The following is a 45,620-nucleotide window of genomic DNA, read 5'->3' as shown; positions in this document are numbered from 1 at the left end:
CTTCGAATTCACTGAAATCTTCTAATTCAGAATTATACAGCATACTATTCAAAGTTATATGAATAATCAGGGATAATTTTTTATTATACAAGGAGTAATAAGAATATGAAAAAAAATGTTGGAATCATGCCTTACCTAAGGCATGAAAAAACTAAATTAATAATTACTTTACCATTGATAATCATCACAGTTTTTTTGGAAGTTTCGATTCCCTTAATTATAAAAGATATCCTTGAAACTGATGATATTCAAGGAAGTTTATTATTTTCAAAGTTGTTATTATTAATAAGTATTGCTTTGTTAATTGGAGTTTGTTCATATTTCAGCAAGTATTTATTGGCCTCAGTATCTAATAAAATAACTAAGGATATTCAAACAGAAACATTGCTAAACATATATAAGGGTGATTATGTTAAATTTGAAAAATACAAAAAAGGAGAAGTTATAAATCGAATTCTCGACGATACAAAGGCTATTTCACAAATGATAAATGAAATATTTCCGTTAACTTTAAGTAGTTTTTTATATACAATTTCTTCAATAATAATTCTTTTTACTATGGATACAATTTTAGCCGTGATATCTGTTAGTATGCTTGTTTTATATCTTATATCCTTCTCATATTTTAATAAAAGAATAATTAAGATATTTAGACAAAGAGTAAAGGAAAATGATAATTTAATGGACTCTACTAATGATATAATCAGTGGAGTTAAGGATGTTAAATTATGGAAAATAGAAAAAAATATACTTAATTTCTATGAGAAAGTTCAATTAAAATATTTTAATAGTGTTTTTTCATTAGTAAAAATTAAAAATTTATCTAAAGAGATTTATTCGCTAATAAAAACATTTGCTAATATTCTTCTAATAGTGATTGGTTTTTATTTTGTTACAACTGGATTATTAAACTTTGGTATTTTAGTGGTCTTTATATTATATCTTAATAGCTTATATACACCTATAATAGATCTTTTTGATGCAGTTAATGATTATAATAAATGTTTAGAAAACTTGAAAAGGATATTTGAATTTAAAGATCAAAATGATAATCTGAACTCCAATACTAAATCAAAGACATTTAGTTATATTAATTCTATTGAATTAAAGGATGTTACGTTTTCATTTGGTGAAAATAAAATTCTTAATAATATTTCTTTGAGAATAGAAAAAAATATGAGTTATGCATTAGTAGGCAAGACAGGATGTGGTAAATCTACTTTGCTTAATATACTTCTGGGGATATATAAACCTACATCTGGCGAAGTATATGTTAATGATAAATTAGTAAATTATAATGAGTATAAAGATATTTGCAATTTTTCTTATTCTATACTTCAAGATAGCCATTTATATAATTTAAGCCTTGAAGATAATATAAACATTTTTAATAATATAGATAATGTTAAAAATATCATTTCTTATAAATTAAACAAGGTATTTTTAAATGAATTATATAGTAGGAGAAGTGATTTGATTGGTATTAATGGGAAAAATCTTTCTGGTGGACAAAATCAAAGATTATTGTTAACTAGAATATTTAATAAAAGCAATGATTTTGTTGTATTAGACGAGGTAACATCTGCATTGGATGGAGAAACAGAAATGAAACTATTAGATTCAATTTTTGAGTATCATAACAATTCTATACTGTTATTTTGTTCCCATCAAACTCAAGTTCTTGAATATGTAGATAATATTATTAGAATAGAAGGTGGTACTGCAAGTATTGAAAGTAATATTAGTAATGGAAATAAAAGAAGAGAAAAAAAATATGGTAAAAATGTTTAATGTAGTTATAGTAGATATGTATTTCATCAAATTTGATAAGGTTTTTGAGTAAGTTAATAATTATGAGTATTTCAAATTTAGGTGCATAAAAATAAAGGAAAGATTTGATGAAGGTAAGCTGTTTTTTATAGATTGTTGCAATATATATTATGATTTAACTTTTATATAAATGTAAAAACGCAAGAAATAAAAGGTTTTTAAATATAAATATAGAAATAGTATAGTATGTTTTTTATAATATTAGGCAATAGAAATATTAATATTTCTATTGCCTAATAAAGGTACGAATAGTATTTTATAAATAAATATATAAATCCAGGGGGGATTCAAATGGCTTTTAAAAGACATGATGGTTTTAGCGGTTCTATACCTCAAAAATTTATTGATAAAAATTTTTATAAATGTCCTATGTGTGGAACAACTGAGCCACGGTGGACTATAGACCAAAAAATGGGATGGGTAAATAGATATTTATTTAAGTGTTCGAAGTGTGAAGCAATAATATCATCATCGGTTCCTGACGTGACTGGATTCGGAAGAACTCCATTCTCTACATTAGGACTTGCTAAAGCAATTGGTGGCAAAAAAATGTCAGTTATATATATGAAGATTGAACAAGTTGGAAATATGCAGACAACTAAACTTCATGAAGGTAAAGAATTTACTATTGATGAATTAAAAGAAATGGCTGATAGTATTTAGGTGGGTGAGTTATAAATATGGAAACAGGTATAGTGTTCATGAAACGCACTCCAAAAGAGATTGAAATATTTGGGGGAGATGTATTTATTGATATTAATGGGAAAAACATTGCTAAATTAAGATGTTCAAACATTCAAATTCCATTATCAGAGGGTAAGTATAAAGTAAAGATGTACAAATCCCATACATATGATACTGTTATTGGTATTACTGAAATAGAAGTTAATATTAAACATGGTGAAAAGTTATTGATTAAATATTCTGCTCCTATGCTAGTAAATCAGTCTGGAAATATCACTGTTTTAGATTATATTAATGAAAGAAATGTTGAAGATATGGTAAAAAGTAAAGATGCAAGAATAAGCGATGAATTTGAGGAAAAACAAAGAATACAACGAGAACAAGAACAGAAGAACAATAATATTATAATTATAATTGTTGCTATAATTATTATTAGCTCTATTATAGGGGCAATACAGATGGCCGAATTAACCAGTTATTAGTTAAATATACCGACAAATAATTGTTTGATTGACATTAATGGACTTATTAAATTTACCAAAACATAGTGACATTTAAAAATATGAAAGAGGATTTATATAGCAATTATGTTAGTTGTATATAAATGTCAATACAAAACTAATTATAATTATATAAAAAAATATAGTTTTTTATGGTTGAAGGTACAGAGAATATAAAAAGAGCTGAATAAAATCAGCTCTTTTCAATGGAGCCCATACTATACTGGAAGCATTCCACATAGTGCAGCAATATTTGCAAGAATACCAACTAGAATTGCAGCTATTGGTGCAGCAGCCATCTTAATTACTGGTCTTCCACATATATCATTAAGAATGTATAGTCCAACTACTATGAATATACCAGTACCTTGCCATATTTGGAATCCAGCATTGATACCACCTACAAGTAATGCGATTTCTAATATTGTAGTCATTGCAGTTCTAATATTATCTCCTGAAAGTTTAAGTGCAGGGAACTTATTTAAGAACTTGCTTATTTTACCTAGGCTTGTTACTTCAAATCCCATGGCACCGGCACCAAGGAGTCCAGCGATTATTGGATTAGGAGCTATATAACCTAAACCCAAAAGCCAATCACACCATCCATTAGTACCATACACACCACTTACTAATGCTGTAGTAATTATTAATGGAAGGAATGCAGTAGCTTGAATAAACGCAACTATAGCAGCAGAAGTTATGTCTCCCTTAGCTAATAAAGCATCGGCAATTGGTTCACCAGCTACCCATTGATAGAAAGCAGCAACAGACAGGATTGCACCCATAGGAAGGAGATACCATATGTTACCTTTAATTCTAGCTACGTTATCTGCAAATAAGTTATCCGAAACATCGTCCCCACGAGTTTTGTCTTTTGATGCAAATATAATTAAGCAAACCATACCACATAGCATAGCTATTCCTTCAGGACTTAATGAAACTTCACTATTAGCAATATTAATAGGATTTATTCTCTCAACTCCAATTCTTCCAAGTAAAGAAATGATAAAAGTGATAATTCCTTTTTTCTTACCAAATTGGTAGGTAACAGCTATAGCAGGGAAAGCTACGAAAGCGTATATAATTGGATCTCCAACAGAGGCAAGAGCATCTAAGAAGTTAACTGGTAATTTATCAAATAAAGCAATAATACTATCTAAAACAATTGTGACAGCACCACCGTATATGGTTCCAGCTATAACTGCAACCCAAGTATTCTTAATAGAAACACCAATAATATCTGCAGTTAATAATATGATGTGAATAACAATAATACCTGTAGCTATAGTAATTGGCATAGCAAAGCCAGTGATGAAACCTATACTAATAGCAAAAGCTATACCAGATATTTCTTTTCTACTCATGTTACCATTTATAAGTTCTGGCATAATAGGTCTTAAGCCATCATGATAAACAGCAATACATTTATTAGCAAGAAAAGTTGCATAACCACCCATAGCAGCGAAAATTAAAACTTTTAAAAAATCAATATTGTTCACAAATAATTCCTCCTAATAATTAAATTCAAAATATTTAAATAATTCAAAGGGTTACATTTTTATAAAGTACAGAATTTTGTACATTCATACAAACAATAATTACCTATATTAAATGTTTAAGTAATAACTTCATTGCAGAATCTACTTGATCATTTGTAAATCCAAAAGCTTTTGCACCATTCTTAAGACCATTTATGATTTTATCTTCCTTTGGTGCGATACCAGCCATACCAATTGTTACGCACTTATTTCTTCCTAAAATTCCATAAGCCATTCCTAGGGCACCACCAGCTCCACTTTGACATGCACCAACATAAAAGTCATAAGTGCCAGATTTAACTTTCATAGCTGCATCAATATCCGTAAAGATATCACATGTGGCTTTTCCTTCAGCATGTTTTTCAATATATTCTTTAATTTCACTTTTGTTAAGTTGTCCGCCAATCGCAATTTTAATCATTTTCTAATCTCCTTTTGTCTTAATTGAAATACAAAATTCTGAAACTCTAAGATTCATTAAAGGTGGTAGTGTTCGTTTACAAGGTTTTGTAAATGAACTTGATTGTACAAGAAATTGTATATTCGTATTATACCATGGAGATTTAAGAAAAGCAATAAATTATTTCTAGGCAAAATTTGAATGCAAATTTATGGTCTAAAGATAAAACTACAGTTACGAATATATTTATACTTTATAGAATCTTTTGAATTCAATAATAAAAGTTGTAAAATAAACGTTTAGCTATATTAGCTATTGTGATGAATGATTTTATACGAAGCTAAGGATATATTTCGTATATTATAAAGTAGTTTGTCCGATTTCGAAGTAAATAAGCAATTATTTTTGTTCTAATTCCCTTGTTTTAAAAAATACAATATTTTATAATTTATTCTATAAAATAGAAAGATTCTAATTATTTATAGCAATTATAGTTGTGTTGATAAAAGTATTATGATATAATCAATATACAAGATATTGTATATTAAGGTGGAATTATAGTGAAAAAAGAAGGGTTAATACAAAAACAAGGTATTATGGTAATGACTTTAGCAAAAGATTTTCTAGATAAAGAAGTTGGAGATCGTATCGATACTGTAGCATCAATGGCAGAGAAATATGCTATGGCTAGGGGTACTATACAGACAGCTTTAAAGACTTTAGTAGATAATAATGCTATTATTTTAGAACCTAGAGGTCATCTTGGGACTTTTATTAGATTTATTGATTACAATGAGTTGTTAAAGTTTTCTGGAATAGATAATATAGTATGTGTTATGCCATTACCTTATACCAAAAGGTATGAAGGAATTGCAACTGGATTATATAACGTTATAAATAGCAAGAATATATCATTTAGTCTTGCATTTATGAGAGGATCAGATAATAGATTAAAATTCCTCAAAGAGGGAAGATATGATTTAGCATTAACATCTAAATTAACAGCGAATTACTATATGAGTAATAACGAAAATGTAGATATAGTAGCAGCATTTGGTGAGTATACTTATGTAAAAGGCCATGCTCTTATTGTAAGAAAAAATTATAAGGGATATTTTTCAGGCATGAGAGTAGGAGTAGATGAATCATCCTATGATCAAGTATCTTTAACAAATGAATATTTTAATGATAAGAATGTACAGTTTATAAAGGTGCAATATAACTATCTTATAGAGCATCTATTAAATAACGAAATAGATGCAACTATATGGAGTGAAGATGAAACTATATATGAAGGTAAAGAACTTAAAAGAATACCGCTAAAGGAACTAAAAACGAATACTTTAGATACAGAAGCCGTAATTATAGCCAATAAAGCTAATGAAACAATTATCAACTTGGTTAAAAGGTTAATCGATATTGAAAATGTTTTAGATATTCAGAAAAAAGTATTGTCAAATAAACTAGTTCCTAACTATTAGAAACTAGTATTACAAGTCAATATACAGAATAATGTATAATGGAGGCCGAATAAACATGAAAAAAAGATTGAAAGCATTGTTGGATAATAAGGTTATAACAGAAGATATATTTAATAAACTAAATGAAGTATTAGTATTTATTGATGATAAATTTACAAGAGCTATATCAAAGGAGAAGGGTGAGATGTTTTTAACCCATTTAGCTATGGCTTTAGTTAGAGTAAACGACAACGAACCTATTGTAGAAGTAGATGAATCTATTGAATCGCAAGTGATTGGAGATAGTAACTACTTAAAGGCAGATGAACTTGCAAGTGAAATAGAAGATATTTGCAAAGTAGAATTTACAAAAGAAGAGAAAATATTTATTGTTATCCATTTATGCAATTTATTATTATAAAATCCAATATACAAAATTATGTATTTTGATAATTGATAAATAAATAGCAAAGGAAGTGATTGTGTGTTTTTAGAAAGCACAATAACAAGAAATAGAGAATTAATTGAAACAGCTTTTAGTTTTCATACAGAGGGAAAGATAGAACCAAACACTTATTTATTAGATCTTGATAATATCTTGAAAAATGCAAGAGCTATAAAAGAAAAGGCAGATAAATTAGGAATAGATCTATTTTTTATGACCAAACAAATTGGAAGAAATCCATATGTGGCAAAGAAGCTTATGGAACTTGGATATAAAGGTGCAGTAGTAGTAGATTTTGAAGAAGCACAAGTTATGATGAAAAATAACATTCCTATTTGTAACGTAGGACATCTAGTTCAAATTCCTTCAAGACTTGTTAAAAAGATAGTAAGCTATGGTGTAGACTTTATTACAGTATATTCTATAGAAAAGCTTAGAGAAGTAAATGCAGCAGCCAAAGAATTAAATATAAAGCAAAAAATAATGATTAGAGTTCTTAATAGTAATCATGTCATATATCCAGGGCAAGCTGGTGGTTTCTATAAGGACGACATAAAGAAGATTGTTGAAGAACTTAAGAGTCTAGATCATGTTGAATTAGTAGGGTTAACTACTTTTCCATGCTTCCTCTATGATGAAAAGGAAAAGAAGGTTAAAGCAACAAGGAATGTTGGTTCTCTAAAGGAAATACAGGAAGAGTTTAAAAACAATAATATAAATATATCAGAATTAAATATGCCTTCAGTTACATGCATCCAAACTTTAGATTTAATAAATGAACTAGGTGGTACGCAGGGGGAGCCAGGTCATGCTTTAACTGGAACAACTCCCGATGTTAATGGAGTAGAGATTCCTTCAATGGTTTATGTAAGTGAAATCTCACATAATTTCCAAGGACAAGCTTATTGCTTTGGAGGAGGATACTACAGAAGAGGACATTTAGAAGATGCCTTAGTAGGCAAAACTATGGATTCAAGCAAAAAGGTTAAGGCTATTGCGCCAACACCAGAGAGCATTGATTACCATATTGCAATAAGTGAAGAATGTCAGGTAGGAGACACTGTAATTATGGTCTTTAGAACTCAAATATTTGTAACTAGAAGTAAGGTAGCTATAGTTGAAGGATTAAGCCAAGGAAAACCAATAATTTCATCCATCTACAATTCTTTAGGAGAGTTAATAAAAGAATATTAAGATGATGAAAAAATTTGTTGTTTTAATACTAGATGGTTTTGGCGTAGGATGGATGGATGATGTGCTAAAGGTAAGACCTCAGGATTATGGTGCAAATACTTTACTTCATATTTTAGAGAGTAAAAAGGATCTTAAGCTTGTAAATCTTGAAAGATTAGGATTAATGAATGTTATAAATAAGGAAACCAACGTTATGAAAAAGTCTCAGATAGCTACATTTGGTAGTGCAAACCTTAAGCATTTTGGGGCAGATACTTTTTGGGGACACCAAGAAATTTTAGGAAGCAAGCCTTTGATGCCTGTGATGGAGCCTATATCAAATAGAATTGATAATATAAAAAAGGAACTAGAAAACAAAGGATACAAGGTTGAGGAAATATTTAAAGAAGATAGAAAGCTACTGATGGTAAATAATGCATTAACTATAGCAGATAATATAGAAACTGATTTAGGTCAAGCTTATAATGTCACAGCTGCCTTAGATTTTATTTCTTTTGAGGAGGTAGTAAAGGTTGGTAGAATTGCTAGATCATTAGTAGATGTATCACGTGTAATTGTCTTTGGAGGTCATGGTGTAACTAAACAAGATATCTTAGATGCAATTGAAATAAAAGGTGATAAATATATTGGAGTAAATGCTCCAAAATCAGGTGTATATAGAGATAGATATCACTGTATTCATCTAGGCTATAAAGTTGATTATAAAGAGCAATTGCCTTATAACTTAAATAAAAATGGAGTAAAAACTACCTTAATAGGTAAGGTTGCTGATATTGTTGAAAATCAATATGGAGAGAGCATACCAGTTGTAGATACTAAAGAAGCAATGATGATTACCTTAAACGAAATACAAAAGAGCAATGGTGGATTTATATGCACCAATATACAGGAAACAGATTTATCTGGTCACGAAGAAAATGTTGAGAAATATGCAAAAAAACTAAAGATAGTGGACGACTATTTAACATATCTAATTAAAGAATTAGATGAAAATGATATTCTATTAATCATGGCAGATCATGGTAATGACCCTACCATTGGTCATAGTAAACATACTAGAGAAAGAGTACCTATTTTAGTCTACAATAAAAATTTGCGTGGTAGCAAAATTGGTGTAAGGGAAACCTTATCTGACGTAGCTGCTACAGTTTCAGATTATTTTGGAGCAGAAAAAATGAAAAATGGAGAAAGCTTTCTAAATAAAATCCATTAGAATATATAATGAAAAGGTTCTTATGTTTATTCTCTTTATATTTAGATGAACATAAGAACTTTTGATTTTATTAGTATTATAGTTGTTCACATATTTTATATATTAGTAGGTATGTGCGAAATTTAAAATTTGTAATATGTTCTAGAATTTCACACAGAAGATTCAAGTGATATAATAATGATATTGGATCTGGTTTAAATAAAGATGAAAAAATACAAACAATTACTTTCTAATACTTACCTGCATTGATTAAATATTCAGAAAATGATAATATAGTAGTATATACCATTCAATTAGGAAGTGAACTAATGAGTAATATACATCGAATAATGTGGTTTGATAAACATATAAAAGCAAAAAAATTTCCAAACAGAAAAAACTTAGCTGAAAAATTTGAAATATCAATAAGACAAGCCCAGAGAGATATAGATTATTTAAAGGATTCTTTAGGAGCCCCTTTGAGTTATGATGCAAAAGAAAGGGGATATTATTATGAGGATGAAACCTTTACCCTACCTAATATATACATAAATGATGAACAAATGAAGTTGTTGAGTTTTTTAGCATATAGTTATGAAAACTATACACAAACTCCAAAGGTTACACAAGTTACTGAATTGTTTAAGAAGCTAACAGAAAAAGAAGTTAAAGATGACAGTATACCAGTATTTGATTTAGAAAAACATATCGCAAAGAACTTTTATTATATTTCTAATGCAATAAAGACGAAAAATAAGCTCTATATAACATATAGAGATTCTTATAAAGGAAATATAGAATCAATAATTCACCCATATAAATTATTTCATAGATATAGAGCAGACTACATAGCTTGTTATAGTGAAGATGCTGAAAAAATTACTGTTTTAAGAGTTGATAGAATAATGGATTTAAAAATGTTAAATCAAGGCTTTGAAGTAAGTACAAAATTTGAGGATAGAGAATACAGTAGCTTTATTGAGAAAGACCCATATGTTGCTAGAATTAAATTTACTAAAGTACCTGATTCTTTAGATTTAACAGGTTTAAATTTTAAGCTTGTTGATGAATTTATTTATGATGTTGAGTTTTATGATGTACATTGTTTAATTAAGTATTTAATTAATATTGATTATTGGGAGAAGATATACTCACCAAAATGGTTGAAAAGAAAGCTTGCTCAAAGATGTTCACAAGTTTTAGATAAATTGGATTTGTAATAGGTGTGACATTATATGTCATGCTATTTTCTATATAATGGGAATGAGAAGAAGTCTAGAAACGTTTCAATAATTTTCAGTTAGCTAAGAGGTGAAGAAATTTGTCAATGAAAATCTTAGAAGATATAGATATGAGAAAAGAATCAAGACCTTTTACAGATTGTTTGTATACTATATTAACTAATAGAGGTTTATTTGATGGACCTAAGTATATGCTATCAGGTATGACCGCAATGGCATTTGTATATGTAGCTCATGAAAGACTTATTCCTCCTTCGACAGAGATGTATACCTTAGCTGCTACGAGTTGGGAAGCTGTTGATAGATTAGGCATATATTCAGAGATATATCAAGGAATGAAATTCAATCCTACCTTTCCGTTATATCAAAAAAAAGCCATAGAAAGAACTAAAGAATCGATAAATAAAGGAATTGCTGCGTTGGTGTGGGCTCCTGGTATTACAGATTTTGGCGTGATATATGGGTATGATGATGAAGATGAAGCCTTTTTCTATAAAGATAGATTTAATGAAGATGAACAGATTTTACTATATAATAATATTGGAAAAGCAGAAGCCTCCTTCTGGATGATTCAAATAATAGGTAATAAAATAAATAAGGATATTAGGGATATATACATTGAATCCTTAGAAAGTGCTATAGACTACTGGGAGCTAGTATATACACCAGAGAAAACAAGAAAAGAATTTGGTGCAGGAAGAAAAGCTCATGAATTTCTTATAGAAGCTCTGAAAAATGACGACTTTCATGATAGGGGAGCTTGTAAAATCATAAATTATAAGATTGTCGCAATAGAGGAAATCTGCCAATATCTAATAGAGGTAAAAAAAGAATTTCCAGAGATAGAAAATGCAAATTTCTATTATAGGGAATTAAACAAAGTTTATAAACAAATTAGAAAGATAATACCAGAAATAATTTATAGGAACACAAAAATAGATAGAAAACATATGCCTAAACTGATAGAGAATTTAGAAGAAGCTAAAGAAATAGAAGAAAAAGCAATTAGTGAATTAAAATGTTTTCTAAGAGAATTATTGAATAATAGATATATTGATATATATGATGTAAAAAAATTTGTTTAGATTAAAGTGGAGTGACCATATTTGGCACTTCGCTTTTTTTATAATGTAAATGTAAAGTTTTCAATTAATCACATTGTTTTTCAGAAAAATTATTATTCGTAGTTTAGTGTTGAAGTGCAATTGGAGGATTTGACAGCAAAGATTAAGAATAATTGGAAATTTAGAGAGGAGATTTTACTATGAGGAATTTATTAAATAGAATTGTACCAATCTTTATGATAATAACACTATTATTTATTACTATCACTGGATGTTCAACCCAAAATACTAGCGCTAACTTGGAATATTATAATAAGATTGATGAGGTAGTAAGTACCTATCATGATAAAGGTCAATTTACTGGGGCAGTACTAGTTTCTAAAGATGGTGAAGTTGTATATAAGAAGGGATTTGGAACAGTAGAGCAAAAAGACTTAAAAATAAAAAATAAACCAGATACTAAGTTTTTGTTATATTCATGTACTAAACAATTTACAGCTATGCTAACTCTCCAGCTTGTCGAGAAGGGAAAATTAAATTTAGAAGACAAGGTTACAGATATTTTAGAATATATTCCAGAAGGAGATTTCAATAGAGACTTAGGGAAAATAACTGTTTATAACTTATTGACAAATACATCAGGGCTTTCGGATTATTACAGAATGATTTTTTCTAAACTTGCGTCAAAAGCTTTTACTAGCGAGGAAATACTAAATATGTTATCTAAATGTAAATATTCAATAACATTTGAACCAGGTACAAAATATAGTTATTCAAATACAAATTTTTATTTATTAGGATTAATAATAGAAGAGATTACAGGTAAGACATATAGTGAAGCTTTAGAGGAAAATATCTGTAAACCTTTAGGAATGAATAATACAGGATATACCGAAAAGAATATTGACTTTATCAATTTTCCCTTTGTACACATGGAAAATTTATATTCAGCAGGAGGGATATATTCTACAGTTGAAGATTTACACCTTTGGGATTTAGCATTATACAATGACAAATTACTTTCAAAGGAATATAGAAAAATAATGTTTGAACCTTTTAGGGATAATTATGCTTGCGGTTGGGCGATAGAAAAGAATCAAATTAATGGTGAAAATAAGACACATACCTATCATAGTGGTGCTCCTACTATAGGCATGAGAAAAGCTTATATAGTAAGAACATTGGAGGATAAGATTTGTGTTGTAATCTTAAGTAATAGTGGAAGAATACCAACTAATATGCACAATGATATTTACAATATTTTATATGATATTAAGATAGATGAAAAAAATGAATAGAAGACAAGGAAAGAAAAATAAAGGTTTATAATAGAATTGTTTAGCAAGATTGTAATGAAGGAGGAATTAATATGCTTCTAAAAAGAAATAGGATTTTGAGCGTAACATTGGCTATATTAATGTTATGTACTATATTCACAGGTTGTAGCCAAAATGTTTTTAAGTCTGTAGAACAACAGCAGATTGAACAGGAAGTAAAAGAAAGTTTATTTACAAACTTAAATGAAGAGAGTATTGATGCTAACAACATAATGTCAATCATTGAAGAACTATCATCAGAAAAATATCTAGGAAGATTACCAGGAACAGAAGGTAATAGACTGGCAGCAAAATATATAATAGATTATTTTAAAGAAATAGGATTGGAAAATCCTGAAGGATTAGAAGATTATAAGCAGTATTATAATCAAAAAGTTTTGTTTACTAACAGTGCTCCTATCTTAGAGTTAGTTAATGAGGATGGAGATAAGCTTAAGGAGTATAATTATATAACACAATTTTCACCTGGAATAGGTGGAATAAATGTTATTAAAGGAGAAGTTACTGCACCATGTCTTATTATGGATGATGTTAAGCAGTATGCAATAGGTAATGAAGAACTAAGAGGGAAAATATTATTAATACCTGATAACATAATAACAGAATTAAACTCTGATTTAGAAAAAACACAAGATTATTCAGCTTTTAATTGGATTATGTCACAAGAGAGTGGGGTAAAAGGAATAGTTGCTGAAATAGATTTAAGAAAACCTAGTCATATACAAAAATATTTTCCTGTATCTAAAATTGCTGATCATATTGATAGATCTGACAAAACAAAGGGGCTAATTCAAGTGGGTTGTAATACTCCCTACTTCAATGAAATAAAAAGAGAAGCAGAAAATGGAGCTTTAATCCACATAAGTGTTGATTATTCAGTTGAAGAGGTTGTAGTTCCTAATATAATTGGGGTAATTCCAGGTACAGATGAAAAACTTAAAAATGAGTATATTATAATTAGCGGTCACTTTGATCATGTAGGTGACAATAAGGATGGGACATATAACCCGGGAGCACTTGATAATGCTTCAGGAACAGCTGCGATGATGGAAATAGCTAGGATATTAATGGAAAACGAAGTGAAGCCTAAAAAATCAATTGTGTTTATTGCCTTTAATGGTGAGGAGGAACTTTTGAAAGGTTCAAAATATTATACAGAGAATCCTGTTTTTCCACTGGACAATACAGTTCTAATTAATATGGATATGGTTGGTTCAACTAGGAAGCCTCTTTTTGTAATGGATGCTATGCTGGAAGAAAATAAATTAAAAGATGAAATATATAAGTATGTACAACAATTTGGTATCGATAGCTATAATGGAAGAACCAATAGAAGCGACCATACACATTTCGAGGAAAAGGGAGTTGAAGCAATTACCTTGATTCAACCAGATGAAAAAAGTGGTTATCACAGTCCTAAAGATACAATAAAGCTTGTGAATAAGACAAAGATAAAATTAATTATCAAGCCATTATTATACTATTTAGATAAAAATGCATATTGATAGAAGTAGAGGGACTATGTGTCCCTCAAAAACATTTTTCGGACTTTAAAAAACATAGGGGACAAAAAATCACTCAATATCACTTAAAAATTAGGTTATATAATCTTTGTCTAAAAATCTATATGACAATAACCATTAGGATTTTTTTCTAGATATTTTTGATGATATTCTTCTGCTATATAAAAGCACTTTAGAGATTCGATTTCTGTGACTATGGGTTGATCATATAGCTTTTGTTGTTCTTTTCTTGAATCAAGTATTATTTCTAAGTCTAGCCCATCAATATAATATATACCAGTCTTATATTGTGAGCCAATATCAGGTCCCTGCTGATTTTGTATTGTTGGATCAATCATCTTCCAAAATTTATTGAGAAATACCTTTAAGTTTATGACTTTTTCATCGTATCTGACATAACAAGCTTCTGCATGTCCAGTCTGAGATGTTTTTACCTGTTCATATGAAGGATTTTCAACTTTTCCATTTGCATATCCAACTTTAGTTTCTATTACTCCGTTAATTCTAGATATATATGCTTCTACACCCCAAAAACAGCCTCCTGCTAAAACGATTTCTTTCATTATTATCTCCTCTTATAAATTATTTTTTATTACATTTAGAATAACAATTTTATATTAGTCTTGCAAGAATAGTTTTTACCTTTGTCTTAATTAGATAAAATAAGCTATAGACTATTTTTAAATATATAATGATATAATCAAATATATTTATATAATTTACCATCAAGAGGAAACCGTAGTTATAGTGATGCGGAGAACCATATCGTAAGTAACGGCTTTTTCTGTTATTAACATGATACTTTTGAGGACTATCAAATAGTCCTTAATTTTTTTATAAAAATAGTTTTTTAGAATTCAATTAATTATTTATTATGAATAGGAAATGTGTTCGAGTTGTAGATATCTCAAGAATAAAAATGTTTGGAAGTTATACTTGAGTGTTTTATATTGTTCCAGAAAAAATATTAAAAAAGCATAAAAAAAACACAAAAAAAACATATTTGGTATTTATACTATATTTCATAACAAATACTTAAAAAGGGGAGCAAAAGTTATGTTTAAATTAAAAAAATTTGCATCAATACTATTGATAGGAGCAATTATGCTATCATGTATTGGATGTTCTAAACAAAATGTCATTAATGATAAAGAGCAATCAGTTCAATCAGAAGGTGAGAAGAAAACAGATATGGTCGTCCATGTACTGTCAAAAATATCTATCGAAAGATTAGGTGTTGAATTTGATCTTCCTCAATCTTGGAGAGATAATGCAATTAAAAATCTTTTTTCAACAGATATATCTCCATTAAATCAAAATAAAGATGATGCTATTTTTGGTGACGCTACGTATTATTTCACACCTGAGGACATAAGAAAAGAGTTTGCATCAAGCAAAAAACAAGAAGAGGATTATAAAAAAATCATAGAAAATTCAAAACTATTAGTAGCTATTACTTTATTTGATAAAGTTAATTTAGAAAGAGAATTAAATAATGGAAAGAAATTAGAGGACTTTATAAACGGTGAGAATATTGAAAAGCTGGGTGAAAAAGGGGAATATGTATTCTATTTTAGTTATGATGAAATGAATGGTGAAGGACTAAAGGATGAAGAAAAAGATGTATTTAATGAGATGCATTCAGAAATAGAAGATTTGGAAAATACTTTAGAAATATTTGAACCATACAAATTTGATTTGGGATACATTGGAGATTTTAAAGCTAAGGATTTTCAAGGAAATAGCATAGATAAAACTAGTTTTGAAAATTATAAATTAACAATGGTAAATGTATGGGGGACAGGCTGTAATCCATGTATACGTGAAATGCCGGAGCTAGAAGAATTATACAAAGAAATGAAAGAACAGGGAGTTAATATAGTTGGAATTGTATCAGACGCTACTAATGAGAAGAATGAAAAAAATGCTAGGAAGATAATAGAAAGAACTGGTGTAACTTACTCAAATATAATACCAGATGAAGTACTAAAGAAAGGATTATTAAATCAGGTAATAGGTTTCCCAACTACAGTGTTTTTTGATAGTAAAGGCAATATAATAGGTAAAGAAATAGTAGGTGCAGCAAGTAAAGAGTATTATAAGAAAGCTATCGAAGAAAGACTTGAAAACATCAAATAGAAAATTAGAGGTGGGATAATGTTAAATAAACTGAAGTATGGAGTTCTTACAGTGAGTATCATATCAATTTTGTATGGCATCAATGCTGGTGAAGTAGATACTGTACTCAATAAGGCAATAAATATATGTTTGGAGTGTATAGGAATTGGATAAAAGGAAAATAGTACAAATATTATCTGTATTCTTTACAAATGGATATATAAAAGGTTTTTTAAAAGGTAAAATATATACTGGTAATCTAAAGAAAATTTGTATTCCAGGACTAAATTGTTACTCATGTCCTGGAGCATTGGGTTCATGTCCTATAGGTTCACTACAAGCAGTTATAGGAAGCATGATGCATAAGTTTTCTTTTTATGTTATAGGTTTAATAACAGGAATAGGAGTGTTATTTGGAAGATTGGGTTGTGGATGGATATGTCCTTTTGGATTAATACAGGAGCTGTTTAACAAGATTCCTTCACCTAAAATAAGAATTGTAAAAGGGGATAAGTTCTTAAAATACTTTAAATATATAATATTAATAATGTTTGTTATATTGCTTCCTATGGTTTTAGCAGATGAACTTGGGATGTCGGACCCATATTTTTGCAAATATATATGTCCAGCTGGAACATTAGAAGGTGGAGTACCTTTAGTGTTAATGAATGAGCCTCTAAAATCTACCATAGGTTTCTTATATACATGGAAGATTACACTTCTTGTCATTACAATTATTTTATCAATTATAATATATAGACCATTTTGTAGATACATTTGCCCACTAGGAGCTATATATTCAATATTTAATCCGATTAGCTTTTATAAATTTGAAATAGATAAAGATAAATGTACTGAATGTGGATTGTGTACAAAAAAATGTAAAATAAATATTGAAGTATATAAAAATCCAAATAGCCCAGAATGTATCAGATGTGGAGAATGTAAAAAAGCATGTCCACAAAACGCTATAAAAAGTGGTATAATGAAGTAATAAATATGAGTGAAAATAAAGGTGTAGATGTTTCTACACCTTAGCTATTTTGTAATTTGTGATATTTAAAATTGTAATTATTATAGAATTAATTCTAATTAGATTAGAAATTTGAATAAAGCTGAATGAACCAATGGGTTATATGGAGGGAGTTAGATAATGAGGGATACTGTATTAGTTATTGAAGACGAGTATAATATCAGAAAAATTGTATGTGATTATTTTAGAGCAGAAGGATTTCATGTTATACAAGCTCCTAATGGTAAAGAGGGTATTGAAAGATTTGAAGAAGAAAAAATAGATTTGATTATTCTTGATATAATGATGCCCGAGTTAGATGGCTGGACAGTATGTCGACGAATACGTAAACAATCTGATGTCCCTATCATTATATTAACTGCTAGGACAGAAGATGATGATGAATTAATGGGATTTGAGCTTAAAGCAGATGATTATGTAAAAAAACCCTTTAGTCCTGGAGTATTAGTTGCTAGAGCAAAAATTTTATTAAACAGAGCAAGAGGAACAATTTTAGAAGATAAAGAAAAAATGATAAAAGCAGGAATAGAAGTTAATAAATCAGAAAGAAAAGTTAAGGTTGATGGAAAAAATATTGAATTAACACCTAAAGAATTTGAAATATTAGGATATCTAATGGAACACAGTGGAATAGTTCTTTCTAGAGAAAAAATTTTAGATTCAATATGGGGTTATAATTACTTTGGAGATATAAGAGTAGTTGATAATCATATTAAAAAGCTTCGTAAAGCATTAGATGATAAAGCATATTTAATAAGGACAGTTTTTGGAGTAGGATATAAATTTGAGGTGAAGGAATGAGAAAAAGAAGTATTGTGACAAAGTTGTTTGCTATAACAGCATTGTTACTATTAATTTTTTTTAGTATGCAATTTATTTTTCAATACTTCTGGTTGGAAAAATTTTATATATACAATAAAAACAAGGAAATAATACAAAATGTAAGTATGTTAAAAGAAAAACTAGAGAAGGATTTATTAAACGATAAAGAAATAAACAAATTATTGATGATACTGTCTGAAGAAAACAATGCTTCATCAGGAATTGTAAATATATATGGAATCCCTAAGTATGGTCTAAATGGAGGAAGTAATGTTTCACATATAAAAATAAAAGATAGCAAAGATGATGAGTATTTAGTATACATTGAAAAATTTTTAAGGTATCCAGATTTTCAAAAGTTATTACAGAATAAGAAAAATATTAATATAACAGGACGGGTAATATCAGGAAAAGAAAAAGAAATTTATCCTGCTACTATATCTATAGATGATAAGACTTTTGGTTTACAATCATCAGATACGGAGGCAATAGTAATTTCAGAAAGAAAAGATAATGATAATGAAACTAAGAGGAATGTTGAAGAAAATGAACAATCTAGTGATTATAAGAAAACATATGTTTTAATACCAGCTGTGGTAGAGATTGATGGAATTATAGAGAATATTCAACTGATGGAACAAAAAGATTATGTCATGGAATATAAGAAGAACCAATTAATGAAAGAAGTGAGTTTGTTTTTACAAGAGAATAAAGATATAAAAGCATTATTTTCAAATAGTGAGTTAGTTCACTATGTAAAAGTAGATCCTATTACTGGAATTAAGAACATAATATTTGTTCAGCCTGTATTTTTAAATAATGAAGAACCTACGTTTATGTTCACATTAACTTCTTTACAATCTATTACTGAAGCAATAGATATAATGAAACTTTATTTTTTTATAATATTTTTAATAGTGTTGGCAGCAGCAGTTATTGCATCCTATTTTTATTCTAAATTAATAACCAAGCCTCTTCTACAAATAAATAAAGTTACTAAACAAATGGCTAGGTTAGATTTTTCAAATCAATGCAATATGAAAAAAGAAGATGAAATTGGAGAATTAGCAAAAAATATAAATAGCTTATCTGTAAAATTAAAAGAAGCAAAGGAAAAATTAGAGACTGCAAATCAAAAACTGTTAGAAGATATAGAAGTAAAAGAAAAAGTAGAACAATTTAGAAAAGAATTTATTGCTAATGTTTCTCATGAACTTAAAACCCCTTTAACTGTGGCTAAAGGAATTTGTGAAGGTATACGGGATGGAATTTATGATTCAAATAATGCTGAGTATATAAGTCAGATATTAAATGAAATTAATGGTATGAATGGATTAGTATATAATTTGTTACAATCATCTAAAATACAGATAGAAGTACAACCATTAAAAAATGAGATTTTTCAGTTATCAGATGTAATATTAAAAGTTCATAATCGATTCAAAACCTTCGCAAAGGATAAAAAAATACAGGTTATGATGGAACTAACTGATGAATTTGTTATGGCTGATGAGGATAAGATAGAAACTGTAATAGGCAATTTATACAGTAATAGTATCAAATATTCCAGCACAGGAGAAAAAATCAGAATTAAGATGGAAACTAAACAAGAACAGTGTATGTGTACAATAGAAAATAGTGGAGTAAAGATTCCAAAGGAAGAATTATTAAATATATGGGAACCGTTTTATAGAATTGAAAAATCAAGAAATAAAGAGTTAGGTGGTTCAGGGTTAGGGTTATATATTGTGAAGCAAATTCTAGATAAGCATAAAAGTAAATATGGAATACAAAATACTGAGTGGGGAGTTAAGGTTTATTTTTCTTTAACAAAAATAGATACTGATTTTAAGAAATAGCCTTTAACTATTATATAGTAAAAAAATCATAAAGATTGTCTTGAGAATATAAGTGTAATTACAAGATGATTGAGTCAGATCACTGTAAGTTTTTGAAAAATAGAAAATTTCTATATTATCTATTAATTAAACAGATTTATTAATGTAGGAGTTGCAGCTTCAATAGTTATTTACGAGGGATGAACGATATGCATTTTATATTCAGTAGGATTTAAAGCATATGATAAAGACTATCCTTGGGAAAAAGTTATATATTAATAAGGAGAGGATAAGGCAACTATTGATGCATATAAAAGCTGGAAAAATAGCTTCTTAAAAGTCACCTGCAAAGAAACCTCAGATTGAGCCCTAGTAAATTAATAAATTATAGATTTGATTTTAAGAGCTTGTTTCCTCAACGCTTTTATTTGATAAAAGGAAACAAGCTCTTTACAGAGCCGTAGAAAATTCCTGGAGAAATCCTATATTATGGAGTAAGAAAAATCTCTTATATCGTTGAATCAGAAAAGTAACGAGCTATATGACCCCCAAAACTTGACTATATAAATCTTTAAAGGAATTACAACAAAAAGCTAATAGATATGTTTTAATAAACAAAATAGCTGTAAATAAATATATAGTATAGAGATATCAATATTAACGTGGCGTAAGCCACTTATTGTCCTTATTGACCGTTTCTTTACTGAACACTAATAACCACTCGAACTATAGCGGTTATTAATAATGGTTAAACAATTTCTTTACTCTTATTTTTTTCTACTTTAGACAGTTTCTCCTCAACCAAATTATAAAATACAGGAATAATAACCATTGTTAATATAGTTGATACTAGTAATCCAGACATTAAAGCTACAGACATCGGTACAAACAGTGGGTTACGTGAAAGTACTAGTGGTATTAGCCCCATAACTGTAGTTATTGTACTTAATAATATAGGTCTAAATCTTCTGTCTACTGCCTCAATACATGCTTCGTTCAATGATTTTCCTTGTGCTCTAGAATGATTAATAACATCAATTAAGAGTATAGCATTATTTACAACTATTCCTATTAAGCTTACCACTCCCATTGCTGATGTTGCAGATAGTGGGTTTCTAAATATGAGTAATCCTAAAATACAGCCGATAAACGAAAGTGGGACAGTAAATAAAATTAAAAGTGGCTGAACAAAAGAATTAAATTCAATCAATAGTATTATATATATAGCAAACAAAGCAAATAAAGCTGCAATCCCCATAACTCCAAACAAATCATTTATCTGGTCTTTCTCCCCTTCAAATACTATTTCTACACCGTTTAAATTAATATCTTTTAACTTTTCATTTTTCAATTCATCTTGAATAGCTACTGAACTATAACCTGGTTTCACATTACTATACACAGTTATTGTAATATCTTTATTAAAGTGTTTAATTGTATTCACCTTAGATTCAAGTTCAATTTCTGCAATCTCCTTTAATAGAGTTTTATTTCCTGTTATTGAAGATTTCACAGCTAAATTTTCTAATTGATTTAATGATTCTATATCACTTTTTACGATAATATCAAATTCACTTCCATTTTTCCTATATACTGAAGAGTTACTACCCTTTAATGCGGTATTCATCTGTTTAACAATGTCGTATTTAGTGATTCCCATTGATGATGCGATTTCAGAATCTATATTTAATTCATATTCATAAGTATTCCCTTCATCATCATCTCTTACATTTAGAGTTCCTGGAATTTCATTAAGCTTATTTACTATCTCATTAGATACTTCTTTAATTTGGTTTAAGTCGTTACCATTAACTCTAACAGTAACAGGCGCTCCTATTGGTGCTGCATATTCTAAAAGATTAACCTTGGTTTTTCCTCCTACAATTTTTGTATCCAGCTCTTCTTGAAGATATGCTGCAAATTCTTCATTACTTTTAAATCTATTACCAGCATTTAAATCCAATTTTATCATAATCTGTGCAAAATCGTTAGATGGTGCACTTGGTAATACAGTTAGATAAAATTTAGGAAGACTAATCCCTATTGCAGTAGTATAACTTGTAACTTCTTTCTGATTTTTTAAAATATTATATATTTCATCTGTAAGTTTTTCGGTTTTATCTAAGTTTCCTACTACTTCAGAGTTTACATCAATATAGATTATATTTTTATCTGCATAAGGGAAAAATTGAAGTCTAATCTTGGATATTAAACTTAATGCTACCCCAAATATAGATAAAGCAATTAATAATGTTACTATTTTTCTTTTTAGTCCAAACTCTAGTAGTTTATTGAAAAACTTACGAGTTCTCTCTTGTTTTTTTTCTTTATTTTTATGCTTGCTCTCCTTAAAGAATATACATGCTATCGCTGGTATTACTATCATAGCAACTGCATAAGATGCTATTAATGAAATAATTACAACTATAGGTACGCTAGATAAAAATTCACCTGCACTTCCTGGAACCATTAATAAAGTAGCAAAAGCTACAATTGTCGTAATAGTAGAAGTAAAAACTGGTCTTGCTGTTTCTTTTACTCCTTCAAAAGCAGATTCAGTATTAGATAGACCTGCATCAATATGATTTTGTATAGCTTGACTTACTACAATTGAATTATCTACTAAAATTCCTAACGAAATAATTAAAGCCATTATTGAAACAAATTGTATTTCAATTCCCAGAACATACATAGAGATAAAAGTAATTAGCATAGTAAGTGGTATAGCAGTTGAAACTACAAGTGCGTTTCTAAAGCCAACTCCAAAAAAAATTACCATTATTACAAATATAATTCCTTGTAATAAGCTTTTAGTAAAGTTATTTACTGAATTTTTTACGTCAGTAGGTTGATATAAAACTTCATCTGTAGAAACGTCATCTGGAATCTGTGTTTTTAGATCTTCTAGTTTTACTCTTACATCCTCACCTATTAGTATAACGTTTTTACCTGTATCAAAATAGCCTGTTAATAAGATTGTATTTTTACCATTATGCTTAAACTTATAGCTTCCATCTTCATACTCAAAATTAATATTTGCTACATCCTTAAGCCTGACAAGTGCTCCTGTTTCTTCTGACGCAGTAATTACTATATTTTCAATATCTTTCAAAGAGGTAAATCTTCCGGGAGTGTTGACATTTATTTTACCACTCTCAAAGTTTATCGAACCTGAAGGAATATCAATATTCTGCATTTTTATTAAGTTAACAACATCTTCTAATGATAAATCGTATTGATTCAATTTATCCATTTTAACATTAACTTTTACTTCCTTTTTTAACTTTCCGTCTACTTCAATTCTTGATACTCCATCTATTTTAGTTAATTCTTTTTTTATTTCTTCTGCATAATAAGCTAACTGCTCATATGAATATCCATCACCAGATAGACTTATAATCATTCCAGCTGTATCAATTAGATTAGTATTTATTTCACTATCCATACACCCATCTGGAAGATCATTTTTTATATCATCTAGATTCTGCCTTAATTGGTTCCATGATTTATCAATATCTGCTTTATTTTCTAAAGTTACAATGACTACTGATACGCTATTTTTTGATTGCGACTGCACCTTTTCAAATCCATCTATTTCTGTTACTATATCTTCAATTTTATTAGTAATCAATTTTTCTACTTCTTTAGGGGCTGCTCCTGGGTACACAGTAGTAATCATTGCAACAGGTCCCGTAGCGTCTGGATTCTCCTGCTTAGGAATATAATAATAACTATATATTCCTACAATTGCTACCATCACTGCTAGAAATAGTGTAATTTTTCTTTTGTTAATTGCTGTTTTTACTATATTATTCATACCTACACCTCAGATTTGTTGTTTATATTTACCTTGTAACCAGCTTTTAAATTCTTCATTCCTTCTACTACTAACTGATCTTTTACATTAAGTCCTTGAACTAATACCTTGTCCTCATATATTGTTTTAATTTGTATATTTTTTCTAACAGCTCTTCCATCCTGTACTATATATACATAATCTTCACCGTCATTCCTAATTACTTGTATAGGTATCCATATTCCTGAGTGTTCTCCTATGTTTATTGAAACCTTAACTATCGAACCAATATTAAATTCTCTATCATCAAGATCTTCCTTTAAACTTATTTCAACATTATAAGTTCTGCTTTTTGAATCGGGGATCTTATCTATATTAATTACTTCTCCATTAAATTCTGTATCATCTGCGGTTATTATTGCCTGTGAACTTATTTTTAGTTTTTTTACATCCTTTTGTGTAAGTCCAACATTTACAACTGCATTATCAGTGCTTACAATTGCTATCGGATAACCTGCTCCTACAATTTCTCCACTTCTATTTAGAACACTTACTATGTAACCATCTATATCAGAAACCAAAACTGCATCATCAAGTAGATTTTTGTTTGCTTCATATTGAATTTTTGCTGCTTCATATTGAGATAGAGCGATCTTTTTATCCTCTTCTCTGCTGCCATTTTCTGTCTCAGATAGTATTTCTTCAGACTGTTTAAATTGAATTTCGCTACTATCAAGTTTAAGCTTAGCATCATCAAGTTGTTTTTTTGAAATGGCTCCTTGTTCAAATAATTTAGTTAAATCATTATAAACTTTTAATGTATAGTCGTATGCTTTTTGTGCATTTTCTACGTTTAATCTTGCTTTATTAATAGCTTCTTCACTGGCTCCATTTACTGCTTTGTCATACTGTGCTTTAGCAGCTTCCATTTGTGCTTTCGAAGCTTTTAGTTGGAAGTTTAAATCCTGCTTATCTAACTCTGCAATTTTTGTTCCATTTTTAATTTTTTTGCCTTCTTCTACATATATGTTTGATATTTTACCACCTGTTTTAAAGCTGTACTTTTTTGTTTCTTTAGCTTCTAATATTCCAACATAATCTATTGAGTTTATATGTGATTCTTCTTTAATTTGCACAACATTTACAGGAATTATTTTTTCTTTTATAGATTGTTCTTTATTATTAGAACAACCTGATAATAAGATTGTTGCTATAATTAATAATGATAATATTCTTTTCATAATTAAACCTCCAGTCATTTCAAGGTATTTGTCAAAGCTTTTACTACTAAAAACCCTGTAACCCTTGATTTATGTATTTATTTATAATATAAAGAATAATGGTTAGTACCTTTGCAAGTTTTGTAAATCTCCTTTAATCTCAAAAACAGACTCTCTAAATCTGTCATTTTATATTGTCCTCATTGTCATGCTGTTTCTATCTCTCATAAAACGTTACTTGATTATACTGATGCATTTTCAGTTATTTAAAAACCTTTTATTTATTATTATCATTAGAGTTTTCTGGTTCTATTCGCGGTGATGAGTCTCTCTTATCATATATTACCTCATCATGACACCTCATCAGCTATTAAAGCTGAGGAGGTGATTTTATGATTTTGTTGTTTGATTTCTTACAAAAACTAAAACTACTGAAAGATTTTCTGGATTGTCATAATAGTCCCTAATGTTAGAAATACAATTCCTACTATTTTAGATAATTTTTCTTCTGATGCAAGGTTAGCAAATTTAGAAGCCATTTTAGCACCTATTATTCCTCCCACAGATGAAATTAATATTTCTTTGATTGGAAAACCAGAGTGAATAAAATGACATAAAGAACCAGAGAAAGCAGTGCAAGCCATAATTAAAACTGAAGTTCCAACTGCGGTTTTCATATCATATCCTAATATAAATGTAAGTATCATGAGTATCATTATTCCACCGCCGGCACCTACTACTCCACAAATTATACCGATTAAAGTTCCAAATATAATAGAAGCTAATATTTTTTTATCATTGAAGAAAGAAAAATTGTATTTTTCTTTGAACTTTTTAAGCTTAACATTCATTGGAGTTCTCATAAATTGAATACCCATAATTAAGGTTACTATACCTGAGCTTCCCCCTAGTGTGCTATCAGGTATATATTTGGAAAGAAAACTCCCTAATAAGGCTCCTATTACTGCCATGATAGCCATATAAATTCCATTTTTAATATCAATGTTACCATGTTTGTAATATGTTCTAGCAGAAGCAGCAGAAGCAAAAACGTCTGTAGCTAAGCTTATTCCAATTGCTGTATAAGCAGGATAACCTAAAAAAGTTACTAACATGGGAGTTACAATAACAGCTGCTGATGCACCAACTAAACCTGTTACTACTCCTGCGCCCCATCCTGCAAGTAAAATTACTAATATATAAATTATAGTCATCAAAATCCTCCTTCATTAGATAATGTACTTTTCTCTTTCTTCCTTTTTCATGCATAACTTCATCAGTCAATTTATATTGATTCTGTGAAGAATGTACGAAATCAATACAAATGATATTTAATGAAAATTAATAGTAATTGTTTTCGCAAGTTTTTTTACTTAAGACAATTATATTTTTATAACACATTTGTTTATAGTAATATTTTTAGATAAAAATTGGAGTATTTTCAGATAGTTATTCATGAGAGGATTAATCAATTGTATAGAGTTACTTAATTTAGTATACTATTAGTAAATCATGGGTTAGGAAGGTGTACAAATGTATTCTATAGTTATTGTTGATGATGAACCATTGATTGCAAAGGGTATTGAAAGAAGCTGTAAATGGGAAAAGTTTGGAGCAAAGGTTGATTTAGTTACTTCTGATCCCGAGGAGGCTCTTGATTTTATAATAAAGAATAGACCACATATTGTTTTTACAGACATTAATATGGGCGATTTTTCAGGTATAGAGCTTATGAAAAAGGCAAGGATAGAAGGTGTGGATAGCGAATTTGTTGTTATTAGCGGTTACAGCGAATTTGAATATGTTAGAAATGCAATGAAATACAATGCCTTTTATTATCTATTAAAACCTATAGATAAGAAGGAACTGGCAAGTATCATGTCCAATTTAATCATGAATATTAAAGGAAAAAAAGAAACTGATTCATCTTTCGAATTTATGGAAAACTTACTTATCAATACCAAGATAACAACGCATAGAGAACTTTTTGAACTTAACAATTTTAATGTAGAAAAACCAGGATTTCAAACTGTAGTTATTGAAGGAAACATACATAAAAAATTGTTAAAGAATATTATAAGGGATAATAAATATCTTGTCTTGAAAATCGGTTCATGCAAAAGGGCGTATTTTATTAATACGGACAGAGATATTTATAGTGAATATTTAATAGGAACTGTAAAAAAATCGAATGTGAAAATAGGGATAAGCTCTTTTTATGATCATGAGGTTTCTCCATATAAATCTTTTGTTGAAGGTGATATTGCACTATGTAATCATTTCATTTATAAAGAATTAAATATATTTAAATATGATATAAAGAAAAAAGACATCTTAACTATTATAAAACCATGCGCTGAATGCTTTAATGATTTTGATAAAGTAAAGCCATTTTTAAAAAATTTATCTGAGTATGTTAGGAATAATGAACTTTCAATTTTAGAAATAACTCTATTATATAACTATTTTTCTAATACGATGGAATATATAAATGTTACATCTACACAAGGTATAGAATCACAGCATAAAACATACGAAGAAATAATTTCTTCCTTTAAAGATATGGAGGATTTAGCACATTTTTTGTATGAGTACATTAACAATTCATTTAAAGAGGAGTTAGATGAAAACGATAGTAAAGATAATAATATATTTGATGAAATAATAAACTATATTCATGAAAATTATTTAGAACCCTTATATTTAGCTGATATAGCAGATAAGTTTTTTTACAATCAAACATATATAAGTGATTTAATAAAAAGAAATTTAGGTAAGAACTTTACTGAATATGTTATAGAATTACGTATTGAGAAAGCATGTGCATTGTTATCTTCTACTAATAATTCGATATCTTTCATTGCAGCAAAATGTGGTTACAATGATTACTGTTATTTTTCTAAGCAGTTTAAGAAAATTACAGGGAAAACACCAAGTGCTTATAGAAAGGAATAGATGTATGAAAAAGTTTACCGATATTAAAATTCGTGGTCAAATTAGATTTATTGTTATAATAGTTGCAATAATTTTAGTTTTTTCAGCTTTTGTCATATTGTATTTTATTGCTGAAATACTTGTAGATAGAAATAAGGCTTACTATGAAGCTAATACCAGCGTAGTTGAGGCTAATATAAGCACAATGTTGAACAGTATTAAAATCAATAACAATAACTACTCTTATGTTTTAGAAATAAGTGAAACTTTAACTTCAGAAACTGTAGAAAAGAATAAGCTAGAAGATTATTTTATAAATGGCTATGCAAAATTTAATTCTTTCTTTCATGAAACCATGGAGGGTATTATATTGTATCCTATGAATGGAGAAAAAATCATTGTTGGAAAAGAAGATTTAGTGAACAGAGTATTTAACAAAACTAAAGAACAGTATGATTTTGATAATAATTCTTATCAAAAAACTTTCTTTACTGAAAGCATATTTGATGAAAACACCAATGAATATTATTTTGCCTGTGTGAGTCCAATATATGAAGCTGATAATATAGAGCCACAAGGATATTTCATTTCAATTATCAATTATGATTTTGTAAGTAATATTTTAAAAATAAATAAGGAAAAAGAAATAGATACAATTATATTACTTTTAGAGGATAATAAGATTATTACTAATAATAAGGAAATATCTATAGAAGTATCTGAAAAAATCATGAAATATATAGATAAAGATAGAATACTAGATGAATATATAAGTATTAAAAATACTGAACATATATATTTTGAGAAAAACATTAAAAATACTTATTGGAAAATAATAACATTAGTACCTAAGAAAAAAATTCAAAGAAACGCTGGTTCTATAAGACCAATATTTGTAGTGATTGGAGTTATAAGTATTGTCATACTTTCATTTGTAAGCAGAAAAATCATCTCAGCAATTACCAGACCAGTCGAACAAATTGTAGAGAAATTAGATGAATATGAAACCTCTGAGGATTATGAGGATATTGAGACTCCTTTGAAAAATGAAATTAGTGAAATTGCTATGCATATTAATGAAATGATGCATAAAGTAAAAAATTCAAACAAGAAACTTTTAGATACTCAAAAGACATTATTTCAATTAGAAATAGCAATGGTACAAGCGGAACTTTCTTATTACCAAAGTCAAATAAATCCTCATTTTTTATACAATACTTTAGAGTGTATAAGAAGTTTAGCAACTTTTCATGATGCGCCTGAAATAGAAAAGCTATCTTTAGCTATGTCAAAAATATTTAGATATGCAGTAAGAGAAGAAACTATTGTTACATTAGAAGATGAATTAAAATGTGTGGGTGAGTATTCTAACGTAATGACTTTAAGATTTCCAGAAAAATATGAATATATTGTAGATATAGATGAATATATTAAGGAAATACCAATTACTAAAATGACTTTGCAACCTATTGTAGAAAACAGTTTTAAATATGGGATTACCAACAAAAAGAAAAAAGGCAAAATATATATAAAAAACAAGAAAGGAAACAACTGTGTAAATATAGAAATCATTGACACTGGGAAGGGTATAGCTAAGGACAAGCTTTGTGAGATTAATGAATATCTATTAAAAGATGAAGATAAAGATTTAACAAATCATAATAGTGCAAGACTTGGACTAAAAAATATTAATAAAAGAATTAAATTGTGTTTTGGCAAGGAGTATGGTATAAAGATAGAAAGTATAGAAGGATATTATACAAAAGTTATATTAATGCTTCCACCAAGAAACAAATAACACAATGAACTCAGGTATATTCAAATAAATAACTAGTCAGTATATTAGTCTATTTTGAATAATACTTCTTCGCCAGAAATCACTGATAGATTAGCTATTAATGGTGAATATTTAATAATCTATATAAATTTCTATTTTTTAAGTTTTAGATGAGTTATAATATATATATTATGGTTAATCTAATAAAATTAGTGGAGGATAAATAGAATGAATTTATTAAATAAATTTAAAGCTCTACCAAAACGTGATATTGGTTTAACAGTTCTCATTATTTTTATAATACTTTTACTTATTTTAGGATGCAAAACATTTATTTATGGATCTTATGTTTCTACTAATGCAGTAGGAATATCACAGATAAAATTAGAGAATAATGAATTAATAGTTGCAGGAAATATAGCTGACAGTGCTTCAGGATTTAGCGGTTATAAATACAGAATAGATGATGAAAAATTATATTTGAAGTTAAGATATAGCCTTGTAAATGATTTAAACCCCTCTGGTCATTTTAGTATTAAAATTGTTGATGATGACTTAAAGGATGTTAAAAAGGTATTTTTTCAAGGAGGAAAAACAGAAGATATAAAGCTTTTATTAAGCAGATGATGAATTTAAAAGATAAGAGTCTAGATAAAATAATATATTTTACTAGACTCATTGTTATTTTTATAGATAAATATATCTGCTATTGACCATGCTTATACCATTTGATAGTTTTTTCAAGTCCCGTATTGATATCATATACAGGATTATATTTTAATAATTTATTAGCTTTACTTATATCTGCTAAACTATGCTTTACATCTCCTGATCTTTCACTTGTAAATTTGGGTTTTATATCAACATTAAGATATCTGCAAATTTTATTATATAAATCAATTAATGTAATCCTTTTGCCACAAGCTATATTGAAAACTTCACCTATAGCTTCATCTTCTGCGATACAAGCTTTTAAATTAGCTTCGATAACGTTTCCTATATACGTGAAATCTCTAGACTGTAAACCATCTCCATAAATAGTAGGAGCTTTTTTATTTAATAGCTTGATAATAAATTTTGGTATTACAGCTGAATATATTGAATTTGGGTCTTGTTTTTCACCGAACACGTTAAAATATCTTAATCCTATTGTTTTAAGTCCGTATAGTTCACAAATATTTTTTCCATACAATTCATTAACTTTCTTAGTTATAGCATATGGAGATAATGGTATACCTAATTTATCTTCTTTTTTTGGTAAGGTACTTTCATCACCGTACACGGATGATGATGATGCATAAATAAACCTTTTGATTTTATATTCCTTTGCAGCTATCATCATATTAAGACTACCAGTTATATTTACATCGTTTGTTGTTCTAGGATTTTTAATTGATCTTGGTACAGACCCTAGTGCAGCTTGATGAAGTACATAATCAATTCCATTACATGAACTAAGGCAAATATCCGTATTTCTTATGTCTCCTTCGATAAGCTCAAAGTTATTATTTTTTAAAAATATATTTATGTTTTCTTTTTTTCCAGTTGAAAAATTGTCTAGTACCCTAACTTTATATCCCAAGTCTAGCAATTTCCCAACAATATTTGAACCAATAAATCCAGCTCCACCTGTAACTAAAAAACTGGTATCCTTTGATATTTTACTTCTGAAATAATCCATACTAAAGCCTCCAATATTTAAAACCATTCTTTTGAGCGTTTTCCTTATCAAAAATACCTTTTACATCTATAAGAACTGGGTTTTTATCTGAACACATCTTCTTTAAATCTTCATAGCTTGTATCAGCAAAGACATCATGCATTACTGCAAATATTAAACAATCCATATTTTTTATTTCATCTAGATTTTTTAGTTTTATACCATATTCATCAAATACTTCTTGAGGATCACAAATTAAATCAACAACACTTACAAATGCACCATATTCCTTTAATTCATTTATTATATCTATTACTTTTGTATTTCTTATATCAGGGCAGTTTTCTTTAAATGTAAAGCCCATAACTGCAATGTTAGCTTCTTTTATTTTTTTATCGCTTTTAATAAGATTTTTAACAGTATTTTCTGCTACATATTTACCCATATTATCATTTATTCTTCTACCTGCAAGTATTACTTCAGGGTAATATCCAAGATTCTCTGCTTTATAAACTAGATAATAAGGATCTACTCCTATACAATGACCTCCAACAAGACCGGGATTAAAATTGATAAAATTCCATTTTGTTGATGCGGCTTTTAGTACAGATTTTGTATCAATTTTGAGTTTGTTAAATATTATTGATAGTTCATTCATAAAAGCTATATTTATATCTCGTTGAGCGTTTTCAATAACTTTTGCTGCTTCTGCTACCTTTATATTTTCAGCTTTGTATATACCAGCCTCAATCACTAATTCATACACCTTCGAAATAATATCGAGCGCTTCATTATCACTACCTGCTACTAGTTTAACTATATTTTCAAGTCTATTGATCTTATCACCGGGATTTATTCTTTCGGGAGAATAGCCTACTTTAAAATCGATGCCATGTTTTAATCCTGATTCTTTTTCTAAAATATTAATACATATTTCTTCAGTTACACCAGGGTATACAGTAGATTCATAAACTACTATTGAACCTTTCGTAAGATTTCTTGCGAGTATTTCACTTGCAGCTATAATATATTTAAGATTAGGTGTTTTGTCTTTTTTTATTGGTGTTGGCACTGCAACAATGTGAAACTTAGCTTCTTTAAGCTTGTTTTCATCATTAGTAAAATATGCAGTAGTTTCCTTTACCATCTTATCACCAACTTCTTTTGTTACATCTATACCATTTTTATAAAAACATATTTTTTTAGCATTTATATCAAAGCCTATAACTTCTGCTTTTTTAGCAAAAGCAATAGTTAGAGGCATACCAACGTAACCAAGACCTATTACTGATATTTTTTCTTTTTTATTAATTATCTTGTCAAATAAATTCATAATTTCTCTCCCTACTATATGATTACAAGTTTTACTTTTATACCATATAATATGGTCAAGATAATAGTTATGTGAGTTAGAATAGTTGTTATAGGTTCTTATATGAATATGTTTATATACATATATTTTTAATTTTGGGAATAGTTAAAAATATTAAAGGATTACATTAAAATATAAGGTTTCAATAAAGTGGTACAATAAACCAATGTTGAAAATCATTTACACATGTGATATATTAAAAGAAAAGGCATTTTGCAAATAAAGAGTGAAGTGCCTTGTTGCATATGAAATAATTACCATTAAATAGAAACATGAACTTAAGTATCATAAAGTACATAAATGCTATTTATCAACTTGTTTTTGTAAATATATAGAACTACCATTAATATAGTTCTAGTTTGATATAAAATTAAACAATAATGAGGAGGGTATATTATGAATGTAGCAACACTTACTGCAACAGTAAGAAATGAAAAAGGTAAAAAATCCAGAAGGCAAGGATTTGTTCCAGCAGTAATATATGGACATGCAATTCAAAGTGAATCAATTAAGTTAAATTATCAAGATGTGGTTCGTGTATTAAATCAATATGGCGGTAGAACTAGAATTATTTTAAATATCAATGGTGAAAAGAAAATAGGTATTATTAAAGATGTTGATATTGAGTCAACTACATCTAAAATACAGCATTTAGATATTCAACTTGTTAATAATACAGAAAAAGTAAATTGGGAAATCCCAATTATTTTTACAGGTAGAGAAGAATTAGAAAGAAGAAGATTGATACTTCAGGTTAATCTACCTCAAATTAAAGTTATGGGTGAGCTAAATATTATTCCTGATGCCTTAAATATTGATGTAAGTAATAAAGAGGCCAATGAAACAATTACTATAGCGGATTTAAAATTAGATGATAAAATAAGAGTAAGTAAAGCTTCTGACACAGTATTAGCAATTATAAAAGCAGCAGATATTGTTGTTGATACCCCTGATGATGAAGATGATACCATCTAATAACATATAAAATATAGAATCATTCACTCAAAGCTGTAAGAATCATGGAATGTTATTTGTGATTTTTGCAGCTTTATATGTTTGTTTAGAATTTGGAAGGATATATAAAATTATAGTCTGAAAAGTATTTTTTTACTTAAATTTTACCAAAAACACTTTAATGTTATACTTTAATGTGGTATTCTAATAATAAAATTTAAAAAATTTTTAATATTTAAATTTTTTTTAACATTACACATCAATGCTTTAAAGTTAGATAGTAAAAATTTTGGTTTGTATCAGGAGGATTATTATGCATAAGAAATTATTTATTCCAGGTCCTGTTGAAGTTGATCAGGATGTACTGGATCAGATGGCTAGACCATTAATTGGTCATAGAACAAAAGAAGCTTCTGAACTTCAAAGAAGTATTAGTGATAAATTAAAGAAGTTATTTTATACTAATAATGAGATATTATTATCAACATCTTCTGGAACTGGGTTAATGGAAGGTGCTGTGAGGTCGTGCACTAGAAAAAGGGCAGCTGTATTTTCCACTGGAGCTTTTGGGAACAAATGGTATGAAATTGCTATAGCAAATGGTATAGAGGCAGATTTGTATCAAAGTGAGCCGGGTAAACCTATAACAGCTGATATTGTTGAAAAAGCGCTAGCTACTGGCAAATATGATTTAATCACGCTTACTCACAACGAAACTTCTACAGGAGTTATGAATCCTGTTAGTGAAATTAGCAAGGTTATTGAAAAATATGAGGATATTGTTTATTGTCTAGATACTGTTAGTTCGGCTGGAGGTGTAAAAATTCCTGTAGATGAGTGGGGGGTAGATATTTGTATAGCATCTACTCAGAAAGCTTTAGGTGTTCCACCGGGAATGTCCATTTGTACAATATCAAAAAAGGCTTTAGAAGTTGCTAAGACTGTTAAAAATAGAGGTTTTTATTTTGATTTACTAAAATTACATGAAGCTATTATAAAGAAAGATTATCAATATCCTTCAACACCATCAATTTCGCACATGTATGCACTGGATTATCAGTTGGATAAAATTTTTGAAGAAGGTTTAGAAAACAGATATGCCAGACATGAAGAAATGGCTAATTATGTTAGAACATGGGCAAAAAAACATTTTGAATTATTCGCTGATGAAAATTATGCATCTATTACATTGACAAATGTTAAAAATAGTAGCAATATAGATGTTAGCAGTTTGGTATCTCAGCTTGATGATAGAGGATATTTAATATCAAACGGGTATGGCATATTGAAAAATAAAGCTTTTAGAATAGGTCATATGGCTGAAACGAGATTAGATGACATTAAAGAATTGTTAGGTGTTATTGAAGACATTTTAAAGCTTTAATTGAATAAATTACCACAGGTTAAAGTGTTGTAATTTGTATTAAGTGATAATACAATATAGTATAGGGGGATTTCTTATGACAGTTTTTAAACCATTTAAGGCGCTAAGACCAGTTGAAGAGTTTGCGAATAAGGTTGCTTCTTTACCTTATGATGTTATGAATAGACAAGAGGCAAAAAAAATGGCTTTTTCTAATGATAAGTCTTTTTTACATGTTGTTAGATCTGAAATAGATCTAGATGATGACATATCACCATATGATAATAGAGTTTATCAAAAAGCAAAAGAGAATTTAAACAAGTTTATTAACGAAGGTTTTCTAAAAAGAGATAAACAGAAGTGTTTTTATATTTATAGACAAGAAATGAATGGTAAAATACAAACAGGTTTAGTAGGTTGTGCGGGTGTTGATGACTATTTAAATAATAAAATTAAAAAGCATGAACATACTAGACCATCTAAAGAAATTGATAGAATTAACAATTTTGATTATTGCAATGCTAATACAGCACCGATTTTTCTAACTTATAGGAAAAATAAAGAAGTAAGTAACATAATTCAGTCTTGGATGGATAATAATAGACCCGTGTATGATTTTATCAGTGATGATGAAATTAAACATATAGTTTGGGTTATTGATAATAAGGAAATTATTGAGAGCTTAATTAACATATTTAAGAAAATTGAATATTTATATATAGCAGATGGTCATCATAGATCAGCATCTGCTATAAAAGTAGCTTTAAAAAGAAGAAAGCGAAACACTAATTATAATGGAAATGAAGAATTCAATTACTTTTTATCTGTTGCTTTTCCAGATGAAGATTTGTATATAATGGATTATAACAGAGTTGTTAAGGATTTAAATGGATTGACATCAGATGAATTTATAGAAAAAATAAAAGAAAAATTTGAGGTTAGACCTTACGAAGGACAAGGATGTTACAAGCCAAATAAAAAGCATGAATTTGGCATGTATTTAGATAATAAATGGTATAGCTTGATAGCTAAAGAAAATACTTTTAACAAGAATGATGAGGTTAGTAGTTTAGATGCATCAATACTACAAGATAATCTTTTAAAACCTATATTAGGAATTGATGATCCTAGAACAAATGAGAGAATTGATTTTATAGGAGGTATTAGAGGGTTAGAAGAACTTGAAACTAGAGTAGAAAATGACATGAAGGTAGCTTTTTCTATGTATCCAACTACTATAGAAGATTTGTTAAAAGTAGCTGATGCTGACAAGATTATGCCGCCAAAATCAACATGGTTTGAACCAAAGCTCAGAAGTGGATTATTTGTACATGAACTAGACTAGAATAGAAGGTGGATTACTAATTATGAGAGTATGGGCGAGTACGGTAGAAAGATATTATGGTGTTGCATTTAGATCAGTTCTTAAAGTTGTTAATACTGTCAAAAAAAGGGTATATAAAAATGAATGTAAAGTTCATCAATTTATAAATAACCAATCGCTAAGAATTATTTATGAAAGTGGTCATTATCGTGAATATGAATTATTAGAATACTATAAAAAAGATTTAAACAAAGGTGTTGTTTGGGCAGATCAAGATTTTAAGAGTATTGGACATTTTTATAATCCGATTAAAGAAAGAGGTTTGTATGGACACTATAACGCCCTATATCTTGCTGAGAAATATTATAATCTAGCTTTGGACAATTGGAATAATGGTCTATTTGAAAATGCTATATTTAATTTAGGGGCATGTGTTCATCTTATTCAAGATGTTACAATTCCACAACATGTAAATATACGACTATTAGATAAACATAGAAAGTTTGAGTCATATGTAAAAAAAATCTATAAGAGAGTAAAAGAATATAAAAGTCATGAGGAAATTATTTACAAAAACAATGTAAAAGAGTATATCTGTTATAATGCTTATAATGCTATTCATCTTTATAATTCATATAATAAAATTGAAAATGATAAAGATAGATTTCGTAGGATTTCATTAGAGGCATTGCCTTTAGCACAGCAATCTACAGCAGGATGTATGCTTATGTTTTTAAAAGATGTATGTTTTATTGATAACACAGTAGAAAATACAATGTGATTTGGGCAGGAATATTTTAAAAAAAATTGCTTAAGCATTTTAATTTACAATGAATGATAAAAATATTTGATAAACTTAAATTTTATGATATCATTAAAATAAGAGAAGATTGTATGTTATTTAATTATGCAATGAGCAAAGCAATTTATATAAAGGAGGGTGTTTAACCGTTGATTAATAGTAGCTTTGCATTGATTTAAATCAATCTAAGGATCATTAAGGCAACGGTTTTATTATGTTTAAGATAATTAGTGATAGTTCTTGTGATTTGAATGATAAATTAAAAAAATTATTAAATATTAATATAGTGCCACTAAATATTCAAGTTGGTAATAAGAACTTTTTGGGAGTAGAAAGTTTAAGTCCGCAAAAAATTATTGGTGAGATGAAAAAGTGTTTAACATCTCCTAAAACTTCAAGTCCATCACCAGAAAAATTTATTAATGCTTTTAAAGGTATAGAAAAAGTTTTTGTAGTAACTCTTTCATCTAAATTAAGTAGTACATATAATAATGCGATGTTAGCAAAAGAGATCTTCTTAGAAGATATGGGTAAAAAGTTTATTCATGTGTTTGATTCAAAAAGTGCATCAGTAGGTCAAACTTTAGTAAGCATGAAAATAGCTGAATATATACAACAAAACTTATCAGAAAAAATTATTGTTGAAAAGGTCAACAGTTATATAGATGAAATGAAGACGTTTTTTGTATTAGAGTCATTAGATAATTTGGTGAAAGCTGGAAGAATAAGTAAATTAAAAGGAAAATTAGCTTCAACTTTATCTATCAAACCAATTATGAAAGGTAATGATTTAGGTGAAATAGAACTTGTTAAAAAGGTAAGAGGTACAAAAAAAGCTTTAGAAAAATTAATTGATATAATTGAATCAGAAGGATTAAATATAGAGGATAAAATATTAGGTATAACTCATTGTAATTGCCTTGATAGAGCGTTGAAATTTAAAGAAGATGTTGTAAAGAGACTTAATTTTAAAGATGTTATAATAGTAGAGGCAGCACCAATTAGTACAGTTTATGCTAATGAAGGTGGTATAGTAATAGCTTTTTAGTTGACTATAATTTTATTCTTTATAGATATGTAATGATATTATTAAACCTTCCTCTTAAATTTCAGAAAATATTTTTATGTGGCAGGTTTGAATTTTTTGTAGTATAGTATAAGGGGTTGTCTCAAAATACTTGTTTGAGTTGCCCTTTTTGGTTGTTTCAAAATGAGTAAATTTAAGGCAATTTGCAGATTAATTGAAACTAAGAATCATTTTTATTTCCATTCTCTATTCAAAGTAGAAATTGTCTATTTTAGACAAACTTTTAACAAGTTATGATTTTATAGCTAAAAGGATGATATTATGCAAATAATTAAGGATTTTGATATAAAATTAAATAAAAAAGTTGTACTTAATATTTTAAATTATGATATGAACTCAAATGAATATAATTATGTTGATAAGGTTTATCAAGATGTAGCTGAGGAAGTAATACATAATATTAATCCAAGAGCAGCTTTCAAGCTGATGGTTAAGCCTGAAGAATATAATTTTGAAGTTTTTTATAATTGTAAATATATCTATTTATGTTTGTTAACAGTTGGTAGAGATATAAGTATGTTAATGCAAAAATATTTTATTGATGGTAAACATATAAAAGGCATAATGATTGATATTATGATAGATTATATTTTATTTGACATAAGTAATCAGCTATATGATAAACTTTATAACCATGCTGCAAAATTAGAAATGGGTTTAACTAATAGAATAAGTGCTGGAGATGAAATTTACTCAGATAAAACTGTTTTACCACTAGAATATCAAAAAGATATTGCAACTAAATTATCAGCATCTTCAAAGCTTGGTATATATACAGGTAGCAATTATATATTAGATCCCATTAAATCGTTAGCAAGTATATATGGAGCAGGTACTAATCTGGAAATAAAATACAAGAATCATGATTGTAGCAAATGTAAGAGTGTAAATTGTAGGTTTAGAAAAATATAATGATTAAAGCCTAAAAAAATTAATTTTACTAATAATAAAATAGGCAGTTTCCAAATTCTCTTTTAAATTGGTATAATTTATTATATAATAATTATAATAATTATAATAATCATCCTAAATAATTTAGGCTAACTAGGAGGGGATAATGTGGAATTGTTAAGGGGTAAACCAGTAGCTGATAGTATAAGTGAAAATTTAGAGAAACAGGTTAATGAGTTTAAGAAAAATAATAAAACTCCAAGACTTGCTATTGTAAGAGTAGGTAATAATCCTGATGATTTAGCTTATGAAAGAGGAGCTAAAAATAGGTGTGCTAAGATTGGAATTGATGTTGAAGTACACGAGTTAGAAGCTGATGTGAATAAAGATAATCTTGTTGGTTTATTAAGAAAACTAAATGAAGACGATTTGGTAAATGGGATTCTTGTATTTCGACCACTACCAAAACATATTGATGAAGCAGACATAAAATATGAAATATCCTACAAAAAAGATGTAGATTGTTTCAATCCTATAAATTTCGGTAAATTATATGAAGGTGATAAATCAGGCTTTGTTCCATGTACAGCTGTTGCAGTAATGGAATTACTGAAATTTTACAATATAGAGGTTAAAGGTAAAGATGTTGTAATAATTGGAGCTTCTAATGTAGTAGGTAAACCAGTATCATTTTTACTATTAAATGAAAGAGCTACTATTACAATATGTCATAGCAAAACCAAAAATACACCTCAGATAGCAAGCGAAGCAGATATAATTGTTTCAGCATGTGGAATTGCAAAAATTGTTAAAGAAAACTATGTTAAAGAAGATGCTATTATAGTAGATGTAGGTATTAATGTGGATGAGAACGGAAAACTTTGTGGAGATGTTGATTTTGATAATGTAAAGGACAAAGTATCAAAGATTACACCAGTACCTAAAGGGATAGGTTCAGTAACGACTTCTATATTAGCAAAACATGTTATTAAGGCATTTAAAATACAAAATGGTATTTTATAATAAAGGGTTGTAGTTTAACTGTTTTATTAATATGAGGATATTAAAGGTAAGAAATTTTTTATGTAATAATACACATATTAAACAAAAATTTATGGCAGGTACTTGAGCTATAGAAATGTAGAATCTAGTGATGAATATATTTTATTAGCTAAAGTAAGAGAGGTATATTTATCATTACTGGTTTAATTCATAAGAGGTTATTATACAATATCAGTGAAAAAGATGAGAAGGTTTAGAATTAAAATAGTATAATATAACGGGCTATATAAACTATATTTATTATTTGAACGCATAAGTATACATGTAACTGTATTCGACAATTTTATAGTAGATGTATAGCCATTGACAGTTCCTAGTTACTGTATTGGTAGTTTATGCAAAGGCTATATTTAAAGAGTGTATCATTTTGCATTAACTACCAATTTAAATGAAGGGGGTGTTGTAATGTTTGGCGAAGTCATTTTAATACTGTTTGGTATTTTAGCTATTGCTAAACCAGAGTTTCTTTCGAATTCATGGAAATATAAGGATGTTGAACCAAGTGATGCAGCTATTTTTTTTACAAAATTAATTGGATTGATATTGATAATATTTAGTTTGATTAGGATAATATTTTATTAAGCTAGACAAATAGTGGGTAGCTTTAACTTTCGCTTTAGGTTAGTGTATTATATTACCTTAGGCTTAAACGTTTAACTAATACTAGCAATTATTTCCTCAGAAACGATATTGAACATATGTTTAATTTAAATTTATTGAATGAATAGCTTAAATATGCAATAATAGATACAAGTGTATTTAATAATATTAGTAAAACAAAACCTTTTCATGGGGGAGTGGCATGAAAGATATATATGAAGAAACATTTATGAAAGAACTTATGAAAAATAATAAATATGAGTTTTTATCCAAAAATTCTGAATTATTAGTTGGAGAAAAAATAAAAGATTTTATAAAGTATTATAATACTACGGATATGCAATTGGCAATGGAATATATGTATATTCAAAGTGAGATTTCTGATAAAATTTTTGATAATATTTCAGAAGGTATTGTTATAACTGATGAGAATGCCATTATTCAGTGGGCGAACCTAGCTTTTACAGAAATAACTGGTTATACAATACAAGAAGCAAAGGGGAAAAAAACTTCTTTATTAAAATCTGATAGCCATGAACCAAAATTTTATGATAGCATGTGGAAAAGCTTAATTAATGAAGGTTTCTGGGAAGGTGAAATATGGAATAGAAGAAAAAATGGAGAGGCTTATTTAGAAATACTTAAAATTAAATCAATTAAAAATGATAATAATAAAATCATTAAATACATAGCCATATTTACAGACATCACCAACATTAAATCATCAAAGAACAATTATAAAGTTAATTATGATCCGTTGACAGGATTACCTAATAGACTTCTTCTAAATGAAAGATTAAAAATAGCTATTGAATATGCTAAGTCACATAATACTAAATTATCTATATTATTTTTAGATTTAGATGATTTTAAAAAAGTGAATGATGGATTAGGGTTTGAGATTGGAGATATGTTATTGAAAGAGGTATCGGCGAGACTTAAAATCTTAATGCATGATAGAGATATAGTTGCACGGATAGGAGCAGATGAATTTATAATTTTAAAGTATGATGTAGGTTCCAAATTGGATTTAACTAATATAGCATCCAAATTACTAAATGTTTTTAGTAACAAGTTTGTAATTAAAGGACATGATATATATATATCTGTTAGTATTGGGATTAGTGTATATCCTAAAGATGGAGAAGATGCAGATTCGTTAGTAAAGAATTCTAATTTAGCTATGTATCAATCAAAGAAAAAAATTGGTAATAAATATGAAGTCTACGGATTATTAGTAGATGAAAATGCTACTAAAAAAATTAAATTAGAAAATGATTTGAGAAAAGCTTTAGAAAATAATGAATTTGAAGTTTATTACCAACCTAAAATTAATTTACTTACAATGAAAATCATGGGTGTAGAAGCGCTTATTAGATGGAGACATCCTGTAAAAGGTATAATAAGTCCAGTAAAATTCATACCGTTAGCTGAAAAAAATGGACTTATTGAACCAATAGGTGATTGGGTATTAGAAACAGCCTGTAAACAAAGTATAGAGTGGCAAATACAGGGTTATGAACCTCTTATTATGTCTGTTAACATATCAGCAGTACAATTTAGATCCAGGCATTTAGTTAAAACTGTAAATAGAGTTTTAAAACTAACAGGTTTAAAACCTCAACTGCTAGATTTAGAGATAACAGAAACTACAGCTATGGAATCTATGGAACACACCGTTAAAATCATGAATGAGTTGAAAGATATTGGTGTATATTTATCTTTAGATGATTTTGGAACTGGTTACTCATCTTTGGGTTATTTGAAGAAATTTCCATACGACTATTTAAAAATTGACAAATCTTTTGTTGACGATATAACTAAAACAGATAATGATCTAAATTTAGTTAAAAGTATTGTTGCTATGGCGCATAGTTTAGATATGAAGGTTGTAGCAGAAGGTGCTGAAACAAAGGAACAGGTAGTTTGCTTAAATGAAGTAAAGTGTGATCAACTTCAAGGGTATTATTTTTATCCACCTTTAAATGCTAATGGGATAAGAGAAATTTTAGATTATGAGGAATAAGGAGCTGCTTAATTATATAAAATGATTTTGAAGTGTATTAATTTAAAACTTATATAATTAATTGTATATTGCATATGTTAAATAAATATGTAATAATATTATATAACCATTTTGTGTATAATAATTATAAATTTATTATTAGAATTTTGATTTATATTTTTGTTATAGAAAAAAGTTAGCCTTGAGAAGATTTATAAAGGTTTCATAAATCTTGTGATAATAAAGATAAATCGATGAATAAGATTAGTAAATGCATTGAAATGAAAAGCGATTTGAGGATGGTGTGAGCTCGAAACAGGGATGTGCATTGAATGGACTTATGAGTTCAAATCTGAAACCAGAGTAGGATTTGACGGTATTCGCCGTTATGAATAAGTGGGTATATACCAAGTTGAGTGGTACCGCGGAAGTGAACTTTCGTCTCATTATAGACGTGAGTTTTTTTGTACCCTAAATTTGATTTGTGTGAATTACTTACTCATTTTAAGAAATCAAGTGAGAAAGTTTCAAAATAATACTAGGAGGTATTAATATGGACAAGAAAGTTATATTTAGTGGTGTTCAACCATCAGGAGAATTGACATTAGGTAATTATCTGGGAGCTATAAAAAACTGGGTTAAACTTCAAGATGAATATAATTGCTATTATTGTATTGTAGACTTACATGCTATAACAGTGCCTAAAGAAGCTAAGATATTAAGAAAAAGATCACTGGAATTATTAGCTTCATATATTGCGTGTGGAATAGATCCAGAAAAGAATACATTGTTTATTCAATCGCATGTTAGTGCACATGCTGAATTGTCATGGGTTTTGAATTGCATGACATATATGGGTGAACTTAATAGAATGACCCAATTTAAGGAAAAAGCTAAAAAGAATGAAGCTAATTTAAATGCTGGTTTATTCACTTATCCAGTTTTAATGGCAGCTGATATATTGCTTTATCAAGCAGATTTAGTACCTGTAGGTCATGATCAAAAACAGCATTTAGAAATAGCTAGAGATTTAGCAAATAGATTTAATAATAGATATAGTGAGACATTTAAGGTGCCTGATCCATATATAACTAAAGTTGGAGCAAGGATTATGAGTCTTCAAGATCCTACTAGCAAGATGTCAAAATCAGATGAAAATGATAATGGCTATATATTGTTACTCGATAAGCCTGATGCAATAACAAGAAAGATTAAAAGAGCTGTTACTGATTCAGAAAACTTGGTAAAATACAATGATGAGCAGCTAGGAATAAAAAATCTAATGACTATTTATTCTACAATAACAGGAGAAAGTATTGAAGAAATAGAAAGCAAATATGAAGGAAAAGGTTATGGACAGTTTAAAGGAGATCTAGCTGAGGTAATCATTGAAGGACTTAGACCTGTAAGAGAAAAATTTGATTATTTAATGAAAAATAAAGATTATTTAGAAAATATATACATGGAAGGTGCGAATATAGCTGAAAAAACAGCAAGAAAAACACTTAGAAAAGTATATAAAAAAGTTGGCTTTATACCAAGAAAGTTTAAGTAATTTTGTTAAGAGGGGAGTTCATTACTCCCCTTATATGTTAGGCAGTCTATTTTAAATTATTAATTGCTTTTTCAGCAAATTCGGTATTAACAATTTTTTCATAAGGGGCACGTTTATCTAGTTCACCCGCCATCTCAATAATATCCATCATGTGCTCTAAGCCTTCTTTAGTTAGCACCGGGTTAGGTGTCCAAGTATCTTGGCTCTTATATCTTTTTATTAGATTTATTAGTGTATCTTTATCTGTTTCTGGGAATTGCGAGAATATTGCATCTGCAATTTCTTCTTCAGTGTGATTTTGAACCCATAACATTCCCTTATAAATAGCATTAGTAAAGCCTTGAATAACATCAGGATTATTTTCAATATAGTTTTTAGTAGCCGAGTAACAGGTATAAGGAATATAACCTGCTTCTGTTCCTATGGATGCTAATATAAAGCCTTTACCTTCTTTTTCAAGAGTAGTCGCTGTTGGCTCAAATAAGGTTACATAATCGCCTTCTCCTGCTGTAAAAGCACCTGCCATAACAGCAAATTGAATATCTGTTCTGATTTTCAAATCTTTACCGGGAGTGAGTCCATTTTTTATAAGTACGTATTCAAGAGTCATTTCAGGCATACCGCCTTTTCTGCCTCCTATAATAGTTTTTCCTTTGAGATTATCAAAAGTAAAGTTTTCGTCTTTTTTTCTTCCTATCAAAAATGATCCGTCTTTTTGTGTTAACTGTGCAAAATTAATAGCATAATTTTTCTTGCCTTGATTATAAACATAGACTGAAGCCTCAGGTCCCATAAATCCGATATCGGCTTGACCACTTAATAAAGCAGTCATTGTTTTGTCAGCACCTTTTCCATTTGAAAGTTCTATCTCTAAACCTTCTTCTTCAAAGAAACCTTGAGTTATAGCAACATATTGTGGAGCATAAAAGACAGAGTGAGTAACTTCTACTAGTTTTACTTTTTTTGTAGTTCCATTTTCGTTCCCAATAGTAAATATAG

The 45,620-nt window shown here is 28.4% G+C and carries 38 protein-coding genes and 1 other annotated feature (1 of these 39 only partly in view); of the genes, 29 read left to right on the top strand and 9 right to left on the bottom strand.

The genetic code is table 11. From position 1 onward, the window contains the following. The first annotated feature begins 105 nt into the window (after positions 1 to 105). From AYC61_RS15770 to AYC61_RS15760, 3 genes are all read left to right on the top strand, one after another. Positions 106 to 1,791: an ABC transporter transmembrane domain-containing protein gene (locus AYC61_RS15770; RefSeq protein WP_066504635.1), complete on the top strand. Its 1,686-nt coding sequence runs from the start codon at positions 106 to 108 to the stop codon at positions 1,789 to 1,791. A gap of 330 nt (positions 1,792 to 2,121) precedes the next feature. After that, entirely contained in the window at positions 2,122 to 2,493 is a 372-nt protein-coding gene (locus AYC61_RS15765) for a hypothetical protein (RefSeq protein WP_066504632.1), read from the top strand. Positions 2,494 to 2,510: 17 nt separating this feature from the next. Continuing rightward, positions 2,511 to 2,996, top strand: a complete 486-nt coding sequence (locus AYC61_RS15760; RefSeq protein ID WP_066504622.1) for a hypothetical protein — start codon at positions 2,511 to 2,513, stop codon at positions 2,994 to 2,996. Positions 2,997 to 3,232: 236 nt separating this feature from the next. On the opposite strand, the gene AYC61_RS15755 is transcribed toward AYC61_RS15760, so the two are convergent. Continuing rightward, on the bottom strand, positions 3,233 to 4,513 hold the full coding sequence (locus AYC61_RS15755; protein WP_066504618.1) for a YhfT family protein: 1,281 nt from the start codon (positions 4,511 to 4,513) through the stop codon (positions 3,233 to 3,235). Between the two features lie 103 nt (positions 4,514 to 4,616). Beyond that, positions 4,617 to 4,973 carry a DUF2620 domain-containing protein gene (locus tag AYC61_RS15750; protein WP_066504607.1) on the bottom strand — a complete coding sequence of 119 codons (357 nt, stop codon included), beginning with the start codon at positions 4,971 to 4,973 and terminating at the stop codon, positions 4,617 to 4,619. 539 nt (positions 4,974 to 5,512) lie between these two features. On the opposite strand from AYC61_RS15750, the gene yhfZ reads away from it, so the two are divergent. From yhfZ to AYC61_RS15710, 8 genes are all read left to right on the top strand, one after another. Then, positions 5,513 to 6,433, top strand: coding sequence for a GntR family transcriptional regulator YhfZ (gene yhfZ / locus AYC61_RS15745; protein WP_066504603.1), 921 nt, complete (start codon positions 5,513 to 5,515; stop codon positions 6,431 to 6,433). A gap of 55 nt (positions 6,434 to 6,488) precedes the next feature. Beyond that, complete coding sequence (locus tag AYC61_RS15740; protein WP_066504599.1) at positions 6,489 to 6,833, top strand: PRD domain-containing protein; 345 nt, start codon at positions 6,489 to 6,491, stop codon at positions 6,831 to 6,833. Between the two features lie 63 nt (positions 6,834 to 6,896). Next, on the top strand, positions 6,897 to 8,051 hold the full coding sequence (locus tag AYC61_RS15735) for a YhfX family PLP-dependent enzyme (protein ID WP_066504596.1): 1,155 nt from the start codon (positions 6,897 to 6,899) through the stop codon (positions 8,049 to 8,051). A 1-nt stretch (position 8,052) separates the two neighbouring features. Continuing rightward, positions 8,053 to 9,264 carry a phosphopentomutase gene (locus AYC61_RS15730; protein ID WP_242866816.1) on the top strand — a complete coding sequence of 404 codons (1,212 nt, stop codon included), beginning with the start codon at positions 8,053 to 8,055 and terminating at the stop codon, positions 9,262 to 9,264. A gap of 308 nt (positions 9,265 to 9,572) precedes the next feature. Further along, positions 9,573 to 10,463: a helix-turn-helix transcriptional regulator gene (locus AYC61_RS15725; RefSeq protein ID WP_066504593.1), complete on the top strand. Its 891-nt coding sequence runs from the start codon at positions 9,573 to 9,575 to the stop codon at positions 10,461 to 10,463. Between the two features lie 101 nt (positions 10,464 to 10,564). After that, positions 10,565 to 11,569: a hypothetical protein gene (locus AYC61_RS15720; RefSeq protein ID WP_066504590.1), complete on the top strand. Its 1,005-nt coding sequence runs from the start codon at positions 10,565 to 10,567 to the stop codon at positions 11,567 to 11,569. A 179-nt stretch (positions 11,570 to 11,748) separates the two neighbouring features. Next, positions 11,749 to 12,846: a serine hydrolase domain-containing protein gene (locus AYC61_RS15715; protein ID WP_066504582.1), complete on the top strand. Its 1,098-nt coding sequence runs from the start codon at positions 11,749 to 11,751 to the stop codon at positions 12,844 to 12,846. A gap of 71 nt (positions 12,847 to 12,917) precedes the next feature. Next, positions 12,918 to 14,390: a M20/M25/M40 family metallo-hydrolase gene (locus AYC61_RS15710; protein WP_066504580.1), complete on the top strand. Its 1,473-nt coding sequence runs from the start codon at positions 12,918 to 12,920 to the stop codon at positions 14,388 to 14,390. Between the two features lie 110 nt (positions 14,391 to 14,500). On the opposite strand, the gene msrA is transcribed toward AYC61_RS15710, so the two are convergent. Beyond that, positions 14,501 to 14,971 carry a peptide-methionine (S)-S-oxide reductase MsrA gene (msrA, locus tag AYC61_RS15705; protein WP_066504578.1) on the bottom strand — a complete coding sequence of 157 codons (471 nt, stop codon included), beginning with the start codon at positions 14,969 to 14,971 and terminating at the stop codon, positions 14,501 to 14,503. Between the two features lie 493 nt (positions 14,972 to 15,464). Between msrA and AYC61_RS15700 the strand changes: the two genes are divergently transcribed. The 5 genes from AYC61_RS15700 to AYC61_RS15685 all read left to right on the top strand — a co-directional run bounded on the left by AYC61_RS15700 (position 15,465) and on the right by AYC61_RS15685 (position 20,240). Then, the gene (locus AYC61_RS15700) at positions 15,465 to 16,547 is read left to right on the top strand and encodes a TlpA family protein disulfide reductase (protein WP_066504573.1); all 1,083 of its coding nucleotides are present in this window, start codon (positions 15,465 to 15,467) and stop codon (positions 16,545 to 16,547) included. A gap of 18 nt (positions 16,548 to 16,565) precedes the next feature. Continuing rightward, on the top strand, positions 16,566 to 16,700 hold the full coding sequence (locus AYC61_RS21720) for a CD1871A family CXXC motif-containing protein (RefSeq protein WP_202906854.1): 135 nt from the start codon (positions 16,566 to 16,568) through the stop codon (positions 16,698 to 16,700). Then, positions 16,693 to 17,520 carry a 4Fe-4S binding protein gene (locus AYC61_RS15695; RefSeq protein ID WP_066504568.1) on the top strand — a complete coding sequence of 276 codons (828 nt, stop codon included), beginning with the start codon at positions 16,693 to 16,695 and terminating at the stop codon, positions 17,518 to 17,520. Before AYC61_RS21720 ends, AYC61_RS15695 begins: the two co-directional genes overlap by 8 nt. Positions 17,521 to 17,679: 159 nt before the next feature. Continuing rightward, a complete protein-coding gene (locus AYC61_RS15690; protein WP_066504565.1) occupies positions 17,680 to 18,360 on the top strand; it encodes a response regulator transcription factor in 681 nt (226 codons plus the stop codon). After that, positions 18,357 to 20,240, top strand: coding sequence for a sensor histidine kinase (locus tag AYC61_RS15685; protein WP_066504561.1), 1,884 nt, complete (start codon positions 18,357 to 18,359; stop codon positions 20,238 to 20,240). Before AYC61_RS15690 ends, AYC61_RS15685 begins: the two co-directional genes overlap by 4 nt. A 727-nt stretch (positions 20,241 to 20,967) precedes the next feature. Here the strand turns inward: AYC61_RS15685 and AYC61_RS15680 are convergent. From AYC61_RS15680 to AYC61_RS15670, 3 genes are all read right to left on the bottom strand, one after another. Further along, the gene (locus AYC61_RS15680) at positions 20,968 to 24,036 is read right to left on the bottom strand and encodes an efflux RND transporter permease subunit (RefSeq protein WP_066504552.1); all 3,069 of its coding nucleotides are present in this window, start codon (positions 24,034 to 24,036) and stop codon (positions 20,968 to 20,970) included. Positions 24,037 to 24,038: 2 nt separating this feature from the next. Next, positions 24,039 to 25,256, bottom strand: a complete 1,218-nt coding sequence (locus AYC61_RS15675) for an efflux RND transporter periplasmic adaptor subunit (RefSeq protein ID WP_066504549.1) — start codon at positions 25,254 to 25,256, stop codon at positions 24,039 to 24,041. Between the two features lie 407 nt (positions 25,257 to 25,663). Continuing rightward, the gene (locus AYC61_RS15670) at positions 25,664 to 26,449 is read right to left on the bottom strand and encodes a sulfite exporter TauE/SafE family protein (protein WP_066504546.1); all 786 of its coding nucleotides are present in this window, start codon (positions 26,447 to 26,449) and stop codon (positions 25,664 to 25,666) included. Positions 26,450 to 26,768: 319 nt separating this feature from the next. Here AYC61_RS15670 and AYC61_RS15665 point away from each other — a divergent pair, with 319 nt between their 5' ends. From AYC61_RS15665 to AYC61_RS15655, 3 genes are all read left to right on the top strand, one after another. After that, positions 26,769 to 28,190: a response regulator transcription factor gene (locus AYC61_RS15665; RefSeq protein ID WP_066504543.1), complete on the top strand. Its 1,422-nt coding sequence runs from the start codon at positions 26,769 to 26,771 to the stop codon at positions 28,188 to 28,190. 4 nt (positions 28,191 to 28,194) lie between these two features. Then, positions 28,195 to 29,967, top strand: a complete 1,773-nt coding sequence (locus AYC61_RS15660; protein WP_162265479.1) for a sensor histidine kinase — start codon at positions 28,195 to 28,197, stop codon at positions 29,965 to 29,967. Between the two features lie 207 nt (positions 29,968 to 30,174). After that, positions 30,175 to 30,573, top strand: coding sequence for a hypothetical protein (locus AYC61_RS15655; protein ID WP_066504538.1), 399 nt, complete (start codon positions 30,175 to 30,177; stop codon positions 30,571 to 30,573). 79 nt (positions 30,574 to 30,652) lie between these two features. On the opposite strand, the gene AYC61_RS15650 is transcribed toward AYC61_RS15655, so the two are convergent. Both AYC61_RS15650 and AYC61_RS15645 read right to left on the bottom strand, forming a co-directional pair. Beyond that, entirely contained in the window at positions 30,653 to 31,627 is a 975-nt protein-coding gene (locus AYC61_RS15650; protein WP_066504536.1) for an SDR family oxidoreductase, read from the bottom strand. 1 nt (position 31,628) lies between these two features. Continuing rightward, positions 31,629 to 32,939, bottom strand: a complete 1,311-nt coding sequence (locus AYC61_RS15645) for a nucleotide sugar dehydrogenase (RefSeq protein ID WP_066504533.1) — start codon at positions 32,937 to 32,939, stop codon at positions 31,629 to 31,631. A 435-nt stretch (positions 32,940 to 33,374) separates the two neighbouring features. Between AYC61_RS15645 and AYC61_RS15640 the strand changes: the two genes are divergently transcribed. The 10 genes from AYC61_RS15640 to trpS all read left to right on the top strand — a co-directional run bounded on the left by AYC61_RS15640 (position 33,375) and on the right by trpS (position 44,621). Next, positions 33,375 to 33,953: a 50S ribosomal protein L25 gene (locus AYC61_RS15640; protein WP_066504530.1), complete on the top strand. Its 579-nt coding sequence runs from the start codon at positions 33,375 to 33,377 to the stop codon at positions 33,951 to 33,953. Positions 33,954 to 34,245: 292 nt separating this feature from the next. Then, the gene (locus AYC61_RS15635) at positions 34,246 to 35,316 is read left to right on the top strand and encodes a pyridoxal-phosphate-dependent aminotransferase family protein (protein ID WP_066504527.1); all 1,071 of its coding nucleotides are present in this window, start codon (positions 34,246 to 34,248) and stop codon (positions 35,314 to 35,316) included. 76 nt (positions 35,317 to 35,392) lie between these two features. Next, on the top strand, positions 35,393 to 36,640 hold the full coding sequence (locus AYC61_RS15630) for a DUF1015 domain-containing protein (RefSeq protein ID WP_066504524.1): 1,248 nt from the start codon (positions 35,393 to 35,395) through the stop codon (positions 36,638 to 36,640). Between the two features lie 22 nt (positions 36,641 to 36,662). Then, entirely contained in the window at positions 36,663 to 37,400 is a 738-nt protein-coding gene (locus AYC61_RS15625) for a zinc dependent phospholipase C family protein (RefSeq protein ID WP_066504521.1), read from the top strand. Between the two features lie 235 nt (positions 37,401 to 37,635). Further along, positions 37,636 to 38,469 carry a DegV family protein gene (locus AYC61_RS15620; protein WP_066504518.1) on the top strand — a complete coding sequence of 278 codons (834 nt, stop codon included), beginning with the start codon at positions 37,636 to 37,638 and terminating at the stop codon, positions 38,467 to 38,469. A gap of 300 nt (positions 38,470 to 38,769) precedes the next feature. Beyond that, complete coding sequence (locus AYC61_RS15615; protein ID WP_066504515.1) at positions 38,770 to 39,420, top strand: hypothetical protein; 651 nt, start codon at positions 38,770 to 38,772, stop codon at positions 39,418 to 39,420. A 147-nt stretch (positions 39,421 to 39,567) separates the two neighbouring features. After that, positions 39,568 to 40,422: a bifunctional 5,10-methylenetetrahydrofolate dehydrogenase/5,10-methenyltetrahydrofolate cyclohydrolase gene (locus AYC61_RS15610; protein WP_066504508.1), complete on the top strand. Its 855-nt coding sequence runs from the start codon at positions 39,568 to 39,570 to the stop codon at positions 40,420 to 40,422. Positions 40,423 to 40,866: 444 nt separating this feature from the next. Next, positions 40,867 to 41,043 (top strand): DUF6199 family natural product biosynthesis protein, encoded by a 177-nt coding sequence (locus tag AYC61_RS21400; protein WP_156456491.1) that lies wholly within the window; start codon positions 40,867 to 40,869, stop codon positions 41,041 to 41,043. A gap of 220 nt (positions 41,044 to 41,263) precedes the next feature. Further along, complete coding sequence (locus tag AYC61_RS15605; RefSeq protein WP_066504507.1) at positions 41,264 to 43,087, top strand: putative bifunctional diguanylate cyclase/phosphodiesterase; 1,824 nt, start codon at positions 41,264 to 41,266, stop codon at positions 43,085 to 43,087. 224 nt (positions 43,088 to 43,311) lie between these two features. Beyond that, positions 43,312 to 43,515, top strand: a binding site (T-box leader). Positions 43,516 to 43,613: 98 nt separating this feature from the next. Further along, entirely contained in the window at positions 43,614 to 44,621 is a 1,008-nt protein-coding gene (gene trpS, locus AYC61_RS15600) for a tryptophan--tRNA ligase (RefSeq protein WP_162265480.1), read from the top strand. Between the two features lie 46 nt (positions 44,622 to 44,667). Here the strand turns inward: trpS and AYC61_RS15595 are convergent, their stop codons facing one another. Continuing rightward, positions 44,668 to 45,620 carry the 3' portion of an ABC transporter substrate-binding protein gene (locus AYC61_RS15595; RefSeq protein WP_066504500.1) on the bottom strand. It continues 46 nt past the right edge of the window, so 953 of the gene's 999 nt are visible here — the last part of the coding sequence; its start codon lies off the right edge, out of view; its stop codon occupies positions 44,668 to 44,670.

The organism is Abyssisolibacter fermentans, from assembly GCF_001559865.1.
GTDB lineage: Bacteria > Bacillota > Clostridia > Tissierellales > MCWD3 > Abyssisolibacter > Abyssisolibacter fermentans.
The sequence above is the reverse complement of the archived record's forward strand: the minus strand, read 5'-3'. Positions and strand labels throughout refer to the sequence as shown.

What these genes read in the sequence shown, in the direction of transcription:
- AYC61_RS15680 (WP_066504552.1), bottom strand. Translation starts at nt 24,036, where the DNA reads ATGAATAATATAGTAAAAACAGCAATTAACAAAAGAAAAATTACACTA.
- AYC61_RS15620 (WP_066504518.1), top strand. Translation starts at nt 37,636, where the DNA reads ATGTTTAAGATAATTAGTGATAGTTCTTGTGATTTGAATGATAAATTA.
- AYC61_RS15725 (WP_066504593.1), top strand. Translation starts at nt 9,573, where the DNA reads ATGAGTAATATACATCGAATAATGTGGTTTGATAAACATATAAAAGCA.
- AYC61_RS15685 (WP_066504561.1), top strand. Translation starts at nt 18,357, where the DNA reads ATGAGAAAAAGAAGTATTGTGACAAAGTTGTTTGCTATAACAGCATTG.
- AYC61_RS15730 (WP_242866816.1), top strand. Translation starts at nt 8,053, where the DNA reads ATGATGAAAAAATTTGTTGTTTTAATACTAGATGGTTTTGGCGTAGGA.
- AYC61_RS15625 (WP_066504521.1), top strand. Translation starts at nt 36,663, where the DNA reads ATGAGAGTATGGGCGAGTACGGTAGAAAGATATTATGGTGTTGCATTT.
- AYC61_RS15715 (WP_066504582.1), top strand. Translation starts at nt 11,749, where the DNA reads ATGAGGAATTTATTAAATAGAATTGTACCAATCTTTATGATAATAACA.
- msrA (WP_066504578.1), bottom strand. Translation starts at nt 14,971, where the DNA reads ATGAAAGAAATCGTTTTAGCAGGAGGCTGTTTTTGGGGTGTAGAAGCA.
- AYC61_RS15605 (WP_066504507.1), top strand. Translation starts at nt 41,264, where the DNA reads ATGAAAGATATATATGAAGAAACATTTATGAAAGAACTTATGAAAAAT.
- AYC61_RS15750 (WP_066504607.1), bottom strand. Translation starts at nt 4,973, where the DNA reads ATGATTAAAATTGCGATTGGCGGACAACTTAACAAAAGTGAAATTAAA.
- AYC61_RS15700 (WP_066504573.1), top strand. Translation starts at nt 15,465, where the DNA reads ATGTTTAAATTAAAAAAATTTGCATCAATACTATTGATAGGAGCAATT.
- AYC61_RS15655 (WP_066504538.1), top strand. Translation starts at nt 30,175, where the DNA reads ATGAATTTATTAAATAAATTTAAAGCTCTACCAAAACGTGATATTGGT.
- AYC61_RS15765 (WP_066504632.1), top strand. Translation starts at nt 2,122, where the DNA reads ATGGCTTTTAAAAGACATGATGGTTTTAGCGGTTCTATACCTCAAAAA.
- AYC61_RS15740 (WP_066504599.1), top strand. Translation starts at nt 6,489, where the DNA reads ATGAAAAAAAGATTGAAAGCATTGTTGGATAATAAGGTTATAACAGAA.
- AYC61_RS15640 (WP_066504530.1), top strand. Translation starts at nt 33,375, where the DNA reads ATGAATGTAGCAACACTTACTGCAACAGTAAGAAATGAAAAAGGTAAA.
- AYC61_RS21400 (WP_156456491.1), top strand. Translation starts at nt 40,867, where the DNA reads ATGTTTGGCGAAGTCATTTTAATACTGTTTGGTATTTTAGCTATTGCT.
- AYC61_RS15760 (WP_066504622.1), top strand. Translation starts at nt 2,511, where the DNA reads ATGGAAACAGGTATAGTGTTCATGAAACGCACTCCAAAAGAGATTGAA.
- AYC61_RS15710 (WP_066504580.1), top strand. Translation starts at nt 12,918, where the DNA reads ATGCTTCTAAAAAGAAATAGGATTTTGAGCGTAACATTGGCTATATTA.
- AYC61_RS15660 (WP_162265479.1), top strand. Translation starts at nt 28,195, where the DNA reads ATGAAAAAGTTTACCGATATTAAAATTCGTGGTCAAATTAGATTTATT.
- AYC61_RS15690 (WP_066504565.1), top strand. Translation starts at nt 17,680, where the DNA reads ATGAGGGATACTGTATTAGTTATTGAAGACGAGTATAATATCAGAAAA.
- AYC61_RS15635 (WP_066504527.1), top strand. Translation starts at nt 34,246, where the DNA reads ATGCATAAGAAATTATTTATTCCAGGTCCTGTTGAAGTTGATCAGGAT.
- AYC61_RS15670 (WP_066504546.1), bottom strand. Translation starts at nt 26,449, where the DNA reads ATGACTATAATTTATATATTAGTAATTTTACTTGCAGGATGGGGCGCA.
- AYC61_RS15675 (WP_066504549.1), bottom strand. Translation starts at nt 25,256, where the DNA reads ATGAAAAGAATATTATCATTATTAATTATAGCAACAATCTTATTATCA.
- AYC61_RS15770 (WP_066504635.1), top strand. Translation starts at nt 106, where the DNA reads ATGAAAAAAAATGTTGGAATCATGCCTTACCTAAGGCATGAAAAAACT.
- AYC61_RS21720 (WP_202906854.1), top strand. Translation starts at nt 16,566, where the DNA reads ATGTTAAATAAACTGAAGTATGGAGTTCTTACAGTGAGTATCATATCA.
- AYC61_RS15650 (WP_066504536.1), bottom strand. Translation starts at nt 31,627, where the DNA reads ATGGATTATTTCAGAAGTAAAATATCAAAGGATACCAGTTTTTTAGTT.
- AYC61_RS15665 (WP_066504543.1), top strand. Translation starts at nt 26,769, where the DNA reads ATGTATTCTATAGTTATTGTTGATGATGAACCATTGATTGCAAAGGGT.
- AYC61_RS15645 (WP_066504533.1), bottom strand. Translation starts at nt 32,939, where the DNA reads ATGAATTTATTTGACAAGATAATTAATAAAAAAGAAAAAATATCAGTA.
- AYC61_RS15615 (WP_066504515.1), top strand. Translation starts at nt 38,770, where the DNA reads ATGCAAATAATTAAGGATTTTGATATAAAATTAAATAAAAAAGTTGTA.
- AYC61_RS15630 (WP_066504524.1), top strand. Translation starts at nt 35,393, where the DNA reads ATGACAGTTTTTAAACCATTTAAGGCGCTAAGACCAGTTGAAGAGTTT.